We start from the raw sequence: 57,671 nt of genomic DNA on the forward strand, positions 1-57,671 counted from the left end.
TATTCACCGCAATCCCAGAAACTTAATGTGGGTTCAACAGTTAGGGAATAAGTCACCAATGCGATTGCAAAAACTGACCATCCTATAATTGTATTCCATTTTTTAAAGTTGAAAGATACCATAGAGAACTTATAATTTTATACTTGCAAAGAAAAAGCTTTTTTGCTTAACGGAAAGCCAAAAAAAAAAAATTCAAGAAAAATCGAAAAAAAATTTGCACAATATGTTTTTTGTACTAAATTTGCACTCGCAATAAAGAAATGCTGGCCTATGGTGTAATGGTAACACTACTGTTTTTGGTGCAGTCATTCAAGGTTCGAGTCCTTGTGGGCCAACAAAAAACCTCTCAGAAATGAGAGGTTTTTTTATGCAATTAATTGATCTTTTAGATTTTAAAAGTTACAACCGGGCGCTGAGCATGATTTACTAAATCTTCACTGATGCTTCCGTTGAAGAAATGTGAGATTCCTTTTCTTCCGTGAGTGCTCATCCCAATTAAATCAGCATTGATGCTTTTTGCGAAGTTTAAGATTCCTTTTTCCACATTTGTGTCGTTATAAATGTGAGTTGTGTAATCTGAAATATTGAAAGAAGCGATAAAATCTGCCATAATTTTTTTGGCGACTTCTGTAGATTTAAAATTATTTGGGGTGTTGATCATTACCAAATTCAGGTGTGCTTTAAATTTTGTTGCAAAATCAACCACTTTAGAAAATGAAGATTTAATCTCTTCGCTGAAGTCAGAAGCGAAAACAAATTTTGAAACACCAAAATCAGCATCTTCTTTTTTGATAACCAAAACAGGAATGTCAGAAGAGCGAACCACTTTTTCAGTATTTGAGCCAATGAACATTTCTTGGAAACCGCTGGCTCCGTGAGAACCCATTACAATTAAATCGACATTATTTTTGTGGGAAACGCTAACAATTCCTTCAAAAGCTTTCTCAAATTGAATGGCTTCAGAAACCGGAATTCCGTCTAAATAATCAACATCCATAAGGTCTTCAAGCTTTTCAATCGCCTTGTTTTTGAAAAACATAATTTCAGGAATGTCTTTTCCAGAACCAACAGCGTCGCTTGCTTGTCCAGGTAATTCTAACATGTGAAGAAGGATGATTTCGCCGTCATTTTCACGGGCAATTTTTGCTGCGACTTTTAACGCATATTCTGCATTTGCAGAAAAATCGGTAGGGACTAATATTTTTTTCATAGTTGTAAGGATAAGAATATTTTATAAAAATTTAAGCTCGTTTTTCTTACATTAAAGGTAAGAATAAAAATTAACACCGCACAATATACTGCAATCATTTTAGATATATAAAAAAATCACTATATTTGCACCGTTATTTATTAAAAACTAGATAATGAGGGGACTAATTGTCCCCTCTTTTTATAAAAATATGACATTTAAAGAAAAAGTTAGCGAGTTATTAAATGCAGGTCTTGAAGAGAAGCCTGAACTTTTTTTAATTGACCTGACAATTACAGACACTTTTAAAGTTATTATTACCTTAGATGGGGATAATGGCGTAAATTTGCAAGATTGCATCGACATTAGTCGTGCGATTGATGCTAATTTAGACAGAGAAGAACAAGATTATTCTCTAGAAGTGGCTTCTGGTGGAGTTTCTGCTCCGTTAAAATTAGTTAGACAATACAAAAAAAATATCGGCAGAACTTTGCAAGTAAAAACTGCGTCAGATACTATAACTGCAGAATTAGTTGATGCAAATGATGATTTTATCACATTGACTTGGACTGCAAGAGAACCAAAAGAAATAGGCAAAGGAAAAGTGACAGTGGAAAAAAGATTGGAACTTCCTTATGCCGATATAAAAGAAGCAATTGTTACAATAACATTTTAATTTAAAGAATAGGCATGGAGAATATTGCATTAATCGAGTCATTTTCAGAGTTTAAAGACGACAAGTTAATTGATCGTGTAACGCTTATGGCGATTTTGGAAGATGTGTTTAGAAATGCATTGAAAAAGAAATATGGTTCTGATGATAATTTCGATATCATTATCAATCCTGATAAAGGTGATATGGAGATTTGGAGAAGAAGAGTTATTGTTGCAGACGAAGATTTAGATTTCGAAAACGAAGAAATCACATTAACAGAAGCAAGAAGAATTGAACCAGATTTTGAGATTGGAGAAGAAGTTTCTGAAGAAGTAAAGTTGATAGATTTAGGAAGAAGAGCTATCTTAGCACTACGTCAGAACTTGATTTCTAAAATTCATGAACATGATAACACAAATCTTTACAAACAATTTAAAGATTTAATTGGCGATATTTATACAGCAGAAGTACACCACGTTCGTCCAAGAGCCGTAATTTTGGTGGATGATGAAGGAAATGAAATTGTGCTTCCAAAGGAAAAACAAATTCCTTCTGACTTTTTCAGAAAAGGAGATAACGTTCGCGGAATCATTGAAAATGTGGAATTGAAAGGAAATAAACCTCAAATTATTATGTCTAGAACTTCTGAGAAGTTTTTAGAAAAATTATTTGAACAAGAAATTCCTGAGGTTTTCGACGGATTGATTATGATTAAAGGTGTAGTCAGAATTCCGGGTGAAAAAGCAAAAGTGGCCGTTGATTCTTATGATGATAGAATTGACCCAGTTGGAGCTTGTGTTGGTATGAAAGGTTCAAGAATCCACGGAATTGTTCGTGAATTGGGTAACGAAAATATCGACGTAATTAATTATACGACAAACACGCAGTTGTTTATTACAAGAGCATTAAGCCCTGCAAAAGTTTCTTCAATCAAAATCAATGAAGAAACAAAAAGAGCAGATGTGTACTTGAAGTTAGAAGAAGTGTCGAAAGCTATTGGTAGAGGTGGCCACAATATCAAATTAGCGGGACTTTTGACAGGATACGAATTAGATGTTATCCGTGAAGGTAATATTGCAGAAGAAGAGGATGATGTTGAGTTGACTGAATTTTCTGATGAAATAGAAGCTTGGGTAATCGAAGAATTTGCAAAAATAGGTTTAGATACCGCAAGAAGCATCTTAAAACAGGATGTGAATGACTTAGTTAGAAGAACAGATCTTGAAGAAGAAACGATCCTTGATGTGATCAGAATCCTTAAAGACGAATTCGAAGACTAAGCTCAACCACAACAACACAACAAAAAAGGTAATAATAAAAAGGTTATATGTCTGAAGAGAGAGTAATAAGAATAAACAAGGTTTTAAGGGAATTGAACATTTCGTTAGATAGAGCCGTTGATTATCTAAAAGATAAGGGAATTGCTATTGATGCAAATCCAAACGCGAAAATATCTGAGAAAGAATTCGATATCTTGCAAAGTCAATTTGCTGGCGATAAGGGTAAAAAAGAAGCTTCCAAAGAGGTTGGGGAAGAAAAAAGAAAAGAGAAAGAAGCATTGCGTTTAGAAAGAGAAAAAGAAATCGAGGAAAAACGCAAGCAAGACGAAGAACGTCAACGTCAAGAAGTAATCAAAGCTAAGGCTACTCTAGCGGGGCCAAAGCAAGTTGGAAAAATCGATTTGGAGCCAAAATCTCCTGCGGTTGCACCAACTCCTAAAGCTGTTGAACCGACTCCGACTCCAGAAAAACCTGAAGAAAAACCAGTTGTTGAGCCTGTAAAGGAAACTCCAGTTGCAAAAGTGGAAGAACCAAAAGCAGAACAACCAAAACCTCAAGCTCCGGTTGTGAAACCAGAAGCGCCAAAGGTTGAAGTACCAAAAGCAGAAGCTCCAAAAGTGGAAGAAAAACCTGTGGTAGCTCCAGTTGCGAAACAAGAGGAAAAGAAAGAGGAGAAAAAAGAAACTACGGCTCTAGTTGCAAATGCTACAACTCCAGAAGGCGAACAGCCAGCTGAAGAAGCAATTACAACGCAGTACCAAAAATTATCAGGTACAACTTTTACTGGACAGACTATTGACTTGTCACAATTCAATAAGCCTAAAAAGAAAAAAGAAGAGCCAAAAATTGTTCCAAACAAACCAGGTGCTCCAGGTGCCGCAGGTGCGAACAATAACAATAATAAGAACAAGAGAAAAAGAATTCCAGGAAAACCAGGCGCTCCGGGTCAAGGTGGCGGTGTGGCAACTCCAGGAAATATCATTCGTCCAAACGCTCCAGGAGCTGGTGGAAACAATGCAAATAGAAGTGCTAGACCTGGTTTCGTAAAAGGAAACAGACCTGCAATCGTTGCAAAAGTGGAGCCTACGGAAGAAGAAGTTAAAAATCAAATTAGAGAGACTTTAGAAAAACTTCAAGGAAAAGGAAGCAAATCTAAAGCGGCTAAGTATAGAAGAGACAAAAGAGACACGCACCGTCAAAAATCTGATGATGAGCAAAGAGCCATTGAAGAAGGAAGCAAAACAATCAAAGTAACAGAATTCGTTACTGTTGGTGAAGTTGCAACCATGATGGATGTGCCGATTACTAAAGTGATTGGAACATGTATGTCACTTGGAATCATGGTTACCATGAACCAACGTCTTGATGCAGAGACATTGTCTATCGTTGCAGATGAATTCGGTTATGAAGTAGAATTTATTACTACAGATATCGAAGAAAATCAAGAAATCATCGAAGACAGAGAAGAAGATCTAGTGTCAAGAGCGCCGATTGTAACTGTAATGGGTCACGTCGATCACGGTAAAACATCGCTTTTGGATTACATCCGTAAAGAAAATGTTATCGCCGGTGAATCTGGAGGAATCACACAGCACATTGGAGCTTATGCAGTGACTTTAGATAATGGTCAAAAAATCACATTCTTAGATACACCAGGTCACGAGGCGTTTACCGCGATGCGTGCACGTGGAGCTCAAGTTACCGATATCGCAATTATTGTTGCGGCGGCAGATGATGATATCATGCCTCAAACAAAAGAAGCGATTTCTCACGCACAAGCAGCGAATGTTCCAATGATTTTCGCAATCAACAAGGTGGATAAGCCAGCAGCGAATCCTGAGAAAATTAAAGAACAATTAGCAGGTATGAACTTACTTGTGGAAGATTGGGGTGGAAAATACCAATCACATGATATTTCTGCAAAAGTGGGAACGGGTGTGAAAGATCTTCTAGAAAAAGTTTTATTAGAAGCTGAATTACTTGACTTAAAAGCAAACCCTACAAAACCAGCTGTTGGAACTGTAGTGGAAGCGCAATTAGATAAAGGTAGAGGTTATGTGACTACAATTTTAGTTCAAGCCGGTACTTTAAAAGTTGGAGATTATGTATTGGCAGGAAAAAATCATGGTAAAATTAAAGCCATGTATGACGAAAGAGGAAATGCGGTTAAAGAAGCAGGACCTTCAACTCCAATTTCGATCCTTGGATTGGACGGAGCGCCAACTGCTGGTGATAAATTCAACGTTTTTGAAGACGAAAGAGAAGCGAAACAAATTGCTGCAAAACGTACGCAATTAATTCGTGAGCAATCTGCAAGAACTAAGAAACACACGACTCTTGCTGAGCTTGGACGTAGAATTGCTCTTGGACAGTTTAAAGAATTGAACATCATTATTAAAGGTGACGTGGATGGTTCGGTTGAAGCATTGGCAGATTCATTCTCTAAATTATCAACTGAGGAAATCGAAATCAAGATTATCCATAAAGGTGTTGGAGCAATTACAGAAACTGACGTTAACTTGGCGTCTGCTTCTGATGCGATCATCATCGGATTTAACGTGAGACCTGCAGGAAATGCGAGAGCATTGGCTGATAAAGAAGAAATCGATATCCGTAATTACTCAATCATCTATGATGCAATTGACGACTTGAAAGATGCGATGGAAGGAATGCTTTCTCCAGAAATGAAGGAAGAAATTTCGGGAACTGCTGAAATTCGTGAGATTTTCAAAATTTCTAAAGTAGGTTCAATTGCAGGTTGTATGGTGATGGACGGAAAAATCATCCGTTCTTCAAGAATACGCCTAATCCGTGAGGGTGTTGTAATCCACACAGGAGAATTGGTTGCCTTGAAACGTTTCAAAGACGATGTCAAAGAAGTTTCAAAAGGATATGACTGTGGTATTCAAATTAAAGGATACAATGATATTGAGCAATATGATATCATCGAATCATTCCAAGAAGTTGCAGTGAAGAAAAAATTGAAATAATTTTCTATATTTATAAAAAAATCCCAATTGTTAAATTGGGATTTTTTTTGGTCTAAATTCAAATGTAAAAAGATGAAAAAAGTAATTGCAATTCTGTTATTTATAAGTTCGTTTTCCGGATTTTCTCAGTCGGAAATCAAGTATCATAAAATTTCCTTGGAAGATAAAAACGACACGCCAATTGGTCTTAATTTTTCAATTTCTAAAGTTTATGACGGAAGACAATTCAAAGAAAACATCGGAACAATTCAAAAAGGAGCTTTTAATAAAAAGGTTTTAGCAGATTTCGAAAAACCATTGGAGGAAGAAATTTTGAATTATTTATCCGTAATTCTTCCTGCTTCCAATAAAAATATTGCCATTCGAATTAATGATTTGTATGTTTCAGAAATTACAAAAGCTTTTTCAGAAACAGGTTTTGCTACAATTGTCTTGGATATAATCGAACAAAAAGACGGTGCTGATTTCATCGTTGGAACGTATTCTTACACGGCCGAAGGAAACGGAATGGATGTGACAAATAAGCACGATGATCGGCTAAAAGAAGCGCTTGTTCAGATTATGACACAATATAAAAATACGTCGCAAGACAAGAAAACGCAGATTGCTTTTGATCCAAATCAAATTATTACGAACAGAACTTTAGTTGAAAAGCCTAAAAAAGGAATTTATCTAACTTATGCGGATGTTTTAAACGAAAAGCCGTTTACCGAAGATTTTAATTTCAGCAATAAAAAGGAGCAATATTTTATAATGGATGCTTCCGGAAAAGACAAATCAAACTATTTTGGGTTTAGCGATGGGAATAATTTTTATATCAATGTTTCAAAATATGCAAACAATAAATTCTATGCAAAGACGGATATTGTTGGTAATAAATATTTTGTAGAAGATGTGGTTTATAATCCAAATAGTGTGATGGCGGCAAGCGCAATGTTTGGACTTGTTGGCGCTTTAGTAGCTTCTTCTGCAGGAAGTGGAAATGTTCCAATGCTGATCGATTGTTATTCTGGACAGCCAATTTTTTTATCTAATGCTGAAATCAAAACACTTCTTAAACCGAAGCCAGAACTTTATAAAGAATATAAGGATAGCAAGAAAACCAATGAAGATATCAAGAATGTTCTTCAGAAATACTATCAAGTAACATTAAAGAATTAAAAAATGCCTTCTGATTTAGAAGGCATTTTTGTTATTTGGTAGGCTTTATTACAAGCGCGTTCGGATATTTTTTTCTCAAATCATTTAAGTTTCTTTCGGCTTCAATTTTCGTCTTGAAATTACCAATCCATACTTTATATGTCGGCGTGTTGAAGACGATTGTACCGTCTAAATTTTTAAATTCACGCTTAAATTCGGTCAAAGTTTTCTTCGCAGTTTCGCTGTCGCCATTATAAACTTGAATTTTATAGCGTTCATTTACGGTTAAAGACGAGTTGATTTTTCGCTTTTCAGCAAGCAATTGTTCAAATTTTGGATCTTGAGTAACCTTAATATTTTTTTCTTGCGAATGTGCCGAAACTGTTAAAAATGCTATGAAAGAAGCAGTTAGAAGTGTTGATTTTGGACTTAAAATTCTCATAATGAAGTTAGTTTTATGCAAATATAATATTTAACATTTGATTGAAATTTAAAAAAATTATTTAGAATTAATATAAATTGATTATTAAGACTTCTTTAGGGTTTTGAGAATAGTTCTTAAGTCGTATTTTTGTGCAAAGTTTTAAATAACGTATGGAATTTTCTCAACAATTCTGTAAAAGAAAAAACCATACCAAATTTAGTCGATAATCATTTTTAAATATGAAAAAGGTGGGTAATCCTAATTCGATTTCACGAATACTACTGTTCAGTTTAGCGCTTATGCTAACATTTTCCGTTTCATCTTTTGCTCAAGAAACAGCTGCTGCTCCAGCTGCCGAGGCCTCAGCTCCTGCTGCGGGTGCTGGCGATGCTGCTGCAGGAAAAGCTCTTTTTAATGCGAACTGCGCTGCGTGTCACAAATTAGACGCAAAGATGACAGGGCCTGCATTAAGAGGCGTGACTGAAAGACATGATACAAAATGGTTGCATTCTTGGATTAAAGATAGCCAGGCTATGATTAAGTCAGGTGATGCTGCTGCTGTAAAAGTTTTTAATGAGAATAACAAGTCTATTATGACGTCGTTTCCTCAATTGTCTGATGCTGATATTGATAATATCTTAGCTTATACTTCTGAGCCAAAAGCTGAGCCAAAAGTTGCTACGACTACTGATGGAGGTGGTGGAGCTGTTGCTGAAGGAAGTGGGATTTCTAACAATGTTATTCTTGGTGCTTTGGCATTGGTGATGGTAATGTTGGTTGTGATGCTTTTCTTGGTAAACAAAGTATTAGGGAAAGTTGCAAGAGCTAACGGTATTGAGCCAGAATATAAAGAACCAGTGACTCCAATTTGGGTTGCGTTTGCTAGAAACCAATTTTTGGTTCTGGTAACTTCAATTGTATTGTTGTTGGCGAGTGGTTATTTTGTTTACGGGTACTTAATGCAAGTTGGTGTTGACCAAGGTTATCAGCCAATTCAGCCAATTCATTATTCTCACAAGATTCACGCTGGTGATAATGGTATTGATTGTAAATATTGTCACTCTTCAGCTAGATCAAGTAAAAATGCAGGTATCCCTTCGTTGAATGTTTGTATGAACTGTCACAAAAATATCTCAGAAGTTGCAGAAGAAACTGGAACTCCAGAACACAGCAAAGCATTTTATGACGGAGAAATCCAAAAGTTGTATGACGCAGTGGGTTGGGATAAAGCAGCTCAAAAATATACAGGAAAAACACAGCCGGTTAAATGGGTGAGAATTCATAATCTTCCAGACTTCGTTTACTTCAATCACTCTCAGCACGTAATTGTTGGTGGAATTGAATGTCAAACTTGTCACGGTCCAGTGGAAACATTGGAAATTATGGAACAACATTCTCCATTAACAATGGGATGGTGTATTGACTGTCACCGCAAGACGGATGTGAAAATGGAAGGTAATGCTTACTATGACAAAATTCACGCAGAACTTGCTAAAAAATATGGTAAAGACAAGCTGACTGCTGCAGAGATGGGTGGTTTAGAGTGTGGAAAATGCCACTATTAATCAAATTTATTAAGATAATTTATATATAATATACATGTCATCAAACAAAAAATACTGGAAAAGTGTTGAAGAACTAAACGATAATAGTTCTATTGTTGAGACGCTCAGAAATAACGAATTCTCGGAGCCAATTCCGGTGGAGGAGTTTTTAGGAGATAAAGAATCATTATCAGCATCATCAACATCACGTCGTGATTTCTTAAAATATGTTGGATTTAGTACAGCTGCTGCTTCTTTGGTAGCTTGCGAAGGTCCGGTTATTAAATCTATACCTTATGTAGTGCAGCCGGAAGAAATTATTCCTGGTGTTGCAGATTATTATGCTACTACAGTTGCTGATGGTTTTGATTTTGCAAATATCTTGATCAAAACACGTGAAGGTCGTCCAATTAAAGTTGAAAACAATACGCTTGACGGAGTTAAACTTAGTGCTAACGCAAGAGTTCATGCTTCTGTTCTTTCTTTATATGATAGCACTCGTTTAAAACAACCAAAAATTGCAAAAAAATCGGCTTCTTGGTCTGATGTTGATGCAAGAGTTAAGGCTAGTTTAAATGAAGCAAGAACTTCAGGAGGTCAAGTTGTTTTGCTTACAAATACAATGGCAAGTCCGTCTACTGATAAATTAATTGCTGAATTTATTGCTAAAAACCCATCTGCAAAACACGTTGTTTATGATGCGGTTTCTGAATCTAATGCTTTGGATGCTTTCCAAATGGTATATGGAGAAAGAGCTTTAGCGGATTATGATTTCTCAAAAGCAAATACAATCGTTTCTGTTGGTGCAGATTTCTTAGGAGATTGGCAAGGTGGCGGATTTGATGGTGGATATGCAAAAGGACGTGTTCCGAAAAACGGAGTAATGTCTAAGCATATTCAACTTGAAGCAAATATGTCTATGTCAGGTGCAAATGCTGACAAACGTATTCCTTTGACAGTTACAGACCAAAAACAAGCTTTGGTTAAAATATACAATATTATTACAGGTGCTTCTGTTGGAACTCAAAAAGTTGCCAGAGAAGAAGAAGTAATGAAAGCAGCACAGCAATTAAAAGCGGCTGGTTCAAAAGGAGTTTTGATTTCAGGTTTGGATGATTTGAACGCACAATTGTTGGTTTTTGCAATTAACAATGCATTACAATCTCAAGCTTTCAATCCTTCTGGAGCTAGATTGACTAGAAAAGGTGATGCTAAAGCAGTTGCTAAATTGGTAGCTGATATGAAAGCAGGAAGTGTTCATACATTAATTATGAGCGGTGTGAATCCAGTTTACACGCTTGCTGCTTCAAAAGATTTTGCTGAAGGATTGAAAAAAGTAAAATTGTCTGTTGCTTTTTCTTTGAAAGAAGATGAAACTGCAGTTCTTTCTTCAATCGCGGCACCAGCTCCACATTACTTGGAGTCTTGGGGAGATGTTACAATTTCTAAAGGAAACTTGAGCATCACGCAACCAACAATCCGTCCTTTATTTGATACAAGACAATTCCAGGAAGCTTTATTACTTTGGTCTGATAATTCAACTGCTTATTATGATTATTTAAAAGCAGCTGTAACTTCTTCAGTAAGTGGTGTTACTTGGAACAAATTAGTTCACGACGGAATCTTTTCAACTCCAGTAACTTCTGTTGCTTCTGGATCTGCTGATTATGCATCTGCAGCTTCAACTTTGGCGCAAGCTAAAAAAGCAGGAGATTTCGAATTGGTATTATATACTAAAACGGGAATGGGAGATGGTCAACAAGCAAACAACCCTTGGTTACAAGAATTCCCAGATCCGATCACTCGTGTGTCTTGGGATAACTATATGACAATTTCTAAAGCAGATGCTGCTAGATTAGATATTGAAAACTTTAATGTTGCAAACGGTGGTTTGAATGGTAGTTATGTAACTATCGAAGTGGGTGGAGTGAAATTGGAAAAAGTTCCGGTTATCATTCAGCCAGGTCAAGCTGTTGGAACAATTGGTGTAGCTCTTGGTTATGGACGTAAAGAGTCTATGAAAGAAGAGATGCAGGTTGGTGTTAATGCTTATGCATTATATGCTAACGCTAATGCAAACCAAACTGCAAAAATCACAAAAGAAAGTGGAGATCACGAATTTGCTTGTGTGCAGTTGCAAAGGACTTTAATGGGTAGAGGCGATATCATTAAAGAAACTACTTTGAATGTTTTCAACGAAGCTGAAGCTGAAGTTTGGAATCCTTCTCCAATGGTTTCTTTAGATCACAACCCAGTTAAGGCGAATACTGTTGACTTGTGGGATTCATTTGATCGTTCTGTTGGACACCACTTTAAATTATCAATTGATTTAAATTCATGTACGGGTTGTGGCGCTTGCGTTATCGCTTGTCATGCTGAAAATAACGTTCCTGTTGTTGGAAAATCTGAAGTAAGAAGAAGCCGTGATATGCACTGGTTGCGTATCGACAGATATTATTCTTCTGAAGATACTTTTGAAAAAGACAATGAGAAAAAAGAAGGATTTGAAGGGTTATTCGGTGACAAAGGCTCTTTAGGAGGTTTTGGAGAAATGGAAGATCCATCAGATAATCCACAAGTAGCATTCCAGCCGGTGATGTGTCAACACTGTAATCACGCACCATGTGAAACAGTTTGTCCTGTTGCTGCCACATCTCACGGTCGTCAAGGTCAAAACCATATGGCATATAACAGATGTGTTGGAACTCGTTACTGTGCAAACAACTGTCCTTATAAAGTACGTCGTTTCAACTGGTTCTTGTACAACAAAAACTCAGAATTTGATTACCACATGAATGACGATTTAGGTCGTATGGTATTGAATCCAGATGTTGTTGTTCGTTCAAGAGGAGTTATGGAAAAATGTTCTTTCTGTATTCAATCTACTCAAGCTGTTATTTTAAAAGCGAAGAGAGAAGGAAGACCAGTTAAGGAAGGTGAATTCAATGATACTTGTGCTTGCTCTGCAGCATGTACTTCAGGATCTATGGTATTTGGTGACGTAAATGAAAAAGAAAGTCCTATTGCTAAATTAGAACAAGATCCAAGAATGTATCATTTATTGGAGCACGTTGGAACAAAACCTAATGTATTCTATCACGTAAAAGTTAGAAATACCTAGAAATAAATAATTAATCAAGAAACAAGATAAAGGATTATGTCGTCTCACTACGAAGCACCCATTAGAAAACCTTTAGTTATAGGTGATAAAACTTATCACGATGTAACAGTAGATGTAGCTGCACCTGTTGAAGGTAGAGCGAACAAGCAATGGTGGATTGTATTTTCAATCGCATTAGCAGCTTTCCTTTGGGGAATAGGCTGTATTATATACACCGTCTCTACTGGTATTGGTACATGGGGATTAAATAAAACAGTTGGCTGGGCTTGGGATATCACGAACTTCGTTTGGTGGGTTGGTATCGGGCACGCCGGAACATTGATTTCAGCAGTACTTTTGTTATTCCGTCAGAAATGGAGAATGGCAATTAACCGTTCTGCAGAAGCAATGACCATTTTCTCGGTAGTTCAAGCAGGTTTGTTCCCAATTATTCACATGGGTCGTCCATGGTTAGCATACTGGGTATTGCCAATTCCGAATCAATTTGGTTCGTTATGGGTAAACTTTAACTCACCATTGCTTTGGGACGTATTTGCGATTTCAACGTATCTTTCTGTATCATTGGTTTTCTGGTGGACAGGTTTGCTTCCAGATTTCGCAATGCTTAGAGATAGAGCTGTAACGCCTTTCACAAAAAGAGTTTATTCAATCTTGAGCTTCGGTTGGAGCGGTAGAGCAAAAGACTGGCAACGTTTCGAAGAAGTATCTTTGGTTCTTGCAGGTTTGGCAACACCACTTGTACTTTCTGTACACACGATCGTATCTTTTGACTTTGCTACTTCTGTAATTCCAGGATGGCATACTACAATCTTCCCTCCATACTTCGTTGCTGGAGCGGTATTCTCAGGATTTGCGATGGTAAATACATTGCTTATCATTATGAGAAAAGTTTCAAACCTAGAAGCTTATATTACATTGCAACACATCGAATTGATGAATATCGTAATCATGATTACAGGTTCTATCGTAGGTGTGGCATATATCACAGAGTTATTCGTGGCTTGGTATTCAGGAGTTGAGTATGAACAATACGCTTTCTTGAACAGAGCAACAGGACCATACGCTTGGGCTTACTGGGCGATGATGACTTGTAACGTGTTCTCTCCGCAGTTCATGTGGTTCAAAAAATTAAGAACAAGTATCATGTTTTCTTTCGTTATCTCGATTGTAGTAAATATCGGTATGTGGTTTGAGCGTTTCGTAATTATCGTAACTTCATTACACAGAGATTACCTTCCGTCATCTTGGACAATGTTCTCACCAACATTTGTTGATATCGGAATCTACATCGGAACAATCGGTTTCTTCTTTGTATTATTCTTATTATATGCTAGATCTTTCCCAGTGATTGCTCAAGCAGAGGTAAAAACAATCTTGAAATCTTCTGGAGATAATTATAAAAAACATAGAGAAGAAAATAAACATTCACACCATGAGTAATAAAGTTATATACGCTATTTATAATGATGATGATGTGCTTATGGATGCCGTTAAGAAAACACGTGCTGCTCATCACCATATTGAAGAAGTTTTCACTCCATTTCCAGTTCACGGATTGGACAAAGCAATGGGAATCGCACCAACAAGATTAGCAATTTGTGCTTTTATTTATGGACTATGCGGTTTGTCTTTCGCAACGTGGATGATGAACAATATCATGATTTCTGACTGGCCACAAGATATCGGTGGAAAGCCAAGTTTTAGTTATATCGAAAATATGCCAGCATTCGTGCCTGTAATGTTTGAGATGACTGTATTCTTTGCAGCTCACTTAATGGTTCTTACTTTTTATATGAGAAGTAGATTATGGCCATTTAAATCAGCAGAAAATCCAGATGTAAGAACTACAGATGACCACTTTTTGATGGAAGTTGCGGTTCACGGTGATGAAAATGAGTTAGTTTCATTTTTTCAAAATACTGGAGCAGTAGAAGTTAAAGTAATAGAAAAGCATTAAGACTAGATATGAAAAGTTTATATAAAATAACACTTTTGGTAGGAATCGCGATAACGGCTGTGTCTTGTCACAACAAGAAAAAGCCTAACTATCAATATATGCCAAATATGTATGAGTCAGTAGGATATGAAACCTATTCTGAATCTAATGCTTTTGCAAATGGTAAAGAAGGACAGCTTCCTGCAAAAGGTTCTATTCCAAGAGGTTTTGAACCTTATGAATATGAAAATTCTACAGCAGGTTATGAATTAGCAAAAGCTAATTTAAAATCTCCTTTAGATTCAGTTGCAAAAAGCTCTGATAAAGGCGCGCAACTTTTCGGAATCTACTGTGCAATCTGCCATGGTGAAAAAGGTGACGGAAAAGGAAACTTGGTAAAAAGAGAGAAATTTCTTGGTGTACCAAGTTATGCTGATAGAGTTATCACTGAAGGAAGTGTTTTCCACGTTGAAACTTACGGATTAAACGCAATGGGTTCTCACGCTAACCAATTGACTCAACAAGAGCGTTGGATGGTTGCAGCTTATGTGATGAAACTTAAGAGTGAATTATAATTGTAGAACAAACTGATCTTAATAGATATGTACACATTTTCAAGCAAATTAAAAACTGTAGCGTTCGTCTTTATGATTTTAGGAATCTTAGGGATAGGTTATGGTTTTTTAACTGCACCAAAAAATACTGCTGAAGTAGAAGAAATCTTAAAGAAAGAATCTGAAGAACACGGCGGTCATCACGCAGCAGCTGGACATGATGCTCACGAAGCTCATCCTGCAAAAGAAGCGCACGCAACTGAAACGCATGAATCTCATGACGCAGTTGTTGCAACTGAAGCAAAACCAGAAGCAAGCATGGCTGATCCTGCAATTCATATTGATACAATTTCTACAACAAAAGATACAGCACATGCAGTAGTTGCGACTGAAGAGCACCATGATGATCACGCAGCTGTTGCTGTTCACGGTCATGATAAAGCAGAAGGTGGCCACGATGCACATGCAGAACACGAAGCTCACGTTAAACATGTGGAGCACGTTTATCACCAACTAACGAATAAACCTTGGGCAGCTGTTTATGTAGCAGCATTATTCTTCATGTTGATTTCATTGGGTGTTTTAGCATTTTATGCAATCCAACAAGTGGCACAAGCTGGATGGTCTCCAGTGTTGTTTAGAGTTATGCAAGGAATCACGGCTTATTTGCCTTGGGGTTCTGTAATTGTATTTATTCTTTTAGCTTTAGGAGCTTTCCATTTCCACCATTTATTTGTTTGGATGGATGCAGAATTGCTTGATCCAAAAAGCCCTAAATTTGATAAATTGATTTCTAATAAATCGGGATACTTAAACGAATATTTCTGGTTAATCAGAGCAGCAGTTTTCATCATCGGATGGAACCTTTACAGACACTTTTCAAGAAAGAACTGTTTGGCTCAAGACGAAGCAAGCGACAATGCTTTTTACAAAAAGAACTTTAAATTGTCTGCAGGATTCTTAGTATTCTTCATCGTTACCGAGTCTATTATGTCTTGGGATTGGATTATGTCTGTTGATCCACACTGGTTCAGTACATTGTTTGGATGGTACGTATTAATGAGTTTCCTTGTAAGCGCTGTTACAGTTATTGCATTGACTACTTTATACTTAAAATCTAAAGGATATTTAGAATATGTAAACACAAGTCATATCCACGATTTAGCTAAATTTATGTTTGGATTCAGTGTATTCTGGACATACTTATGGTTCTCTCAATTTATGTTGATCTGGTATGCAAACATCCCTGAGGAAGTTACTTACTTTATCACAAGAATTGAACAATACAACTTGCCTTTCTTCGGAATGGTTGTTATGAATTTTGTTTTCCCAATTTTGATTTTGATCAATACAGATTTCAAGCGTTTGACTTGGATCATAGTTATGGCTGGAGTTGTAATTTTAGCAGGACACTATATTGACTTTTATAATATGATTATGCCAGCAACTGTTGGTGACCGTTGGTTCATCGGATTTGCAGAAATTGGTTCTGTACTTTTCTTCCTTGGATTATTTATATTGGTAGTATTTACTGCTCTTACTAAATCTCCTTTATTGGCAAAAAGAAATCCGCTTATTGAGGAAAGTAAACATTTTCATTATTAATATTTAAAGAAAAAACAGATGACAAGTTTGTTGGTAATTATAGTTTTAGTTTTATTAGCTGTTGCAATTTGGCAATTAACTAAAATTTTCGATTTGACTCAAGTTGGCGCAAAACGTGATGATTCACAAGTTGCCAATGATAAGGATAATAATGTAAATGGATACTTGATGTTTGCCTTTTTGGTATTCATCTATCTAACGACGATTTACTGTGTAGTTGAATTTGGTCATTTCCCATTAATGAGCAACTCGGCTTCTGTTCACGGAGCAGATGTTGACAGCTTAATGTGGATTTCGATGATTTTGATTTTCGTTGTACAAACGATCACTCAAGCGTTATTGCACTATTTCTCTTTTAAATATAGAGGTAGAGAAGGACAAAAAGCATTATACTTTGCAGATAATGACAAATTAGAATTTATCTGGACAATTATCCCGGTAATCGTTTTGGCTGGTTTGATCCTTTACGGATTATACGCTTGGACAAACATTATGTTTGTTGACGAAGACGAAGATGTAATTGTTGTTGAATTATATGCAAAACAATTCTCTTGGGAAGCTAGATATTCTGGAGAAGACAATGTTCTTGGTAAAGCAAATGTTCGTTATATCGAAGGAATAAATACTTTAGGTGTTGACGTAACAGATCCAAACGCGCAAGACGATAAAGTTGTAAACGAATTACACTTGCCAAAAGGTAAAAAAGTAGTTTTTAAAATGCGTTCTCAAGACGTCTTGCACTCAGCTTACATGCCTCACTTTAGAGCTCAAATGAACTGTGTTCCAGGTATGGTTACTCAGTTTGCTTTTACTCCAAACAAGACTACAGCTGAAATGCGTCAAACTCCTGAAATCGTTGAAAAAGTATCTGTTATTAATGAAATTAGAGCTAAAAAGAGTGTAGAACTTACCAAAAAAGGTGAGCCAGGATTAGACCCTTATACTTTTGACTTCTTATTGCTTTGTAACAAAATCTGCGGACCTTCTCATTACAATATGCAAATGAAAATTGTAGTAGAAAGCGAAGCTGATTACAAAAAATGGTTAAGTGAAAAACCAACTTTGGTTTCTGCAGTAAAAGCTGAAAAAGAGCCAAAAGCTGAAACTGTTGGTCCAACTGCTCCAGTAGATTCTACAAAAGCATCAGTTGACACGACAAAAGTTGTAGCGGCTAATTAATAATAAGTATATCTTTTAAATAAAATTTAAATTATAATATATGTCAGATCACGGACACGATCAACACGATCACGATCACGAACACGAACACCACCACAAAGATACTTTCATCACGAAATATATCTTTAGTATCGATCATAAGATGATTGCCAAACAATACTTGATTACAGGTATTATCATGGGAATCATTGGAGTGGGAATGTCCCTGCTTTTCAGAATGCAATTGGCTTGGCCAGAAGAATCATTTGGAATTTTCAAATTTTTCTTAGGTGAGAAATTTGCTCCAGGTGGAGTTATGAAAAATGACGCTTACCTTGCACTTGTTACAATCCACGGAACCATCATGGTATTCTTTGTATTGACAGCAGGTTTGAGTGGAACTTTTAGTAACCTTTTGATTCCATTGCAAATTGGTGCTCGAGATATGGCATCTGGTTTTATGAACATGGTTTCATACTGGTTGTTCTTCCTTTCAAGCGTAATTATGATTTCGTCATTATTCGTTGAATCAGGTCCTGCATCTGCTGGATGGACGATTTATCCGCCTTTATCAGCATTGCCACAAGCAATTCCTGGTTCTGGAACAGGTATGACTTTATGGTTAGTGGCAATGGCAGTTTTCATCGCATCTTCATTAATGGGATCTTTGAACTATGTTGTTACAGTAATCAACTTGAGAACAAAAGGAATGTCAATGACAAGATTGCCACTTACAATTTGGGCTTTCTTTATCACTGCAGTAATTGGTATCGTTTCTTTCCCGGTTCTTTTGTCAGCAGCTTTGTTATTGATTATGGACAGAAGTTTCGGAACTTCTTTCTTCTTATCTGATATTTATATTGCCGGAGAAGTATTGCACTATCAAGGTGGTTCGCCAGTTTTATTTGAACACTTATTTTGGTTCTTAGGTCACCCTGAAGTTTATATCGTAATCTTGCCTGCAATGGGACTTGTTTCTGAAATTATGGCAACCAACTCTCGTAAGCCAATCTTTGGTTACAGAGCGATGATCACGTCAATTCTTGCAATTGCTTTCTTGTCAACAATCGTTTGGGGTCACCACATGTTTATCTCAGGAATGAATCCATTCTTAGGATCTGTGTTTACATTTACAACATTGTTGATCGCAATTCCTTCTGCGGTAAAAGCGTTCAACTGGATTACAACTCTTTGGAAAGGTAACTTACAAATGAATCCTGCAATGTTGTTCTCTATCGGATTTGTTTCTACTTTCATCACTGGAGGTTTAACAGGAATCATCCTTGGAGACAGCACACTTGATATCAACGTTCACGATACATATTTTGTTGTAGCTCACTTCCACTTGGTAATGGGTATCTCAGCACTTTACGGAATGTTTGCTGGAGTTTACCACTGGTTCCCAAGAATGTTCGGAAGAATGTTGAATAAAAATTTAGGTTATATTCACTTTTGGGTAACTGCAGTTTGTGCTTACGGAGTTTTCTTCCCAATGCACTTCATCGGTATGGCAGGTCTTCCAAGACGTTATTATACAAACACGGCATTCCCATTATTTGATGACTTACAAAACGTAAACGTTTTAATTACAGTTTTCGCTTTAGTTGGTGGTGCTTTCCAAATCGTATTCATCTGGAACTTCTTCCACAGTATTTTCTACGGAAAAAGATCGGTAATGAATCCTTGGAAATCTACAACTCTTGAATGGACAGCTCCAGTGGAACACATCCACGGAAACTGGCCAGGAGAACTTCCAGAAGTACACAGATGGCCTTATGATTACAGCAAGCCAGGTTTCGAGGAAGATTTCATCCCACAAACTGTTCCTTTTAGAGAAGGAGAAGAAGAACTTCATCACTAAGATTATATAAAAAAACCGCTTCTGATTTCAGAAGCGGTTTTTTATTTTAAAACTATTAAAAAACTTCACATTCGAAGTTTTTTAGTTTGCAGAAGCATCTCTTAAAGCCTTAACTCTATCGTGATCAGCTCTCAAAGTTGTCTGTTGTTGAGAAACCAATTGGGTGTGCTCTCCAGATAATTCATTACCTTTTTCAAGTACTGATTCATAAGTTTCTAAAGCTTTGTCTTCACCAAATTCGCAAGAATCCAAAATCGCGTGACGATCATTTCCTGTCAAGGCCGCTTTTACATCCATCCAAGCTCTGAAGAATTTTCCAGTAACTCTTGTTCCTTCTTCTGGCTTTCCGCCAAGTCTTGTAACTTCAGAACTCAATTCAGAAACATTTTTGTGACTTGTAGCAGCCAACTCTCCAAATAAAGATTTTAAATCGGTGTCTTTTGCTTCTTTTGAAGCCGTTTCATATCCTTCGATGCGGTCGTTATTAATCTCAATTAACTTGTTTAAAGCATCAATGTTTTTTGAATTTTCCATGTCTAATTTGTTTTTATAATTTACTATTATAAATTTCCGAATTAAAAAAGGAAAAGGTATTACAAGATTTTGGCACAAGGTTACAAGTTTAGCAACATTGCATCTGATAGCGTCAATTATTTGAAAATATAATGAAACATCGATTCGTCTTCAGTGATTCTTTTGAAGTTTAATTTTTCTAATGTTTTATAAGAACCTTCATTTTCAACCAAACATTTTGCCGTAATTGTATTTACATTTTCCTGAGAAATCGCCCAATCACACAAAGCTTTTGCTGCTTCAAAAGCATAACCTTTTTGTCGTTCGCTTGCAATGATTCCATAGCCCAAGTCAATTTCACCAGCTTGGTTGGGAATTCCTTTGAACCCAACATCACCGATAATTTTCATTTCCTGTTTTGTAATTATCACCCAAGATTCAAATCCAGTTGGACCATTTGACAATTCGATATTTGCAACAATCTTCGGAATGGTGTCCAAAGTTTCTTGATCAGGATAACCTTCGCCAGCATTCAATCCGTTATTTTGAAGCGCAACAAAATTTTTATCATTGACCAAATGGCACAATTGTTTTGTAAACGGAATAAGAAGTAATCGTTCCGTTTCTATTTTTTCAATATTCATACGTTTTAAGATTTAACGATTATCCCAATCGCTTTTTCTAATTTTTTTCTTTCCCCAAGCAACCACTTTTACGCCTTCAGAATAATTAACTAAGTCAGGTTTTCTTCCTATTAATTTCTCTAATCTTGGATAATGCAACTCAATATTTTCAACAATGGCTTCTCTGATTGGCCATTCTTGATGGTGGATTTCATATTCGTTGATGAAGTTTTTGGTGTCTTGAAACAAAGCATATCGTTCGGTTAACCAAAGGTCGATTTCAGTTTTTTGTACGGCTTGACCGATTTTAAATTTGATGTCTAATTTATCTCCAAATTCAGAATTTGAAGAACGGTAATATTCCATTTCACGTTTAATACTCGAAAATCGGTAAGGAAGTTCCGAAATCAATTTAGCCACTTTGCAAGACAGATCTTTCCCCCCTTCCATACTCAAAAAATAAACGCCGGTTTTGCTTTTCGTTTTCACGTAAGTCCGAACATTTATTTCAAAGAAATTAGAAATAGGAGCAAATGCAGGCAAAAACCTTGGACGAATTTCTTCCATTGCAAAAGCCACAACCGAAACCCAAGGCTTTCCTTCGAATAAATCAATCTCCAATTCCTTCGGAACATGTTTTTTCAATTCTTCCAAATCAACTTCCCAATGCAGAAAAATTGCATCATTCCATTCTTGGTAAAATCGCCAACGATCTTTCGGAATTTCCCAAGGGCGATGCGAACTTTGTTCTAAAATCTTCCGAATCATAGCAAATTAAATTTGTTCTTTTGGTTTTGATAAATAATAAACAGGAATTCCAGCCAACATAATTAAAACGCCCCAACCGCAGGTTTCAAATCGTGTAATCAATAAAGCAACACACAATGCCGAAGCGGAAAGAATATAAACGAAAGGTAAAAATGGATAACCAAATGCTTTATAAGGTCTTTCTGCGTCTGGCATTTTTCTTCGTAGGATAAAAATTCCGTAGATAGTTAAGATATAAAAAATGATTACGATGATCATTACAAAGTCTAATAAAGCGCCATATTTCCCAGTTAAGCACAACGCCGATGCCCAAATGCATTGTGCCCACAAAGCCCAAGCTGGAACGCTAGCCGAATTTAAAATAGCTGCTTTTTTAAAGAATAATCCATCTTTTGCCATCGTATAATAAACCCTTGCTCCAGCCATGATCAATCCGTTATTGCAAGCAAAAGTGGAAATCATAATCATAATGGCGATGATCAAAGTGCCGATATTTCCGAAGATATAATTGGCAGCAACAACGGCCACACGATCTGATTTTGCCGTAGCAATTTCCTCAAACGGAACTACGGCCAAATACATCAAATTCGCCAAAATATAAATTACGGTCACGATAAAAGTTCCAAGAAATAAACTCAAGCCCACATTTCGCTTTGGATTTTTAATTTCTCCGGCGATAAAAGTCACGCCATTCCATGCATCACTTGAAAATAAAGAGCCGACCATTGCTGCAGAAATTCCGGTAATTAACGCCGAACCGCTTATAGGAAACCAAGAATTTGTTTTTGTATTAAAGGATTGCGTATTCCAAGCATCGGCCCAATTTGCGTCCCAAATTTCTGCTTTGGCACCCAAAATAAATCCGAAGACAATCAATCCAAGAAGCGACATAATTTTGATAATTGTCATTACGGTTTGAAGCATTTTGCTGTTCTTTACGCCACGACTATTAATATATGTCAATAAAATAATTGTAATAATAGAAACAATTTGAGCTGCATTTAGTTTGAAATAACCCAAATCAAAAAGGATATTTTCATCACTCAAAGGTTCGTATAGATAAGCGGCGAATTTTGAAAAGGCAACTCCAACAGCTGCAATTGTTCCGGTTTGGATGACCGCGAAGAAACTCCATCCATATAAAAAAGCAATTAATTTGTTATAAGCTTCTTTCAAATAAACATATTGACCGCCCGCTTTTGGGAACATCGCACTTAATTCTCCATAACTTACAGCTGCAATTACGGTAATCAGTCCAGAAATTATCCAGATCAAAGTAAGCCAACCCGCAGAACCAACTTGCCTTGCAATATCAGCACTGACGATAAAAATTCCCGAACCAATCATCGACCCAACGACAAGCATCGTTCCGTCTAATAATCCAAGTTCTCTTTTTAAATTATTGTCTTCGTCGTGGTTTTCCATAAAAATCAGTTTGGTTGAGTTGTGGTTAATTTCTGTTAAAGATATTAAAAAATCTGAATTTTGATGCAACTTGATTTTTGAGTATCTTTCCACAACAAATCTAAAATTACTGCTATGAGTGATAAATATGCTGACCTTGAATTGGTCAAAAACGAAGACAAAAAAAGATTCGAGATGGAAGTGGAAAATCACAAAGCTTTCGTAGAATATATTTTGACAAACGACAACGTAATGTTTTTAACCCACACCGAAGTTCCAAAAGCGTTAGAAGGAAAAGGTGTCGGCGGAAGCATTGTCGAAAAATCTTTAAAATACATCAAAGAAAACCAATATACTTTAGCGCCACTTTGCCCATTTGTTGCTTCATATCTAAGAAAACATCCAGAATGGAAAACGCTTTTGGCAAAAGGTTATAATGTAGATTAAAAATATAGTTTGAAATTTGACAGACTATTATTGCTTTTGACTTTACGACTTTTAAACTTTCGACTTACTTTCTCTATCTTTGCCACATGAATGAAAATTTAGACCCAACAAACCAAAACTACAATCACGAAGAACTCGATTTAGAAAAAAAATTGAGGCCGCTGTCTTTTGATGATTTCACTGGACAAGACCAAGTTTTGGAGAATTTGCAAGTATTTGTGCAGGCCGCCAACCAAAGAAACGAAGCCTTGGATCACACGCTTTTCCACGGACCTCCGGGTTTGGGAAAAACGACGCTTGCCAATATTTTAGCAAATGAATTGGGTGTTGGAATAAAAATTACGTCGGGGCCGGTTTTAGATAAGCCTGGAGATTTGGCGGGTTTGCTGACCAATCTTGAAGAACGTGATGTTTTGTTTATTGATGAAATTCACCGCTTGAGCCCGATTGTGGAAGAATATTTATATTCTGCGATGGAAGATTTTAAGATTGATATTATGATTGAATCGGGACCGAATGCCAGAACCGTTCAGTTGAATCTGAATCCGTTTACATTGGTCGGAGCCACAACTCGTTCCGGATTATTGACAGCTCCAATGCGAGCCCGTTTCGGAATCCAAAGCCGATTACAATATTATACTACAGAACTTTTGACATCAATTGTTGAAAGAAGTTCTGCCATTTTAAAAATGCCCATAACAATGGAAGCGGCGATTGAAATCGCTGGAAGAAGTCGCGGAACTCCTAGGATTGCAAATGCGTTATTAAGAAGAGTTCGTGATTTTGCCCAAATAAAAGGAAACGGAAGCATCGATATTGAAATCGCGCGTTTTTCATTGAAAGCATTGCACGTCGATGCGCACGGTTTAGACGAAATGGACAATAAAATTTTAACCACAATCATCGATAAATTCAAAGGTGGCCCAGTCGGATTGTCAACTTTGGCAACCGCAGTTTCTGAAAGTGGCGAGACGATTGAAGAAGTGTATGAGCCATTTTTGATTCAAGAAGGTTTCATTATGCGAACGCCAAGAGGTAGAGAAGTGACTGAAAAGGCTTATAAACATCTGGGAAAAGTGAGGATGAATGTTCAAGGAGGACTTTTTTAGAATTTAAGATTTTTGCAGAGATTCCTCCTTCGTCGGGAAGACAAAGTTGACGGTTAAAATATTTTTAGAAAAGACAAGAATCTGCGTAAATCAGTAAAATCCGTGTCATCCGCGTTCCCAATTATAGAAAATCCAAGATGATTTCCAACAAAGAGAAATACACAAAATTCATTAAATCCGAAGCCGCTCGCCTCGGATTTTTGTCTTGTGGCATATCTCAAGCCGGATTTTTAGAACAAGAAGCGCCTCGTTTAGAAGCTTGGTTGAAAAATAACGCACACGGCCAAATGTCTTACATGGAAAACCATTTCGACAAAAGACTAGACCCAACATTATTGGTAGATGATTCAAAATCCGTGATTTCTTTGCTTTTAAATTATTATCCCGAAGAAACGCAAACGCAAATCAACGGCGAAGACACTTATAAAATCTCAAAATACGCTTACGGACAAGATTATCATTTTGTCATCAAAGAAAAATTAAAAGAACTGCTTTTTTCAATTCAAGAGAATATCGGTGAAGTTTCTGGGCGTGCTTTTGTGGATTCTGCTCCAGTTTTAGACAAGGCTTGGGCTTCGAAAAGTGGCCTTGGTTGGATTGGTAAAAACAGCAATTTATTGAGCAAGCAAGTTGGTTCTTTTTTCTTTATTGCCGAATTAATTGTCGATCTAGATTTGGAATATGACAACTCCGTGACTGACCATTGCGGTTCGTGTACCAAATGTATCGACGCTTGCCCGACCGAAGCTATTGTTTCGCCATATGTTGTGGACGGAAGCAAATGTATTTCGTATTTTACGATAGAATTAAAAGAAAATATTCCGTCAGAAATGAAGGGAAAGTTTGATAATTGGGCTTTCGGGTGCGATGTCTGTCAAGATGTTTGTCCGTGGAATCGCTTCTCAAAACCGCACAAAGAACCGCTTTTTAATCCGCATCCAGAATTGCTTTCGATGACGAAAAAAGATTGGGAAGAAATTACCGAAGATACTTTTAAAGCCGTTTTTAAAAATTCTGCTGTAAAGCGAACAAAATTTGCTGGGATAAAGAGAAATATCGACTTCTTAAAAATTCCAAAAGAAAGTTAAACTCCTTTATTTTTTTTCATTTTATTTCCCCGAACTATTTTAATTATGACTTAAAATGACGAATAGTTTTAAATTTACGTTCGTTTCATTTTTGCGGTTAAATTAGTAAGTTTTGTTTATTAATTTATTTTATTGAATTTTTTGAATAAATATTTTTTATATAGAATAAATTGTTAAATATATTAGATATATTTGTTATATATTAAACTTAAACTTATCAATTATGTCAAAAAATTTAGTAGAATCAATTTCTGAATACATTACGCCAGACTTAGTTTCAAAAGCAAGTGCCTTGTTAGGAGAATCCCAAACCGGTATTTCCAAAACAATTTCTGTTGCAATTCCAACATTTTTGGCGGGACTTGTGAAAAAGTCAGAACATCCAAACGGAACTGACACAATTATGAATATGGTTTCTCAATCAAGCAGCCAATCTGTATTTTCTGATTTGCCGTCTTATTTAACAAAGGGAGAAGATAAGAGTTCATTGTTCTTAAGCCAGATTTTTGGTAACAAGCTGTCGTCAATTACTGACTTTCTTTCTAACATTGGAGGAGTAAAAGGTTCATCAGTAACTGCCTTGTTGGGTATGATTGGTCCCATGATTATGGCTCATTTTGGAAAATCAGGAACTTCTGCATCTGGCTTGACAAATCTGTTGTCTTCTGAAAAAAGCAGTATTTTGGCAGCATTGCCAAGCGGTTTAGGCTCAATGTTTCACTTTGGAAATTCTGTAAAAGAATTTAAAACTGAACATATCGAAAAAAAGTCAAGCGGGTTGCCAAAATGGCTGTTGCCATTATTGTTAATTCTTGCCGCGTTGGTTGCCCTGTACTTTTTTACAAAGCGTTGCGATAAAGCACCGGACGCAAGCACAACAGTCGTGGATACATTAAACACAAAAGTAAGTACAGCGATTGAAAAGGTAGATACCACAGTTGCCGGTACCGGTTCTGCAATAAGCGACCTGGCAGCAAAATTAGGGGCGTTTTTTAAATTTAAATTGCCAAATGGGGTTGAATTAAACGTTCCTCAAAATGGAGTGGAAAGCCAGATCATCACGTGGATGAATGACGAAACAAAAGTAGTTGATAAAAAGACCTGGTTCAATTTTGATAGATTGCTTTTTGATACAGGAAAATCTACTTTAACCGCCGATTCTCAAGAGCAGTTAAAAAATGTTGCTGAAATAATGAAAGCATATCCCGCAATGGAAATAAAATTAGGAGGTTATACTGATAACACCGGTGATGCAGCCACAAATTTGAAACTTTCTGACGGAAGAGCAAAATCAGTAATGGCCGAATTGGTAAAACTGGGAGTTGATTCTAAAAGAGTTGCCGCTGAAGGATATGGAGACCAGTTTCCTGTAGCTGATAACGCAACCGAAGAGGGAAGAGCGCAAAACAGAAGAATTGGGATTAGAATCACGAAAAAGAGTTAAATCATTTTAGTTTTATTAGGTTAACAATTAATCTTTATTAGCAAAAAGGTCTCAATCATGAGGCCTTTTTTGCTTTTAGAACTAATACTAATTTACTAAAAGGTAAAGCTCAGTAATGTCAAAAGTCGCACGCATGCATTCTGACGGCATTGAAATATAAAGATTAAAGCGGGTTTAAATCAGTATGCTGATTTTTAAAGAGTCTTAAATTTTAGATAATAAAATACAAAAGCACATTTAAATAAACTAGCTAAAAAGAATGGACATAAAAGTTTCTCAATTTCATCCATACCTTTACCTTTGCAAGTCGGAATAAATCTAGAAAAATGAACAAGTACAGCAAAAGAAGAGAAGCACTTTTATACCACGCAAAACCATCACCGGGAAAAATTGAGGTGGTTCCAACAAAAGCTTATGCAACGCAAAGAGATTTGTCATTGGCTTATTCGCCGGGTGTTGCAGAGCCTTGCCTTGAAATTGTAAAAGATGTAAACAACGTTTATAAATATACGGCAAAAGGTAATTTGGTAGCCGTAATTTCAAACGGAACCGCGGTTTTAGGTCTAGGCGATATCGGTCCAGAAGCATCAAAACCAGTGATGGAAGGAAAGGCTTTATTGTTCAAAATTTTTGCTGACATCGATGTTTTTGACATTGAAGTAGATACAAAAGACATTGAAAAGTTCATCGAAACCGTAAAAAATATCGCGCCAACTTTTGGTGGAATTAACTTGGAAGATATCAAAGCGCCAGAATCTTTTGAAATTGAAAGACGATTGGTGGAAGAACTGAATATCCCAGTGATGCACGATGACCAACATGGAACTGCAATTATTTCTTCGGCGGCTTTATTGAACGCTTTAGAATTAGCTGACAAAAAAATTGAAGACGTAAAAATCGTAATTTCTGGAGCAGGTTCAGCGGCTTTGGCTTGCGCGAATTTGTATGTTTTGTTAGGAATTAATCCAGATAATGTGATCATGTTTGACAAAGACGGCGTTCTTTCTGATGATAGAAATGACTTGTCTGATGTGCAAAGAAGATATTCAAAAGGACCAAAAAATATTACTTTAGGCGAAGCTTTGGTTGGCGCTGACGTTTTCCTCGGACTTTCTGCAGGAAATATTATGACGCCAGAAATGCTTCTGGAAATGGCAAATGACCCGATTGTTTTTGCCATGGCAAACCCGATTCCTGAGATTGATTATAATGTTGCAATCGCAACTCGAAAAGATATCATTATGGCGACTGGCCGTTCTGACCATCCTAACCAAGTAAATAACGTTCTTGGTTTTCCATATATTTTCCGTGGTGCGTTAGACGTTCGTGCTACAAAAATCAACGAAGCGATGAAAATGGCGGCGGTTCGTGCTTTGGCAGCATTAGCAAAAGCATCAGTTCCAGAGCAGGTAAATATTGCTTATGGCGAAACCAAGTTGATTTTTGGTAGAGATTATATTATTCCAAAACCGTTTGATCCAAGATTAATTGCGGTTGTAGCTCCAGCGGTTGCAAAAGCGGCAATGGAATCAGGAGTTGCGCTTCATCCAATTCACGATTGGGACAAATATGAAGAAGAACTTTTGGAAAGATTAGGTTCTGATAATAAAATGGTTCGTCTTTTGGCAAACCGTGCAAAATCAGACCCAAAACGTGTGGTTTTTGCAGAAGCAGACCATTTAGATGTTTTGAAAGCAGCTCAAATTGTTTGGGAAGAAAAAATTGGAACTCCTATTTTGTTGGGAGACAAAGAAATTATCCAAGAACTAAAAGATGAGTTGGGTTTTGATGCTGACGTAACTATTATCGACCCAAAAACTTCAGAAGAAGACGAAAGAAGATTGCGTTATGCAAATTCTTTTTGGGAATCACGAAGAAGAAAAGGAACGAGTTTGCTTGATGCCCAAAAATGGATGCGAGAGAGAAATTATTTCGCTGCAATGATGGTAAATGAAGGCGAAGCAGATGCTTTGGTTACAGGTTATTCTCGCAGTTATCCTTCGGTTGTGAAACCAATGATGCAGTTAGTGGATATGGCCCCGGGCGTTTCTAGAATTGCGACTACCAATATGATGATGACCAAAAGAGGTCCGATTTTTTTGTCAGATACAGCGATAAATCCAAATCCTTCTGCGGATGATTTGGCTAAAATTGCTCTGATGACCGCAAAAACAGTTCGTTTATTTGGAATGGAACCTGTGATTGCAATGGTTTCGTTTTCAAATTTTGGTTCGTCTCAAGACAAAAGTGCCCAAAAAGTGGCAGAAGCCGTGGCTTACCTTCACAAATATTATCCAGACTTGGTTGTTGATGGAGAAATTCAAGCGGATTTTGCCTTGAATTCTGAAATGCTTCAGAAGAAATTCCCGTTTTCAAAATTAGCTGGAAAAAAGGTAAATACGTTGATTTTTCCAAATTTGGAAGCAGCAAATATCAATTACAAAATGCTGAAAGAATTAGATAAATCAGTTTCCATCGGACCAATTATGATGGGAATGGATAAACCGGTTCACATTTTTCAATTAGGAGCAAGCGTGGAAGAAATGGTCAATATGGCCGCTGTTGCAGTTGTTGACGCTCAAGAAAAAGAGAAGAAAAACAAGGCGATAAAAGTTAATTTTTAACATATTTTTTTGCTTCATAACCGATTAGCTATTTTCAATAAAACTTTTTCCCTACATTTGGGAATTATTTAACGATTGATGATAGCACATTTACAAGGGAAATTGGTGGAAAAAAATCCAACCGAAGTAGTCATAGACTGCAATGGCGTGGGATATCAAGTCAATATTTCTCTACATACTTACTCTTTGATACCAGATGCTGAAAATGTAAAGCTTTTCACGTATTTGCAAATTAAAGAAGATGCCCACACTTTATTTGGCTTTGCCGAGAAATCAGAGAGAGAAATTTTTAAAATGCTTCTCTCTGTTTCTGGCATTGGCGCTAGTATTGCCAGAACAATGCTTTCTTCAATTGAGCCAAAACAAATCATACAAGCGCTTGCTTCGGGAGATGTAGCTACCATACAATCCATCAAAGGAATCGGAAGCAAAACAGCGCAACGCGCAATCCTTGATTTAAAGGATAAAGTGTTAAAAGTGTATGATTTAGACGAAGTTTCTATTTCGCAAGGCAATACAAACAAGGACGAAGCGTTATCTGCTTTGGAAGTTCTTGGATTTAACAGAAAATTGGCGGAAAAATCCGTTGAAAAAATTGTTAAAGAAAATCCTTCTGCATCGATCGAGAACATTATCAAACAAGCCTTAAAAAACTTATAAATACTTGAAAACAAACTATACTAAAGGCATTACAAGTAGCTTTAAAATTAGCTTATGGCTGATTTCGTTATTTTTTAGTGTAACTCTACAAGCCCAAGAGGAAGAAGATCAAGATTCAATTCCAAAAGGATATTCTTCTGGAAAAATTGAACTTAAAAATCCTGTTTCAATTTTAGAAGCGTACACTTATGATCCAATTTTAGATCGATATGTTTATACAAATACCGTTAATGGTTTTAATGTAAATTATCCGGTAATCTTAACTCCGACAGAATATGAAGAGTTAATTTTGCGTGAGTCGATGCGTGCTTATTTCAAGCAAAAATCAGATGCGATTGACGGTAAAAAAACAGGAACCGAGGCAAATAAAAAAGATCTGCTCCCAAGATATTATGTGAATTCAAGCTTTTTTGAAACCATTTTTGGAGGAAATACAATCGACGTAAAACCGACAGGTTCCGTTGAAATGGATTTGGGAGTTCGATATACGAAACAAGACAATCCGTCGCTTTCGCCTAGAAATAGAACAACAACCACGTTTGATTTTGACCAAAGAATCAGTATGAGTTTAATGGGAAAAGTGGGAACTCGATTAGCAGTAAATGCGAATTATGATACCGAATCTACTTTTGCTTTCCAAAATTTAATCAAATTAGAATACACTCCGACGGAAGACGATATCATCCAAAAAATTGAAGTCGGAAACGTAAGTTTACCTTTAAACAGCTCCCTTATTCGCGGAGCTCAAAGTCTTTTTGGTGTAAAAGCACAATTGCAGTTTGGGAAAACAACCGTTACCGGAATTTTCTCTGAACAAAAATCTCAAACCAGAACAGTGACTGCTGAAGGTGGTGGAACTGTTCAGAATTTCGAGATATTTGCCTTAGATTACGACGCCGACAGGCACTTTTTCTTGTCACAATATTTTAGAAATAAATATGACGAGTCGTTAAGAAATTATCCTTTAATTGACAGTCGCGTTCAGATTACTAGAATTGAGGTTTGGGTGACGAATCGTCAAAATCGCGTTAGTACAACAGATAACAACTTAAGAAATATCATTGCGCTTCAAGATTTAGGGGAGTCACAATTGCCAGGTTTGCCTGATAGTGAAGTGGTTTCTTTGACACCATCAACGAATTTGTTTACGGCGCCGGCAAATACTCCTTCAAAAAACTCGAACAACAGATTTGACCCAGCACGAATTGGAACAACAGGAATTTTAAATAATTCAATTCGTGAAATTGCAACGGCAAGTGCTGGTTTTTCTGGAGTAACTGTGAGCGAAGGAACAGATTATTCTAAACTTGAAAATGCTAGAAAATTATCGGCAAATGAATTTACATTTCATCCTCAATTAGGATATATTTCGTTAGCTCAAAAATTAACAAACGACGAGGTTTTGGCGGTAGCTTATCAATATACAATTGGAAGCGATGTATATCAAGTGGGAGAATTTGGTACTGACGGAGTTGATGCAACGCAAGTAAGCAACGGAATTCCAACAACGCAAAGTTTGATTTTGAAAATGCTGAAAAGCAACTTGACAAACGTGAACAAGCCAGTTTGGAATTTGATGATGAAAAACATCTATTCACTTCCTGGAGCTTATCAATTGGAGCAAGAGGATTTCAAGCTGAATATCATGTACACTGATCCATCGCCGTTGAATTATATTACGCCGGTGGCTGGAAATCCTTTGCCAGCAGATGTAGACCAAACGCCTTTATTGCGTGTTTTTAACGTAGATAGATTGAATTACACAAACGATCCGCAAGCCAATGGTGATGGTTTCTTTGACTTTATTCCGGGTTTAACTGTTGATCAGCAAAACGGACGTGTTATTTTCACGACTGTAGAGCCATTTGGTAAACATTTGTTCAATAAATTAAACACTACAGGTTCTGGAGCAGATTATGAGCAACCGTTGACGTATAATGCCAACCAAACAAAATATGTTTACACAAGCATGTATGCGAGTACGCAGGCGGCGGCGTTGCAAGACAGTGATAAAAATAAATTTCAATTAAAAGGAAAATTCAAATCTACATCTGGTGATGGAATCGCCATCGGTGCTTTTAACGTGCCTCAAGGTTCGGTAACTGTAACTTCCGGCGGACGTGTTTTGGTTGAAGGTGTTGATTATACGGTAAATTATCAAAGAGGAATGGTTCAAATCTTAGATGCTTCGTTACAAGCTTCGGGTACGCCAATCGAAATTTCCTTGGAAAATAATGCCGTTTTTGGTCAACAAACAAGACGTTTCTTCGGAGTTAATGTCGAACATAAATTCAATGATAAATTTGTTGTTGGAGCCACTTTGTTGAAAATGTCTGAAAGACCGTTTACACAAAAATCAAATTATGGGCAAGAGTCGGTAAACAATACCATCTTTGGAATGAATACAAACTATTCTACTGAGGTTCCGTTTTTGACTAGATTGGTAAATAAACTTCCAAATATTGATACTGATGTTCCCTCAAATATTTCATTCAGAGGAGAAATTGCTTACTTAAAACCAGATACGCCAAAAGCAGATAAATTTGACGGAGAATCTACCATTTATGTTGATGATTTTGAAGGTTCACAAACGACAATTGACATGCGTTCTCCTTTTTCTTGGAGCTTGTCAAGTGTGCCAGCATGGAACGCGACGAGTGATTTTGCAGACTTTGGAGCTTCTTTAAACACTATAAATTATGGATTCAAAAGAGCAAAATTGGCTTGGTATTCAATTGATCCAACTTTTTATGTGCAGCGTCCGAGTGGAGTTTCTGTTGATGACTTAAAATTATACAGCACTAGAAGAATTTATAGCCGAGAATTGTACCCAGAAACTGATATTGCAGTTGGTCAACAAACGGTTATCAATACGTTAGATTTGACATATTTCCCTCAAGAAAGAGGACCTTACAATTTTAATCCGGCCGCTTCGTCAACAAATACTTTTACGCCAACGGAAGCTACAACTAATTTTGGAGGAATTATGCGTGCTATAAATTCTACAAACTTTGAGCAATCGAACGTGGAATACATTCAAGTTTGGGTTTTGGATCCTTATGATAATGTGCAACAAAATGGAGGTGTTTCTCAGCAAAATGTTGGTAAATTGGTATTCAACTTAGGAGAAATTTCTGAAGATGTTTTAAAAGACGGAAGAAAACAATATGAAAATGGTTTGCCAGGAGCGGGTTCTACACAACAAACGTATTCTACAATTTGGGGTAAAATTCCAATTTCACAATCGCTGATTTACGCTTTTGATACAGAAACAGGAAATAGAGCCTTTCAAGATGTTGGTTTAGATGGTTTAAATGACGCTGAAGAAGCATCAATGTTTCCGGCTTTTGCAGGAAATGCCGATCCAGCAGCAGATAATTACCAATACTTTTTAAGCGCAAACGGTGATGTGATTCAACGCTATAAAAATTATAATGGTGTTCAAGGAAATTCACCGGTTGAACTTGGTGATACCAATAGAGGTTCAACCACCTTGCCTGATACTGAAGATATCAACCGTGATAATACCATGAATGAAATCAATGCTTATTATGAATATAGTATTGATATCTTGCCAGATATGTCGCCAGAAAACAGTCCTTATGTGACAGACGTAAGAACTCCTACAGCAGATCTTCCGGGTGGAGGAACAACCAATGCAAGATGGATTCAATTAAAAATTCCGGTGGCGCAACCAACAAATACTGTGGGGACTATTTCAGATTTCCGATCAATTCGTTTCATGAGAATGTTTATGACTGGATTTAATGAACAAGTTACATTGCGTTTCGGTGCTTTAGATTTAGTTCGTGGAGAATGGAGGCGTTATGTGAAAACCTTAGATCCGTTAGAACAAACAGATGTTGTTAATGATCAAGATGACACTCAATTAGATGTTTTGGCGGTTAATATTCAAGAAAACGGAGACAGAAGTCCGATAAAATACATGACGCCTCCGGGAGTTGTGAGAGAACAATTGTATAATAGCAATACAATTATCAACCAAAATGAGCAATCACTTTCGTTAAGAATTTCAAAAGCTAATACGGCGCTTCCTGGTTTAGGAGGTTTGGAGCCTGGAGATTCTCGCGGGGTTTTTAAAAATGTAAGTGTTGATATGAGACAGTTTAAGAAACTTAAAATGTTCTTACACGCAGAAGCTTTACCAGAACCAACCGAAGTGCAATCGCTTCAGGATGACCAAATGGTAGCTTTCATCAGATTTGGTAATGACTTTACTCAAAACTTCTATCAAGTTGAGATTCCGCTGAAAGTGACGCGTCAAAGCCGATCTTTAAGTGCAGAGGAAATTTGGCCAGAAGCGAATGAAATCGATTTGTCTCTTGCGTTGCTTACAAAGTTGAAAATACTAGCGATGAGCGCTTCAAGCGGGTTGGTTGAAGATGCTCTTGGAATAAAATATATAGACGATTTTGAACTTGATGGCTCATTGGCAGGAAGAATAAATCCACTTCGATTGGGGATCAAAGGAAATCCAAATTTTGGTTTAGTTAGAACACTGATGGTTGGTTTGAAAAACCGCAGTGGCGATGATATTCGTGGTGAAGTTTGGTTTAATGAGCTTCGTCTTGCTGAAATGGACAATAAAGGAGGTATGGCTGCAATTGCAAGTTTCGACGGAAATTTAGCAGATTTTGCAACGCTTTCTGCAACAGGAAGAATTAGCACAATCGGATTTGGATCACTTGAACAAGGGCCAAATGAAAGAAGTAGAGAAGATATTCAGCAATATGATATCGTTACAAATCTTAATCTTGGAAAACTGCTTCCTAAAAAATGGGGCGTAAATCTACCATTCAATTATGGAATTGGGGAAGAAACGATCACGCCACAATATGATCCATTTAACCAAGATATCAAGTTAGACGAGTTGATTGACAATACTAGCGATGCAGCAGAAAGGGAGAACCTGAAAAGCAGAGCAATTGATTATACAAAAAGAACAAGTATTAATTTTATCGGAGTTAAAAAAGAACGCGCTGCCGAGCAAAAACAGCACTTTTATGACCCAGAAAATTTAACATTGTCTTACTCTTATAATGAAATTGAGCATCACGATTATGAGGTGAAAGACATGCGTGATCAGCAAGTTAGAACTTCGGTTGATTATAACTTTGCATTTCAGCCAAAAACATTGGAACCTTTCAAGAAAACGGCTTTCATGAAAAAAAGTTCATACTGGAAAATGTTGAGTGATTTTAACTTGAATTATTTGCCTTCGACTGTGTCATTCAGCTCAAATATTATTCGTCAATATAACAGACAAGAATATAGAGATGTTGATATTCAAGGAATTGGTTTGAGTCCGCTTTACAGAAGAAATTACATGTTCAATTACCAGTATGGATTCAATTATAATTTGACAAAAGCATTAAAAGTCAACTACACGGCTTCAACAAATAATATTGTGAGAAACTATTTAGATGAAAATAATATTCCGATGGATGATTTCACAATTTGGGATGATTATTGGAATATAGGTGAAGCAAATCAGCAAATACAGCAACTTGTTGTGAACTATGATTTGCCTATAAATAAAATTCCGGCACTTGCCTTTGTGAAAGCAACTTATTCTTATACAGGAGATTATAATTGGCAACGTTCAACAGACGCATTGTCAGTGATTTCAACTGAAGAAGGAACTTTTAATCTTGGAAACACGATTCAAAATGCAGGTTCTCATCGTTTGAACACCGCATTAAATATGGATTTATTTTATAAGTACATCGGATTAACCAAAAAACCAAAAACTGTCGCAAGATTAGGAACTGTTGCTCCGCCAAAACCAGGTGAAAAGGTGGCGACTCAAACCAAGCCAAAAACAGGAGACGGAAATGTTTTCTTAGACGGATTGATCGGAGTTGCAACAAGTATAAAAAATGTTCAGATTAATTATACGCAGAATGAAGGAACAGTTCTTCCCGGTTTTATTCCCGGAGTTGGTTTCTTAGGGACAACAAAACCATCACTAGGATTCGTTTTAGGAAGTCAGTCAGATATCAGATATGAGGCGGCGAAAAATGGATGGTTGACAAATTATCAAGATTTCAATCAAAATTATACGCAGGTTTCTTCAAAGGTTTTGAACATGACAGCAAGAGTTGACTTGTTCCAAGGATTTAATATTGATGTAACTGCAGATCGATCGCTGACCGAAAATTTCTCTGAGCAATATGATGTTTCAGAAGATGGATTGTATAATTCAAGATCTCCTTATAACTATGGTAATTTCTCGATTTCTACAATAATGCTAAAAACTTCTTTCAGCAAAAGTGATGAAATTTCGTCTGCTGCTTTTGATGATTTTAGAAGCAATAGAATTGTTGTCGCAAATCGTTTGGCGACGAGCTATTATGGAACACCTGATTTTCCAAAAACGGCTGACGGTTATCCTGTTGGTTTTGGTAAAGCAAGCCAATCTGTGCTGTTGCCGTCGTTCTTGGCAGCTTATACTGGCGGTGATGCTGGTGGCGTTTCATTGGGTGCATTCAGAAATATTCCAATTCCAAACTGGACTGTGACTTACACTGGTTTGATGCAATATAAGTTCTTTAAAGATAGATTTAAACGTCTTTCGATCAGACATGCTTATCGCGCATCTTACACTGTTAATTCATTCCGTTCAAATTTTGAATACGATCAAAATCGTGATGCCGTAGATGCGAGTGGCAACTTGTTAAGCAAAACAATTATTTCAAATGTAAACCTTGTGGAGCAATTTAATCCGCTGGTTCGATTGGATTTTGAATTGAAAAGTTCTTTCAAAGTTTTAGCCGAAATGAAAAAAGACAGATCGCTTTCGATGAGTTTTGACAATAATTTATTGACAGAAGTAAAAGGTTTAGAATATACTTTAGGTCTTGGATATCGATTTAAAGATGTTGTGATCACGTCAAGATTGGCAGACAATCCAACAAATACAATCAGAAGCGATATCAATTTAAAAGCTGATTTTACGATGAGAAATTCGAATACAATTGTAAGATATTTGGATTATGACAATAATCAATTGGCTGGCGGACAAGATATTTGGTCTTTAAAATTGACTGCTGATTACGCCTTCAGCAAAAACCTGACAGCGATTTTCTATTATGATCATTCATTCTCAAAAGCTGTGATTTCAACTTCATTCCCTTTGACGAATATCCGCTCTGGTTTCACATTGCGATATAACTTTGGAAATTAATTTGGAAAACACTTTAAAAATATAGAAGTTAATAATACATTTGCCCAAAAACAACAAACAATGAACATACCAGCAAATTTAAAGTACACAAAAGACCACGAGTGGGTTAGCTTAGAAGGAGATATCGCAACTGTAGGAATTACAGATTTTGCACAAAAAGAATTAGGAGACATCGTTTATGTGGAAGTGGAAACGCTTGACCAAACTTTAGAAAAAGATGAGGTTTTCGGTACGGTTGAAGCAGTAAAAACGGTTTCAGATTTATTTTTGCCATTAGCTGGAGAAATCGTTGAATTCAATGAATCTCTTGAAACAACTCCAGAAAAAGTAAATTCTGATCCTTATGGAGACGGATGGATGGTGAAAGTAAAAGTGGCTGACGTTGCTGATTTCGATTCATTATTAGATAGCGAAGCTTACAAAAACTTAATTGGAGCGTAATAAAAAAATAGTTCTTTTTCTTGCGTTAGCGCTTTTCTGGACGATTGCCATTACGGTAGCTTGTTTGGTAGATATGTCTGATGTTCCCGCTGCAAACGTTGAGAATATTGACAAAGTGGCGCATTTAGGATTTTACGCAATATTTTCGATTTTATGGTTTTTATACCTTGAAAATAAAATTGAAAGCACGCCAAAACTTTTTTTGATTGTATTTATGCTCTCCGTAATTTTTGGAGTTTTCATAGAGTTTTGCCAGTCAACATTTACCGATAATCGGCAGGCTGATGTAAAAGACGCTGTTGCAAACACAATTGGCGCAACAATCGGATTGTTGTTAATGGCGATTTATACAAAAAAGTTTAAAAAATAATTTACAAAAACATCCCGCTTCGGTGGGATTTTTTTATTTTTATCAAATGGATATCAAGCAATATTTAGATTCAACATATCTCAAGACGCCAGAACAGGCTGGTTTGAGCGATTCAGAAAATGAAAAAGTAGTCAGCGGTTTTGTTCAAGAAGCCATCGACGAGAATTTTAAATTGATAATGATTCGCCCAAATATGGTTTCTTTGGCCAAAGAAATGATTTCAAAAGCCAATTCAAAAGTTTTGGTCGGAACCGTAATTGGTTTTCCAGAAGGAAATTATTCGTTGGAAAATAAATTGCAAGAAGCAAAAAAAGCGATTGAAGACGGAGCCGATGAACTCGATTTTGTTTGTAATTACGAAGCGTTCAAAAAAGGCCAAATTGATTTGGTCAAAGAAGAAATTCTGCAAGGAACAAAACTTGGGCTTGCCCATCACAAAATTGTCAAATGGATTATTGAAGTTGCGGCTTTAAACAGCCAACAAATTATGCACCTTTCTTGCTTGGTAAAAAATGTGGTGATTTCAAATTTTTCTGAAGATACTATTCCTTCGGTTTTTGTAAAATCGTCAACCGGATTTTTTAAAACGGAAGATAATTTACCAAACGGAGCGACAGTTCCTGCGGTAATTATGATGTTAGAAAACGCATCGCCACTTCCTGTGAAAGCGGCAGGCGGTGTTAGAACTTATGAAAAAGCGCAAGAAATGATTCGTCTTGGCGTAAAAAGAATTGGAACTTCGTCTGCAAAAGCAATTGCAAATGGAGAAATTTCAAAAAGTGATTATTAAAATTCCTTGTATATTTTGTCAATGAAAAATTTTCTGACGGTTGCATTTTTGCTTTTAAGCGTTTTTACTTTTCAAGCCCAAAACACAATTGGCGACAGAGAACAGTTTCCTGTTTTTCTGGTTTGTGAAGGAATGCAGTCTAAAAATCTCGAAGCTTGTTTTTATAACCAACTTCAAGATTTTGTTTTCAATAATTTTAAAGTTCCTCAAGAAATTACGGCAAAAAACTATCAAGGAAACGTCATCGTTCTTTTTGAAGTTGATACTGCAGGTGTTTTTAAAGTGCAATATGTGGATGCGATTGAAACTTCTTTGATTGAAGAAAGCAAACGTGTTTTTGAATCGCTTGAAAAGGTGAAACCGGCCACTTACAACGGAAGTCCTACTTATGCAAAATATACCATTAAAATCGCAATTCCTCTGGTAAAGCCAGATGCGATAAATGCCAATCCTGTTGCTGAAAAAACGAATTCAGTTTTTCGTGATAGAAAAAAAGAGCTTATTGAATTTGATAGTATTGTTTATCAAAAATTCAATAATCCGCAGTTGAAAAGTCATTTGAATATTCCGTTTTCGCATAATTTATACTCAACTTTTGATCGCGCTTTAAATCAAGTTGGAGCTAATAATCATACGGCTTCAAAGCCTTATTCTTATGCTGAAGTTTCAAAATATTATGATTTGGAAGAAGCGAATAAGTTGTTGATGAAAGACAAAAAATCGTATGCTGGAAGAAAACTTTGGAATGAAAATTTTGTTCAGATTCAAGGCGAAGGATATTGGTTTACGGTAAATCCGATTTTTGATTTGAGAGTAGGAAAAAGTAGCGATGCAGATGCAAGCACTTTTGTAAATACGAGAGGAATTCAAGTACAAGGCGAAATCGGAAAAGAGCTAAGTTTTACAACAACTATTTTTGAAAGTCAAGGAAGATTTGCTGGTTATTACAATGATTATATCGAAACTTTAGCGCCTTCTGGAGGAAATCCAGCGGTGATTCCGGGTGTGGGAATTTCAAAAAGGTTTAAGGAAGATGCTTATGATTTTCCTTTGGCGGAAGCAAATATAACTTATACTCCAAGCCGATTTATCAATTTGCAATTGGGTTATGGCAGAAATTTTATTGGAGATGGCTATCGTTCATTGCTTGAAGGTGATGGTGCAAGTCCGTATCCTTTTTTTAAAATCAATACCAATTTTTGGAAAATAAAATACACAAATACCTATATGTGGCTAAAAGATGTGCGTCCGGATGTGACTGTTGACGGCACATACGCTACAAAATTCATGGCAAATCACTATTTGAGTTATAATGTAACAAAAAGATGGAATGTTGGTTTGTTTGAGTCTGTCGTTTGGTCGAATCAGAATGAGCGAGGTTTTGACGCGAGTTTCATAAACCCGATTATTTTTTACCGCGCTGTTGAATTTTCGTCTTCTTCAAAATCGGGAAATGCCGTTTTAGGACTGACTACAAAATATAAATTCTCGAATCAAGTTCAAGGTTATGGACAACTTTTAATCGATGAATTTTCGGTTGGAGATATGACTGGCGGAGAAAATAGCTGGAAAAATAAATTAGGATATCAACTTGGCGCAAAATATTTCGACGCTTTTAACATTGACAATCTTTTGCTTCAAATTGAATACAATCACGTTCGCCCGTATGTGTATTCGCACAGCAATCCGTTGACGAATTATGCGCATTCCAACCAAAGCATGGGACATCAATGGGGTGGAAATTTCAGAGAATTCATTGCCATTGCAAGATATTTCAAAGGAAGATGGTTTGCCGACGGAAAACTGACGTATGGTCAGCGTGGATTGGATTTCGATACGCCAGAGAATTCGTTCAATTATGGCGGAAATATTTACAAAGATTACGACATCGACAGACCTTATGATACAGGAGTTTCGATTGCACAAGGAAATAAAACCACGATTTTAATTGCTGATTTGCAAGCGGGTTATTTGATTAATCCGGCTACAAATTTGAAATTATTTGGAAGTTTGATTTATAGAAATTTTGACCCAACCGTAGAAACCGCTCGTGATTTTAAACAAAGCACCACTTGGTTTTCACTCGGATTTAGAGCGGATATCTTTAATTGGTATATGGATTTCTAGCAAAAAAATCACATAGTTGTCAAATCAACTGTTTTTTGTGAATACTTTTTTGTGAATTTCTTTATGAACGAGTATCTTTGCGCCAGATTTCAAAATCCAAATGAAAGCAGTATTGAGCACTACAACAAATAACTTCTCCTTAAAATCTCTTTATACCGATTTTACAGAAATCACCAAAGCAAGATTGGCGGTTAGCGTTGTGTTTTCTTCAATCGCGGGATATCTTCTTGGTTTTGATAGCGAAAATCCGTTTCAGTGGAGCGTTTTGATAATGCTTTGCATCGGCGGTTATTGTATGGTTGGCGCCTCAAATGCGTTTAATCAAATCATCGAAAAAGACTTAGACGTTTTAATGGACAGAACTAAAAACCGTCCAGTTCCTTCAGGAAGAATGTCTGTGAATACCGCATTTATTATTGCTTGCGCCTTGACAATTCTTGGACTTGCAATTTTGTATAGCATCAACCCAAAAACAGCGATGTTTGGTGCAATTTCTATTTTTCTTTACACAAGTATTTATACGCCATTAAAGACAAAAACGCCGTTATCGGTTTTTGTTGGAGCATTTCCGGGAGCCATTCCTTTTATGTTAGGATGGGTCGCGGCGACGAATAATTTTGGAATTGAAGCTGGAACTTTATTCATGATTCAGTTTTTCTGGCAGTTTCCACATTTTTGGGCAATCGGTTGGTTTTTATACGAAGATTACGAAAAAGCAGGTTTCTTTATGTTGCCTACGGGTAAAAAGGACAAAGCAACAGCAACACAGATTTTGCTATATACCATTTGGTTAATCGTGGCTTCTTTGTTGCCGTCATTAGGATTTACAGGAAAATTATTCATCACACCTTACGCAGCAGTTGCAGTTTTCTTATTAGGAATCTGGATGCTATATTACGGAATGAAATTATACAAATCAAGAGAAGCAAAGGCAGCGCGAACATTAATGCTGGTGAGTGTTTCTTATATTACTTTACTACAAATTATTTACATCGCAGATAAATTTTTACGATAATGGCAACAATGACAGTTCAGGAGCACAAAGAAAGAACAGCACGTTCTTATAAATTGATTCTTTGGTTTGCAATGATCAGTATGATTATGATGTTTGCAGGTTTGACGAGTGCTTATGTTATCAGTGCTTCTCGACCAGATTGGCTTAAAGATTTCACCTTACCAAATGCTTTTTGGGCAAGTACAGGAGTGATGTTGTTGAGCAGTTTGACTTTTCATTTGGCTAAAAAAGCAATTCAAAAAGATAATAGAAGCGCAGTAACATCTCTTTTATTAGTTACTTTGGCGCTTGGTTTATTATTCGTATTTTTACAATATCAAGGCTTTTATCAGTTGATCGATGCAGGCTTGTATCCAACGGGACCAACGAGTACTGTAACAAGTTCATTCATCTTTGTGGTAGTGCTTTTGCACTTCGTTCACTTGTTTGGAGGCTTGGTATCGCTTTTAATTATAATTTATAATCATTTTAAACAAAAATACAATTCAAGTCAAACCCTTGGAATAGAGCTTGGTGCAATGTTTTGGCACTTTCTTGATTTCTTATGGCTATATTTGTTTTTGTTTTTATATTTCTTTAAATAAGAAAAAAACGTAAATTTGGGAACTTTTTAACTAACAACTTTTATGGGAGCGACTGTTACTACTGCGAATAGTGAAGGCAAAACTTGGGCCGGAGGCAATGAGCCAATGGGAATTAATTATGGCAAAATGATGATGTGGTTTTTCATCGTCTCTGATGCCTTGACATTCTCTGGTTTTCTTGCTGCTTATGGCTTTTCAAGATATAAATTTATTGAAACTTGGCCTTTAGCTGACGAGGTTTTTAACCACTTTCCATTTATGCACGGAGTTGATGCTCCGATGTATTATGTGGCATTAATGACATTTATTTTGATTTTCTCTTCTGTAACTATGGTTTTGGCTGTTGACGCCGGACACCATTTGAAAAAACAGAAAGTAGCAATTTATATGTTCTTGACAATTATCGGTGGAGGAATTTTCTTGGGTTCTCAAGCTTGGGAATGGAAAAATTTCATCAAAGGTGAATATGGTGCTGTGGAAACAAAAGGAGGAAGTATTCTTCAATTTGTAGATGCAACAACTGGAAAAAGAGTAAAACTTGCTGATTTTGCTTCACACACACCTGAAGAAAGACAACAATTGACAAGGGATAAAGGAATGTGGTTTCAAAGCGAAAGCACGTTGCCAACATATTCTGTAAATCAAGTTGTGGAAGGATTTAAAGCAAATCCAAATTTAGTGGTAAGAACAGAAACGATTTATCACGCAAACGAAGCTACGCTTAAAGATACAAAATTACACCCAGAATTAAACAAATCTACGCACAAGCACAAAACAGTTCTGACAAGAGAAGAATCTCTAAAAAGAATGAGCGAAGTGCATTATGTTGTAGAAGGAGCAAACTTGGTTAGAAACGAATACGGTCAAAAATTATTCGCTAACTTCTTTTTCTTCATCACTGGATTCCACGGTTTCCACGTATTCTCTGGAGTATTGATCAATATTTTAATTTTCTTGAACGTTGTTCTTGGAACTTACGAAAAAAGAAGAAGCTACGAAATGGTTGAGAAAGTGGGTCTTTACTGGCACTTTGTCGATTTAGTTTGGGTATTTGTATTCACATTCTTCTATTTAGTTTAATCGAAAAGACTTATTATTATGGCACACGAACACGTTTCTAATACAGGCAGGATCTGGAAAGTTTTTGGATTTTTATCTGCAATCACGATTATTGAAGTTGCATTTGGTATTTACAAACCAGCAATCTTACACGATACATTATTTCTTCAAATGAATTTGCTGAACTGGCTTTTCATTATATTGACAATTTACAAAGCTTATTTGATCGTTTGGGCGTTTATGCACTTAGAAGGTGAAAAAAGTAACTTAAGATGGAGCATTGTTGCCCCGTTAGTTTTTCTAATTATCTATTTAGTGTTCATCTTACTAGTTGAAGGTAATTATATTTTTGATGTGTTTAAAAGTTCTCAAATAAAATGGAATTTTTAACAGCATATTAAATCACAAAAAAAGACGGTATTACACCGTCTTTTTTTATTTTTGCACTGCAATAATTACTGCAATCCAATGAAAAAATATTCCATACTTTTTGCGCTGTTCATTCTTCCAATTGTCGCTTATCTTTTCTTTGCTTCCGGAATCAACAGCTTTGCAAAACTTCCCACGATTACTGAAAAAATTCCGGATATTTCTGATTGGAAAACTGCCGACGGAAAGACGGTTTCTTTAAATGATAAAATTACAATTCTTGGCTTTACAGGAAGTAATATTATTTATAACGAAGGAAATTTTTTCAACCTAAATCAGAAGATTTACAATAAAAATAAAGACTTCAAGGATTTTCAATTTATAATGGTTTCTCCAAAAGGTTCAGAATCTCAAGTGGCAGAATTGGTTGAGAAACTGAAACCGCTCGCTGACGGAAAAGATATGTCAAAATGGATTTTTGTTTTTGCTTCTCCAGAAGAAATTACAAATTATTATGGCAAACTAAATCTTGTTGGCGGATTAGACAGAGATTTTGGAACTGCAAATGTTTATATAGTTGACAAAGCAAGAAGTCTCCGTGGTAGAAAAGGAAAAAACCTGAAAGGAGAGAATGAGTATAAAGAAGGTTACAACACGATTTCTGCGGCCGATTTACACAATGAAATGAGTGATGACGTAAAAGTTATTCTATACGAATATCGCGCGGCGCTGAAAAAGAATAATAACGATTCAAGAATGAAAAGAAAAATTTAAGTGATGAAAAACAAATCATACATCGGGATTTCATTTATAATTTTAGTTTTCGGAATTATTTTTGTTCCTAAAATCATAGATAGATTGAAGGAAGGAAAAGTCACGGTAAACGACCGAATGAGTGTTCCTCAGAAAGAAAAATCAGAAACATTGCTGACCATCGGAAACGCTCCCGAATTTTCTTTAACAGATCAAAACGGAAAAATAATTACCAATAAAGATTACCTCGGAAAAGTTTATGTTGTAGAGTTTTTCTTCTCAACGTGTCCATCGATTTGTCCGATAATGAACCAAAATATGCTTTTGATTGAAGAAGAATTTGGTAAAAATAAAAACTTCGGAATTGCTTCTTTTACGATAAATCCAACAACCGATACGCCAGAAGTTTTGAAAGAACACGCAAAACAATTGGGAGTAACATCACCGAATTGGCATTTTTTGACCGGAGATCAAAAGTATATTTATGATTTGGCCAACAAAGGTTTTAACATTTACGCAGGCGAAAGTGCTAAAGAAGGCGACGCTGGTTTTGAACATTCCGGATATTTTGCTTTGGTTGATAAAACAGGAAAAATCAGAAGCCGAAAAGATAAAAATGGCAATCCGATGATTTTTTACACCGGATTAAATTATAATGACAAAGACGGTTTTGAAGACGATTTACAAGGAAAATACAAACCCGGAATTTTTATGATTAAGGAAGATATCGCAATTTTATTAGAAGAATAATATGGAAAGCAATTTGAATGCTGTTGAGCTGAAATATAGAAAATGGATTATTGTTTTATCGGTTGCAATTCCTGTGGTTGTGGCGATTTTGTTCGGAGTAAAACTGAAAGATTTTGGATTTGATGTAGAACCTTTGTCATTTTTACCTCCAATTTATGCTACGATTAACGGAATTACGGCTGTTCTTTTGGTGACCGCAGTTTGGGCCATCAAAAACGGAAAACAAAAACTTCACGAAAACCTGATGAAATCAGCAATCGGGTGTTCTGTTGCATTTTTAGGAATGTATGTTGCCTATCACATGACCGCTGACAGCACGTCATTTGGAGGCGAAGGAATAATCAAATATGTATATTTTTTCATTTTAATCACGCACATTTTACTGTCGATTATCATCATTCCATTCGTTTTAATTACTTACGTTCGTGCACTGGCGCAACGTTTTGACAAACATAGAAAATTAGCCAGAATCACGTATCCAATGTGGTTGTATGTGGCCGTGACCGGAGTAATTGTTTACCTAATGATTTCACCATATTATGTACATTAAAAAAGAGGCAAGAGGCAAGAGGCAAGGGGCAAGAGTTTGGGAAAAAGAAATAATATTTCTTATTTCTTCTTTTTTCTTCTCAATAAGTTCAAACGCACAATGCGCAATGTGTCGTGCGGTTTTAGAAACCGAAGAAGGTGGCGTGAAAGCCGAAGCCGTGAACGACGGAATTTTATACTTAATGGTATTTCCGTATATATTAGTCGGAATTTTGGGCTACGTAATTTATAGAATGAAGACCAAAAAAAAGCCTGAAAATTAATTCAGGCTTTTTTTTTAATTATTTTAATCCGTCGATGCTGACATCTACTTTTCCATCGACCGTTATAAAAGCGATAATTGCTTTATTAGTCAACTGTATTTTCTTGAATTGAATATCATCCACGCTTCCGTTTACAAAAACGCCAGGCATCGGAGAATAATTCTTTAAATACGTCATCATATTCTTTTTTCCTTCGTCTAAGTTGGGTTGAATCGAATAACGGCAAGCTTCCTGCATTTTCTTCAAAACAACGCCCGAAGCAAGCCAATTTGCAGTTTTAATCAATCGGCTTTTGGTGTCTAAAACATAGTCTAATTGGTCGAAAAATATCTCTTTTGTGGCATCATTATATTGTGGAAAACCCGAAAGATAGATAGTTCCGTTCAAGCTTCCTAATAAGTCTAAAGCAATAATCATCTTGTTGTTTTTCTGCCAAATTGCTACGTTTTGAACTTTAACTTTTTTACTTCCAGAACCAAATTCTTGTCCCTGAAAATTCTTCGTCATAATTCTTGAGGCATCTTGATAAGTCGAAACCGCCGCGATATTTGCAGAAATTTTGTCTGGCATTTTTGAAACTGGTTTCAAGGCGATTTTGTCTCTGTCTAATTTATTTTTCGGCTGTTGGCCAACCACGGTTTCCATATTACATTTTAATCCCATGTCAAGCGAAATAACTTCTTTTTGCAGTTTAGCTTCGGTCGAATACAATTCTATCGGAACAATTCGCAACCAAGAATCATAGGTTTCGCTCATTTGAAAAGGCGTGCAGATTTTCTCCAAAGCATCCAAAACATTTGGTTTGAAATCCATTGATTTTTTAATCGCTTCGTCAAGATTGTTCTCGATTTTTGATTTAAAAAGACGAACCGCAGGATTTATCAAATACGTAATCGCAACACTTTTTCCGGCAATATTTATCGTCGGACTTTCGTTCCATTCTAATGATTGCAGCATGGTGTCGGTATTCATTTTCCAATTGGTCAGGCCAACATTGCTTAACAAAGTTACGACTCCGTTCATGTTAATTTCGCGAGTGTCATATAATTTGATGCCCATTTTATTGATTCCGTAGCGATAATTTACGGTAATTTTCAACGGAAGAACGGTCTTAATTTTACCTTTTTCATTGGAGATTTTTATAGCGCCTAATTTCCAGACTTTCATCGTGATATCGTCGTCTTCGATATCGTTGTCTTCATAAATCAATCCGTTTAAAAGTTTGTTTGTTTGAGTTTCAATATCTTTTAATTTGATTTTTATCGGAAGACTGATGAACGATGTTGAGTTTTCATAAACAATTGGTGAAGCGTCGTCTGGCTCCGGTTTCAGTGCTGCAATTTGATTAGTTGTAGAGCAACCGAAGAGGACAAAAAGCGAAAATATCGGGATCAATTTCGCAATAAATTTGGTCATAGCTTTTAATGATTTAATTTTGAAGTAAATGTAATTTTATTTTTTAATATCTTTCTAAAAAAAAATCTGTAACAGAATCTCCTTTTTACCGTCTAATTATTTTTAGAAAGCCACCAAAAAAGGCTAAATTTGCATTGATAACCAAAACATTTTTGTCAGTAATTATTTATGAAAAAGAAAACCATCAGTAAAATACTCTGTCTTGCCGTCTTCTTTTTAGGCATTTCATCAAATGCCCAAGTCAAAAAATGGACTTTGGAAGAATGTGTTCTTTATGCATTAGAAAACAATATTTCTATCAAGCAGTCGCAACTTGACTTGAAAACTTCTGACGTTGAAAAGTTGGAAGCGGTTGGAAATTTTCTGCCGACAGTTTCCACAAATGCAAATTACAGCATTAATACAGGTGCCAACATTAACCCTGCAACTAACCAATTTAACAACGAAACGTTTAAGTCATTTTCTGCGCAAGCAAATGGTGGCGTAACGCTATTCAACGGTTTTTTAAACTGGAGAACGTACCAAAGGTCAAAGCTAAATAGAATCGCGAATACGTATCGTCTTGATAAAATGAAAGACGATATCATGCTTTCTGTGGCCAATAATTTCCTTGAAATTCTTTCGCTTAAAGAGCAATTGCGAGTTTTGCAAAACCAGAATAAGATTACGAAGGAAAATTTAGACCGAACCAAAGCATTGATTGACGCCGGAAGTTTGCCTGCCGGAGATATTTATGAATTGAGAGCCACTGATGCCGGTCAAGAACAACAAATTATTAATGCACAAAATAATTTACTGATTTCAAAAGTGGCGCTTTGCCAAATGCTTTTGCTTGAAGATTACATAAATTTTGATGTTGCTGAGCAAGAATTTAATGCAGAACTTTCTTCGGTTTTGGATGAAAATCCGCATACTATTTTTGAAAAAGCAAAACAAACCGTGAACGATATCAAAGTTGCGGCGCAAGATGTGGAAGTAGCTAAAAAAGATGTTCAAATCTCGAAATCGGCTTATATGCCAACATTGTCTGGATTTTTAGGTTACAATGCAAGATGGTCAGAAAGTACACCGCTTTCGTTTCAAGACCAAATTTATTTGTTTGATGGAACAGCAATCGGATTACAATTAACGGTTCCGATATTAAATGGATTTTCTACTCGCGGTCGCGTGCAACGAAGCAAAATTTCTCAAGAAAGATCACAATATCTTTTAAAACAAGCGGAATTAGATTTGGAAACCAATGTTTATAAAGCTTATAATGATGTCGTAAATTCTAAAAAATTATACGAAGCAGCACAGAAAACTTCTGAAGCGAGAAAGTTTGCTTATCAATTTTCTAAAGAAAGATTTGACGTCGGTTTGCAAAACTCATTTGATTTTAGCCAATCATCAATAGCTTACGAAAATGCGCAATCAGAAGAAGTTAGAGCAAAATACGACTACATCTTCAAAACAAAAATATTAGAATTTTATTTCGGAATGCCAATTATCCAAAAACAATAGTTTATGAAAAAGAAGACCATAATTTTATTAGTAGTTGCAATTGCAATCATCGTTCTTTTACTTGTCCTGACAAAATCGGGTGTTTTTGGGAATAAAAATGTAGGCAAAGAAGTGGAAATAGCTAGCGTAGATCAAGTTACGGTAGTTGAAACCGTTTCGGCAACCGGAAAAATTCAGCCAGAAATTGAGGTGAAAATATCTTCAGAAGTTTCTGGAGAAATCATTGAATTGCCAATTAAAGAAGGTCAAGTTGTAAAAAAAGGAGATCTTTTGGTTAGAATAAATCCAGATTTATATACGTCGGGATTGAACAGATCTGTGGCAAGTTTATCAGGTTCAAAAGCTGGTTTAAGCCAAGCGGATGCTCAGTTTGCAGAAGCAAAAGCAAATTATGATAGAAACAAAACGTTGTTTGATAAAGGAATTATTTCAAGATCAGATTGGGACAAAGCCATTTCAACTTATGCGGTTGCTCAAGCTACGAAACAATCGGCTTATTATAATGTTCAAAGTGCTGCGGCCACGGTAAATGAAGCAAAAGACAACTTGGGAAGAACAACAATTTATGCTCCGGCAGACGGAACAATTTCTTCTTTGGGAGTGGAACTTGGCGAAAGAGTTTTGGGTACGCAACAAATGACCGGAACCGAATTGCTTCGTGTGGCGAACTTAAATAATATGGAAGTGGAAGTCGATGTTAATGAAAATGATATCGTGAAAATTTCTGTAGGAGATTCGGCTAGAGTGGAAGTGGACGCTTATTTGAAAAAGGAATTTAGAGGAACCGTTACAAGTATTTCAAATTCTGCAAGCGCCGATTTGACTGCTGATCAAGTGACAAACTTTAAAGTAAAAGTTAGAATTTTAAAAGAATCGTACGCTGATTTGACCGAAGGAAAGCCAGAAAGTTATTCGCCGTTCAGACCAGGAATGACGGCAACTGTCGATATTATTACTAAGAGAAAAGAAAATATTGTTGCCGTGCCAATTAGCGCGGTCGTGGTAAAATCAGATACTTCTGCAACGGCAAAACCTGTTGCTGTAACTCCAGAAGGACAAACTCCAGCTCCAAAATCAGACAAGAAATTTGAATGTGTTTTTGTGAAAGAAGGTGATAAAGCAAAAATTAGAGTTGTAAAAACCGGAATTCAAGACGATACAAACATCGAGATTTCGTCTGGATTGAAGAAAGGCGACGTGGTAATCGTTGGCCCTTATGCGACTGTCACAAAGGATTTAATTTCAGGGGATGTGGTTTTTGTAAAACCCGAAGAAGGTAAAAAAGAAGTCAAGCCCAAAAAGTAATGGCATACATTTTAAACATTGAAACGGCCACAAAAAACTGTTCGGTAAGCATTGCAAAAGACGGTGAAACAGTAATTTGCAAAGAAATTGCCGAACAAGGATATTCGCACGCTGAAAAATTGCACGTTTTTATTTCAGAAGTTTTAAAAGAAGCAAAAATTGATTTTTCAGACTTGACGGCAATTGCTGTAAGTCAAGGTCCGGGTTCTTACACCGGACTGCGAATTGGAGTTTCTGCTGCAAAAGGGCTTTGTTACGCGATAAATATTCCGTTGATTGCTGTTGATACTTTGGAGATTTTAGCTTCCGCGATTTCTGTTGAAAACGGTGTGATTATTCCGATGATTGATGCCAGAAGAATGGAAGTTTATAGCGCTATTTTTTCTTCGGATAAATCAAAAATCAGAGATACAAAAGCAGAAATTATTGACGAAGAATCGTTTTCGGAAATAACGGAAACCATTCATTTTGTTGGTGATGGCGCTTTAAAATGCCAAGAGATTTTAAGTTCAGATAAATTCGTTTATCACCCAGAAATAATCTTTCCTTCGGCAAAACAAATGAGCGCTTTGTCATTTGAAAAGCACAAAAAAAACGACACCGTGGATGTCGCTTATTTTGAACCTTTTTACTTGAAAGATTTTTTAGTTTTGACCAAGAAACAATCTTAAGTATTCACTTTTGCAAAAGGAGTGACTTCAAGTTTTTCAAGTTCTCTAAGGCTAAATTCCAACACATCAGAACTCATTTCTCCAAAATTTTCATTCTTTGACCAAGGTCTTAAAACTAAATTTATTCCGGTGTCTGTCAAATCATTTACGATCAAAGCTGGCGCCGGAGTTCTAAGCACTTTTGGATGATTTTTCATCACTTCCATTAATTTTTCTTTCGCTAATTTTATATCGGTATCATAATTAATTTTGACTATGATGTCGGCACGTCTTGTATTATTTTGTGAAAAATTTTTAATCTTATTGTTAGACAAAATTCCGTTTGGAATGTAAACAATTTGATTTGAAGCGGTTATTAATTTTGTTGTAAATATTTGAATTTCAAGTACTTTTGCGACTTCTGCTTGAGCTTCTATCGTATCGCCTACTTTAAACGGTTTGAATAAAATGATCAAAACGCCTCCGGCAAAGTTTGAAAGTGATCCTTGCAATGACAAACCAATCGCCAAACCTGCAGCTCCTAAAATTGCAACAAACGAAGAAGTTTCTACGCCCAACTGCGAAATAAAAATCACGAAAAGCAAAACTCGCAAAACCCAAATCAGGATATTTGCAAGAAAAGTGGTTAAAGTTGGCTCAAGATTTCTCTTGGTCATGATGTTTTGCGCCAGCTTATTTAAAAGCGAGATCAACCACAATCCAATAAATAGTATGAGGAAAGCAGAAATTAATCTTGGCGAATAATCGACGATTCCGTTGATAAAACGGTCAGTGTACGACGAAATTTTTTCAGTATCGAGTTGCATTTTTAACAATTTAATTTTTGGCAAAACTATTAAATTCCGTTCAAAAGAATCTTAAGAAATTAATAAATAGTAATAAACTTATGAATTGAAAATTTGGATTTAATTCAATTTTTCGAAAATAGATTCCAGATTATTTTCTGGTAAATCACATGTTTTATTTTGGCATAAATAATAATTGTTCTGATTTTCAATAAATCTATTTTTCAAGAAAGGGAGCGAACTTTCTCGTGAAGTTCCTGCAATCAGAACGTTCGGAATATATTGTTTTTGAAATTTTAGCGCATCTTCTAACGCATTTTCACTGCAAATAGCGAGTTCGCGATTCTCCTCGGAAAAGTTCAAAAATAACTGCAACCAATTTGCAAAAGCCGACGGATAATCAACGTTTGGTAAAATTTTGTCAAGCATTTTGCTCGAAACTTCTTCGTAATAAGAATTCTTGAAATAAATTGACAGCTTAAATAAATTGTTCGCCATCACAGAGTTTGAAGCGGAAATGACATTGTCTTCAATCTCAAAATGGTTCGTAATTAATTTTTCGTCTAAGTTGGATGTAAAACTGAAAAATTCTTGGTTGGAATCAAAAAAATGGTCGAAGCAATAATCAGCCAATTGTTTTGCATCGGTCAAATATTTTTCTTGCAAAGTGACTTCGTACAACGAAATAAAAGCTTCAATTACAAAACAATAATCTTCCAAATAACCGTTGATCGAACTTTTTCCATCTTTATAATTGTGCAAAAGATTTCCTTCTGGAGTCCAAAGTTTTTCAGTTATAAACGATGCGTTTTTTAAAGCAATTTCGAGATAATCTTCATCACCTAAAGCTTTGTATGCATCTATAAAACCTTTTAACATCAAGGCATTCCAAGAAGTTAAGCATTTGTCGTCTAACCTTGGCTTGCTTCGATTTTCTCTTTTATTATAAAGAATTTGTTCCCAAGATTTTTTCTTGTTTATTAAATCAGAAAGGTCAATGTTGTTCGCAAAAGCGATTTCTTCCAACGTTTTATTTTGGATCAAAACATATTTTTGTTCTTCTTCCCAGAAACCAAAATCGTTGATATTAAAAACTTCGCTGAAAAACGGAAAATCTTCTGTAATTAGTTGTTCAAGTTCTTCTGTTTTCCAACTATAAAATGCGCCTTCCTCCAAATGATTTTCGGTGTTTAAACTGTCGGCGTCCAAAGCAGAATAAAATCCTCCGACTTCATTTGTCAATTCTTTTGAAATAAAATTTAATGTTTTTTCGATAACTTCTTTGTGCAGCGGATTTTTGGTCAATTTGTAAGCATCCGCGTAAAGCGAAACCAATTGTCCGTTGTCATACAGCATTTTTTCAAAGTGAGGAACGTGCCATTTCATGTCAACCGAATAGCGAGAAAATCCGCCGTCAACCGTGTCGAAAAGTCCGCCATAAGCCATTTTAGTTAACGTCAAGCTTACAAATTCGAGTAAGTCTTTATCGTTATTTTGATGGGCGAAACGCAGTAAGAATGCGTAATTATTTGGCATCATGAATTTTGGAGCTCTGGTATAACCGCCAAATTCATGGTCAAAACTTTTTTTCCATTTTGAAAGTAAACGCTCTAATGTTTCAAAATCAAAACCAGAAGCTTCGGTATTTTCCGGAATTAAACTAATTGCGTCTAGGCCATTTTTTAATTTTTCGGCATAATCTATCATTTTTTCAGGATCGTTTTCATACAAATTTTTAAGTTGCTGTAAAGTTTCCATCCATTCTATTTTTCGAAAATAAGTGCCTCCCCAAACTGGTCTTCCATCAGGCAAACAAACCACATTCATCGGCCAGCCACCGCGACCCGTCATGATTTGAATGGCTTTCATGTAAACGGCATCAATATCTGGGCGCTCTTCGCGATCGACTTTTATATTGATAAAACTTTGATTCATAACTTTTGCGGCGTCAATATCTTCAAAAGTTTCATGTTCCATCACGTGGCACCAATGGCAGGCCGAATATCCAACACTCACAATAATAAGTTGATTTTTTTCTTTAGCCGAAGCCAATGATTCTGGATTCCAAGCTTTCCAATGCACCGGATTATTGGCATGCTGTAACAAATATGGACTCGATTCTTTATGTAATTCGTTCATATAAAACTGTTTAAAAATAAAAAGCGCTCCAGATGGGAACGCTTAAAATTACTAATTTTTGAGGAGAATGATTAGCCGTTTAACGCTTCGACTTTAATATCGTTATCATTCAGCATATCTTTTAGCATGTTTTCAATACCGCTTTTTAAAGTGAAAGTCGAAGAAGGACAGCCACTGCAAGCGCCTTGAAGTACCACTTTCACACGTTTTTCGGTTTCATCATACGAATCAAAAAGAATGTTTCCGCCATCAGCCGCAACTGCTGGTTTCACATATTCTTCTAAAATATTGATGATTTGTTGTGACGTTACATCTAAATTATCGAAATTTTCAATCTTTTGTTTATCTGTTTTTGGATTTGAAGCCGCAATATTTTCGTCAATTACCGTACCGCCATTTTCGATAAAACCTTTGATAAAAGTTCGCAATTCATAAGTAATGTCTTGCCATTCGCTCACCGAATATTTGGTTACCGAAATGTAATTTTCATCAATGAAAACTTCCTTAACATAAGGAAATTTAAAAAGTTCTTGTGCCAATGGGGAAGAAGAAGCCTCATCGATATTTTTATATTCCATGGCCACTTTTGTCATCATTTTGCTTCCCACAAATTTTTGAACAGAAGGGTTCGGAGTACTTTCTGCATAAACAGTAATTGGTTGTTTTGCATTCGCCGGTTTTTCTTCTACGGTTAAAATCTTGCCACCGTTGTTTACAAAGTTTTCGATTTCTTCGGCAACAGCATCTTTAACATCATCCCATTCCACGATATTATAGCGTTGAATGGCAATGAAATTTCCCGAAATGTAAATTGATTTTACAAATGGAAGATAAAAAAGTTTTTGTGCCAATGGCGAATCTTTTGCGTCATCAATATTTTTGAATTCAAAATTTTGATGTTGGGTTATGAATTCAGGCAATTCAAACTTTAATATAGTGGGATCTTGCGTATCTCTTATTGTAACATTAATCATATATTTTGTATTTTTTTGCAAATTTAACAAAGTAGTAATCTACGAAATATTATATTTGGGAATTTAAAGAATAAATTAACAGTTCCTTCGTTATTAGTTAACATATAAATTGGTATCGCGAGCTAAGGAAACTGCCTGTAAAATTAAGGATTTTTTGTAAAAGTGTCTATATGAAAAGAGCATTACTTGGTTTATTTTTATTGATAGCAACTTCGATGTTTGCTCAAGCGGACTTAATGGTAGTAAATACCGACAACTCCGGAACTTATACTGCGGGTGTGCCAAAGGTGTACACGGTGACAGTAACCAATAACGGACCACAAGCCGCAACAAATGTTGTTGTGTCAGACGTGCTTCCGGCGGGAATAACGCCGAGCACAGTTACTTGGACCGGTACAGGAGGTTTGACGGGAACGGGCAACTTAAATGCTGTGATTCCAACAATGGCCAATGGAGCTGTGCTGACCTTTACAGTTACAATTCCTGTGCCAAGTAATTATAATCAACAGTCAAATTTGGTTTACCAAGCGACTGCGGTTAGCGATACGGCGGATCCAACACCGGCATGTACGGCTTGTATCGATACAGACACGCCTGCGCCGTCGGCTAATATTAGTGCAATAAAAACAAATGGTCAGACGCAATATCGAAATGACGAGCCAACAACTTATACAATTACAGTTACAAATGCTGGTCCGAGCGACGCTTTGAATGTTGTTGTAAATGATCCATTGCCTACGGGGATTACAACAGCAACTTGGACAAATTCTTTAGGCGCTTCTGGAACTGGATCGATTAACGAAAATATTGGAACTTTAACCAATGGTCAGTCTGTTACTTTTACTTTAACAATTAACGTCCCGGTGGGATATAGTACATCAATTACGGCAGCTACAAATCTAGTAAACATAGTTTCGATGACAAGTGATACGCCAGATCCGGTGCCAGCTTGCCCGACTTGTACAGATACGGATACGCCAAAACCTAGGTTTATTTCGGTAAATACTACTCAATATACGGTTTCACAACTTGTGACAGACGTACTTGTTGACTCAGAATGCGCATTGATAACTAATATAACTTCAAGTACAGGTTCTGGAACAAATAATGGAATTGGATATTTTCACCGAGAAAACAGTAATTTCCCAATAAAAGATGGTTTGATTTTAAGTACGGGTAGAGCTATGAATGCGCCTGGCCCAAACTCTAGTAATCAAGGGGTTGGTAACTGGCCTGGCGACACTCAATTGTTTAATTATATCACTGGCTTAGGAATTGATCCAGGTTTGACAGACTATAATGATGCCACGATAATTGAGTTTGACTTTACACCATTAACGGATAATATGAGTTTTAATTTCTTGTTTGCTTCCGAAGAGTATGGTACATTTCAATGTGATTATTCAGATGCATTTGCATTCTTTTTAACTAATACACAGACTAACATAACTACTAATTTAGCATTAATTCCAAACACAAATATACCGGTTTCGGTAGTTACAATTAGAGATGACGAGCATAATGATGGATGTCTTTCTGCAAATGCTCAATATTTTGGACAATTTAATGGCGGTCCTGGCGCCGCAACATCGCCAACAAATTTTGAAGGGCAAACGGTTGTAATGAACGCCTCTTCTCAAGTTACTCCATACACTGTTTATCATATTAAATTGGTAATAGCCGATAGAAACGATAATAGTTATGATTCTGCAGTTTTCCTCGAAGCAGGAAGTTTTAATATTGGCCAAGCTGATATTGGAGACGATTTGACAGTTGTGACAGGTCAGGCTATTTGTTATGGAGATACGACCGTTTTAGATTCTGGACTAGATCCAGCTGTTTATGAATTTGAATGGTACAATGGTACCGATTTAATCACAACACAAACTGGCCCAACTTTAGTTGTTTCAGAACCTGGAAATTATAGTTTGATAGCTTCAAATATTGGAACAGATTGTGAAATGCGTGATTCAATTGTAATTGAGTACAATCCGCCACTTCCAATTCTTCCTGCCGAAAATCTTACACAATGTCAGCCAATTTTCGATTTAACCCAAAATGAGGCTGTAATTTTGGCAAACGTTCCGGCTGCAGAGCAAGGTAATTATGTCTTTTATTATTATGCATCACAAGCTGATTTTGATAATTTCATGATTATAGGAAATCCGCAAGCATATACAGGTACAAATGGACAAACGATAATTGTTAAAGTAGAAGACGTAAACTCTTCCACACAATGTAACGGAATTCTTCAATTTGATTTATTCGTAGAAAGTTGTACCCCGCCTCAGCCTGCAAATATGGCTGTTTGCGATGAACTGCCAAACGATGGTCAATCAGTTTTTGATTTAACTGTCAATGACGAAACGGTTTTAGACGGAGAGCCAGCGTCTGAAAATACAGTTACATATCATTTAAATCAGCAAGATGCAGAGGCAGGAACTCCATTTATAGCATCAGCAAA

At 36.3% G+C, this 57,671-nt stretch carries 46 protein-coding genes and 1 tRNA gene (2 of these 47 running past the window's edge); 36 read left to right on the plus strand and 11 right to left on the minus strand.

Going from position 1 to position 57,671, the window contains the following annotated elements; genetic code table 11:
• A protein-coding gene (locus tag ACFPVY_RS11550) for a DUF2723 domain-containing protein (RefSeq protein WP_379792166.1) crosses the window boundary here: on the minus strand, window positions 1-122 show its start. The gene continues 3,163 nt to the left of window position 1, outside the view; 122 of the gene's 3,285 nt are visible here — the first part of the coding sequence; it begins with the start codon at window positions 120-122; its stop codon lies beyond the left edge, outside the window.
• A gap of 142 nt (window positions 123-264) precedes the next feature.
• On the opposite strand from ACFPVY_RS11550, the gene ACFPVY_RS11555 reads away from it, so the two are divergent.
• Window positions 265-335, plus strand: a tRNA-Gln gene (locus ACFPVY_RS11555).
• Between the two features lie 50 nt (window positions 336-385).
• Here the strand turns inward: ACFPVY_RS11555 and ACFPVY_RS11560 are convergent.
• A complete protein-coding gene (locus ACFPVY_RS11560; protein WP_379792167.1) occupies window positions 386-1,210 on the minus strand; it encodes a universal stress protein in 825 nt (274 codons plus the stop codon).
• Window positions 1,211-1,400: 190 nt separating this feature from the next.
• Between ACFPVY_RS11560 and rimP the strand changes: the two genes are divergently transcribed.
• The 4 genes from rimP (at window position 1,401) to ACFPVY_RS11580 (ending at window position 7,275) form a co-directional block, all read left to right on the plus strand.
• On the plus strand, window positions 1,401-1,865 hold the full coding sequence (gene rimP, locus ACFPVY_RS11565) for a ribosome assembly cofactor RimP (protein WP_379792168.1): 465 nt from the start codon (window positions 1,401-1,403) through the stop codon (window positions 1,863-1,865).
• A gap of 14 nt (window positions 1,866-1,879) precedes the next feature.
• Window positions 1,880-3,124, plus strand: a complete 1,245-nt coding sequence (nusA, locus tag ACFPVY_RS11570) for a transcription termination factor NusA (protein WP_379792170.1) — start codon at window positions 1,880-1,882, stop codon at window positions 3,122-3,124.
• A 47-nt stretch (window positions 3,125-3,171) separates the two neighbouring features.
• A complete protein-coding gene (gene infB, locus ACFPVY_RS11575; RefSeq protein ID WP_379792171.1) occupies window positions 3,172-6,114 on the plus strand; it encodes a translation initiation factor IF-2 in 2,943 nt (980 codons plus the stop codon).
• Window positions 6,115-6,186: 72 nt separating this feature from the next.
• Window positions 6,187-7,275 carry a DUF6563 family protein gene (locus tag ACFPVY_RS11580; protein ID WP_379792172.1) on the plus strand — a complete coding sequence of 363 codons (1,089 nt, stop codon included), beginning with the start codon at window positions 6,187-6,189 and terminating at the stop codon, window positions 7,273-7,275.
• A gap of 31 nt (window positions 7,276-7,306) precedes the next feature.
• Here ACFPVY_RS11580 and ACFPVY_RS11585 read toward each other — a convergent pair whose 3' ends face one another.
• A complete protein-coding gene (locus ACFPVY_RS11585) occupies window positions 7,307-7,696 on the minus strand; it encodes an SPOR domain-containing protein (RefSeq protein ID WP_379792174.1) in 390 nt (129 codons plus the stop codon).
• 221 nt (window positions 7,697-7,917) lie between these two features.
• Between ACFPVY_RS11585 and ACFPVY_RS11590 the strand changes: the two genes are divergently transcribed.
• The 8 genes from ACFPVY_RS11590 to ACFPVY_RS11625 are packed head-to-tail and all read left to right on the plus strand — an operon-like array spanning window position 7,918 to window position 19,457.
• On the plus strand, window positions 7,918-9,243 hold the full coding sequence (locus ACFPVY_RS11590; RefSeq protein ID WP_379792175.1) for a c-type cytochrome: 1,326 nt from the start codon (window positions 7,918-7,920) through the stop codon (window positions 9,241-9,243).
• Between the two features lie 34 nt (window positions 9,244-9,277).
• Window positions 9,278-12,343 (plus strand): TAT-variant-translocated molybdopterin oxidoreductase, encoded by a 3,066-nt coding sequence (locus ACFPVY_RS11595; protein ID WP_379792176.1) that lies wholly within the window; start codon window positions 9,278-9,280, stop codon window positions 12,341-12,343.
• Window positions 12,344-12,379: 36 nt separating this feature from the next.
• Window positions 12,380-13,783 carry an NrfD/PsrC family molybdoenzyme membrane anchor subunit gene (gene nrfD / locus ACFPVY_RS11600; RefSeq protein ID WP_379792178.1) on the plus strand — a complete coding sequence of 468 codons (1,404 nt, stop codon included), beginning with the start codon at window positions 12,380-12,382 and terminating at the stop codon, window positions 13,781-13,783.
• Window positions 13,776-14,300 carry a DUF3341 domain-containing protein gene (locus tag ACFPVY_RS11605; protein WP_379792179.1) on the plus strand — a complete coding sequence of 175 codons (525 nt, stop codon included), beginning with the start codon at window positions 13,776-13,778 and terminating at the stop codon, window positions 14,298-14,300. Before nrfD ends, ACFPVY_RS11605 begins: the two co-directional genes overlap by 8 nt.
• 8 nt (window positions 14,301-14,308) lie before the next feature.
• Window positions 14,309-14,854 carry a c-type cytochrome gene (locus ACFPVY_RS11610; RefSeq protein WP_379792180.1) on the plus strand — a complete coding sequence of 182 codons (546 nt, stop codon included), beginning with the start codon at window positions 14,309-14,311 and terminating at the stop codon, window positions 14,852-14,854.
• 27 nt (window positions 14,855-14,881) lie between these two features.
• On the plus strand, window positions 14,882-16,438 hold the full coding sequence (locus ACFPVY_RS11615) for a quinol:cytochrome C oxidoreductase (RefSeq protein ID WP_379792181.1): 1,557 nt from the start codon (window positions 14,882-14,884) through the stop codon (window positions 16,436-16,438).
• An 18-nt stretch (window positions 16,439-16,456) separates the two neighbouring features.
• Entirely contained in the window at window positions 16,457-17,617 is a 1,161-nt protein-coding gene (locus ACFPVY_RS11620; protein ID WP_379792182.1) for a cytochrome c oxidase subunit II, read from the plus strand.
• A gap of 40 nt (window positions 17,618-17,657) precedes the next feature.
• Window positions 17,658-19,457 (plus strand): cytochrome c oxidase subunit I, encoded by a 1,800-nt coding sequence (locus ACFPVY_RS11625; RefSeq protein ID WP_379792184.1) that lies wholly within the window; start codon window positions 17,658-17,660, stop codon window positions 19,455-19,457.
• 81 nt (window positions 19,458-19,538) lie between these two features.
• Here ACFPVY_RS11625 and ACFPVY_RS11630 read toward each other — a convergent pair whose 3' ends face one another.
• From ACFPVY_RS11630 to ACFPVY_RS11645, 4 genes are all read right to left on the minus strand, one after another.
• On the minus strand, window positions 19,539-19,991 hold the full coding sequence (locus tag ACFPVY_RS11630; RefSeq protein WP_379792186.1) for a ferritin-like domain-containing protein: 453 nt from the start codon (window positions 19,989-19,991) through the stop codon (window positions 19,539-19,541).
• A gap of 116 nt (window positions 19,992-20,107) precedes the next feature.
• On the minus strand, window positions 20,108-20,614 hold the full coding sequence (locus ACFPVY_RS11635) for a GNAT family N-acetyltransferase (RefSeq protein WP_379792188.1): 507 nt from the start codon (window positions 20,612-20,614) through the stop codon (window positions 20,108-20,110).
• A gap of 12 nt (window positions 20,615-20,626) precedes the next feature.
• Window positions 20,627-21,361 carry a YqjF family protein gene (locus tag ACFPVY_RS11640; RefSeq protein WP_379792190.1) on the minus strand — a complete coding sequence of 245 codons (735 nt, stop codon included), beginning with the start codon at window positions 21,359-21,361 and terminating at the stop codon, window positions 20,627-20,629.
• 6 nt (window positions 21,362-21,367) lie between these two features.
• Window positions 21,368-22,786 carry an APC family permease gene (locus ACFPVY_RS11645; protein WP_379792192.1) on the minus strand — a complete coding sequence of 473 codons (1,419 nt, stop codon included), beginning with the start codon at window positions 22,784-22,786 and terminating at the stop codon, window positions 21,368-21,370.
• Window positions 22,787-22,900: 114 nt separating this feature from the next.
• Between ACFPVY_RS11645 and ACFPVY_RS11650 the strand changes: the two genes are divergently transcribed.
• The 19 genes from ACFPVY_RS11650 (at window position 22,901) to ACFPVY_RS11740 (ending at window position 46,414) form a co-directional block, all read left to right on the plus strand.
• A complete protein-coding gene (locus ACFPVY_RS11650; RefSeq protein ID WP_379792194.1) occupies window positions 22,901-23,212 on the plus strand; it encodes a GNAT family N-acetyltransferase in 312 nt (103 codons plus the stop codon).
• Between the two features lie 86 nt (window positions 23,213-23,298).
• The gene (gene ruvB, locus ACFPVY_RS11655) at window positions 23,299-24,321 is read left to right on the plus strand and encodes a Holliday junction branch migration DNA helicase RuvB (RefSeq protein ID WP_379792196.1); all 1,023 of its coding nucleotides are present in this window, start codon (window positions 23,299-23,301) and stop codon (window positions 24,319-24,321) included.
• 137 nt (window positions 24,322-24,458) lie between these two features.
• On the plus strand, window positions 24,459-25,409 hold the full coding sequence (queG, locus tag ACFPVY_RS11660) for a tRNA epoxyqueuosine(34) reductase QueG (RefSeq protein ID WP_379792198.1): 951 nt from the start codon (window positions 24,459-24,461) through the stop codon (window positions 25,407-25,409).
• Window positions 25,410-25,632: 223 nt separating this feature from the next.
• Entirely contained in the window at window positions 25,633-26,853 is a 1,221-nt protein-coding gene (locus ACFPVY_RS11665; RefSeq protein ID WP_379792200.1) for a DUF937 domain-containing protein, read from the plus strand.
• Between the two features lie 326 nt (window positions 26,854-27,179).
• On the plus strand, window positions 27,180-29,477 hold the full coding sequence (locus ACFPVY_RS11670) for an NADP-dependent malic enzyme (protein WP_379792202.1): 2,298 nt from the start codon (window positions 27,180-27,182) through the stop codon (window positions 29,475-29,477).
• 78 nt (window positions 29,478-29,555) lie between these two features.
• Window positions 29,556-30,137 carry a Holliday junction branch migration protein RuvA gene (gene ruvA / locus ACFPVY_RS11675; protein ID WP_379792204.1) on the plus strand — a complete coding sequence of 194 codons (582 nt, stop codon included), beginning with the start codon at window positions 29,556-29,558 and terminating at the stop codon, window positions 30,135-30,137.
• 4 nt (window positions 30,138-30,141) lie between these two features.
• On the plus strand, window positions 30,142-37,344 hold the full coding sequence (gene sov / locus ACFPVY_RS11680; protein WP_379792206.1) for a T9SS outer membrane translocon Sov/SprA: 7,203 nt from the start codon (window positions 30,142-30,144) through the stop codon (window positions 37,342-37,344).
• A gap of 60 nt (window positions 37,345-37,404) precedes the next feature.
• Window positions 37,405-37,785 carry a glycine cleavage system protein GcvH gene (gcvH, locus tag ACFPVY_RS11685; protein ID WP_379792208.1) on the plus strand — a complete coding sequence of 127 codons (381 nt, stop codon included), beginning with the start codon at window positions 37,405-37,407 and terminating at the stop codon, window positions 37,783-37,785.
• Window positions 37,775-38,155 (plus strand): VanZ family protein, encoded by a 381-nt coding sequence (locus ACFPVY_RS11690; protein ID WP_379792210.1) that lies wholly within the window; start codon window positions 37,775-37,777, stop codon window positions 38,153-38,155. The genes gcvH and ACFPVY_RS11690 overlap by 11 nt, the downstream gene beginning before the upstream one ends.
• Window positions 38,156-38,201: 46 nt before the next feature.
• On the plus strand, window positions 38,202-38,945 hold the full coding sequence (deoC, locus tag ACFPVY_RS11695) for a deoxyribose-phosphate aldolase (RefSeq protein ID WP_379792212.1): 744 nt from the start codon (window positions 38,202-38,204) through the stop codon (window positions 38,943-38,945).
• Between the two features lie 21 nt (window positions 38,946-38,966).
• Window positions 38,967-41,072: an energy transducer TonB gene (locus tag ACFPVY_RS11700; protein WP_379792214.1), complete on the plus strand. Its 2,106-nt coding sequence runs from the start codon at window positions 38,967-38,969 to the stop codon at window positions 41,070-41,072.
• A gap of 100 nt (window positions 41,073-41,172) precedes the next feature.
• Entirely contained in the window at window positions 41,173-42,087 is a 915-nt protein-coding gene (cyoE, locus tag ACFPVY_RS11705) for a heme o synthase (protein ID WP_379792216.1), read from the plus strand.
• Window positions 42,087-42,671, plus strand: coding sequence for a cytochrome c oxidase subunit 3 (locus ACFPVY_RS11710; protein WP_379792218.1), 585 nt, complete (start codon window positions 42,087-42,089; stop codon window positions 42,669-42,671). The genes cyoE and ACFPVY_RS11710 overlap by 1 nt, the downstream gene beginning before the upstream one ends.
• 42 nt (window positions 42,672-42,713) lie before the next feature.
• Window positions 42,714-43,751: a cytochrome c oxidase subunit 3 gene (locus ACFPVY_RS11715; protein ID WP_379792220.1), complete on the plus strand. Its 1,038-nt coding sequence runs from the start codon at window positions 42,714-42,716 to the stop codon at window positions 43,749-43,751.
• Window positions 43,752-43,769: 18 nt separating this feature from the next.
• Window positions 43,770-44,120, plus strand: coding sequence for a cytochrome C oxidase subunit IV family protein (locus tag ACFPVY_RS11720; RefSeq protein ID WP_379792222.1), 351 nt, complete (start codon window positions 43,770-43,772; stop codon window positions 44,118-44,120).
• 78 nt (window positions 44,121-44,198) lie between these two features.
• A complete protein-coding gene (locus tag ACFPVY_RS11725) occupies window positions 44,199-44,873 on the plus strand; it encodes a hypothetical protein (protein WP_379792224.1) in 675 nt (224 codons plus the stop codon).
• Window positions 44,874-45,602 (plus strand): SCO family protein, encoded by a 729-nt coding sequence (locus tag ACFPVY_RS11730; RefSeq protein ID WP_379792226.1) that lies wholly within the window; start codon window positions 44,874-44,876, stop codon window positions 45,600-45,602. It abuts the gene before it with no gap.
• Between the two features lies 1 nt (window position 45,603).
• On the plus strand, window positions 45,604-46,152 hold the full coding sequence (locus ACFPVY_RS11735) for a DUF420 domain-containing protein (RefSeq protein ID WP_379792228.1): 549 nt from the start codon (window positions 45,604-45,606) through the stop codon (window positions 46,150-46,152).
• Complete coding sequence (locus ACFPVY_RS11740; RefSeq protein WP_379792230.1) at window positions 46,142-46,414, plus strand: hypothetical protein; 273 nt, start codon at window positions 46,142-46,144, stop codon at window positions 46,412-46,414. Before ACFPVY_RS11735 ends, ACFPVY_RS11740 begins: the two co-directional genes overlap by 11 nt.
• Window positions 46,415-46,432: 18 nt before the next feature.
• Here ACFPVY_RS11740 and ACFPVY_RS11745 read toward each other — a convergent pair whose 3' ends face one another.
• The gene (locus ACFPVY_RS11745; protein ID WP_379792232.1) at window positions 46,433-47,830 is read right to left on the minus strand and encodes a DUF4403 family protein; all 1,398 of its coding nucleotides are present in this window, start codon (window positions 47,828-47,830) and stop codon (window positions 46,433-46,435) included.
• A gap of 168 nt (window positions 47,831-47,998) precedes the next feature.
• Between ACFPVY_RS11745 and ACFPVY_RS11750 the strand changes: the two genes are divergently transcribed.
• Genes ACFPVY_RS11750 through tsaB form a run of 3 tightly spaced genes read left to right on the plus strand, consistent with a single transcriptional unit; the run spans window position 47,999 to window position 51,309 of the window.
• Window positions 47,999-49,333 carry a TolC family protein gene (locus ACFPVY_RS11750; protein WP_379792234.1) on the plus strand — a complete coding sequence of 445 codons (1,335 nt, stop codon included), beginning with the start codon at window positions 47,999-48,001 and terminating at the stop codon, window positions 49,331-49,333.
• A 3-nt stretch (window positions 49,334-49,336) separates the two neighbouring features.
• Window positions 49,337-50,638, plus strand: coding sequence for an efflux RND transporter periplasmic adaptor subunit (locus ACFPVY_RS11755; RefSeq protein ID WP_379792236.1), 1,302 nt, complete (start codon window positions 49,337-49,339; stop codon window positions 50,636-50,638).
• Window positions 50,638-51,309, plus strand: a complete 672-nt coding sequence (tsaB, locus tag ACFPVY_RS11760; RefSeq protein ID WP_379792238.1) for a tRNA (adenosine(37)-N6)-threonylcarbamoyltransferase complex dimerization subunit type 1 TsaB — start codon at window positions 50,638-50,640, stop codon at window positions 51,307-51,309. The genes ACFPVY_RS11755 and tsaB overlap by 1 nt, the downstream gene beginning before the upstream one ends.
• Here tsaB and ACFPVY_RS11765 read toward each other — a convergent pair.
• The 3 genes from ACFPVY_RS11765 to ACFPVY_RS11775 all read right to left on the minus strand — a co-directional run bounded on the left by ACFPVY_RS11765 (window position 51,306) and on the right by ACFPVY_RS11775 (window position 55,207).
• A complete protein-coding gene (locus tag ACFPVY_RS11765) occupies window positions 51,306-52,115 on the minus strand; it encodes a mechanosensitive ion channel family protein (protein WP_379792240.1) in 810 nt (269 codons plus the stop codon). The genes tsaB and ACFPVY_RS11765 overlap by 4 nt on opposite strands.
• Window positions 52,116-52,214: 99 nt before the next feature.
• The gene (locus ACFPVY_RS11770; RefSeq protein WP_379792242.1) at window positions 52,215-54,233 is read right to left on the minus strand and encodes a thioredoxin domain-containing protein; all 2,019 of its coding nucleotides are present in this window, start codon (window positions 54,231-54,233) and stop codon (window positions 52,215-52,217) included.
• A gap of 71 nt (window positions 54,234-54,304) precedes the next feature.
• A complete protein-coding gene (locus tag ACFPVY_RS11775; RefSeq protein ID WP_379792244.1) occupies window positions 54,305-55,207 on the minus strand; it encodes a NifU family protein in 903 nt (300 codons plus the stop codon).
• A 170-nt stretch (window positions 55,208-55,377) separates the two neighbouring features.
• Between ACFPVY_RS11775 and ACFPVY_RS11780 the strand changes: the two genes are divergently transcribed.
• On the plus strand, window positions 55,378-57,671 hold part of the coding region annotated (locus ACFPVY_RS11780) for a choice-of-anchor L domain-containing protein (protein ID WP_379792246.1) (this coding region is incomplete at its 3' end). Its footprint extends 668 nt past the window's final position; 2,294 of 2,962 annotated nt are visible.

Source organism: Flavobacterium qiangtangense (genome assembly GCF_042658345.1).
In the GTDB taxonomy this organism is placed as follows: domain Bacteria; phylum Bacteroidota; class Bacteroidia; order Flavobacteriales; family Flavobacteriaceae; genus Flavobacterium; species Flavobacterium qiangtangense.

Excerpts from the sequence above, each read along its gene's own strand:
- ACFPVY_RS11620 (WP_379792182.1), top strand. The coding sequence starts at position 16,457 with ATGACAAGTTTGTTGGTAATTATAGTTTTAGTTTTATTAGCTGTTGCA.
- ACFPVY_RS11665 (WP_379792200.1), top strand. The coding sequence starts at position 25,633 with ATGTCAAAAAATTTAGTAGAATCAATTTCTGAATACATTACGCCAGAC.
- tsaB (WP_379792238.1), top strand. The coding sequence starts at position 50,638 with ATGGCATACATTTTAAACATTGAAACGGCCACAAAAAACTGTTCGGTA.
- ACFPVY_RS11765 (WP_379792240.1), bottom strand. The coding sequence starts at position 52,115 with ATGCAACTCGATACTGAAAAAATTTCGTCGTACACTGACCGTTTTATC.
- ACFPVY_RS11615 (WP_379792181.1), top strand. The coding sequence starts at position 14,882 with ATGTACACATTTTCAAGCAAATTAAAAACTGTAGCGTTCGTCTTTATG.
- ACFPVY_RS11605 (WP_379792179.1), top strand. The coding sequence starts at position 13,776 with ATGAGTAATAAAGTTATATACGCTATTTATAATGATGATGATGTGCTT.
- ACFPVY_RS11580 (WP_379792172.1), top strand. The coding sequence starts at position 6,187 with ATGAAAAAAGTAATTGCAATTCTGTTATTTATAAGTTCGTTTTCCGGA.
- queG (WP_379792198.1), top strand. The coding sequence starts at position 24,459 with ATGATTTCCAACAAAGAGAAATACACAAAATTCATTAAATCCGAAGCC.
- ACFPVY_RS11740 (WP_379792230.1), top strand. The coding sequence starts at position 46,142 with ATGTACATTAAAAAAGAGGCAAGAGGCAAGAGGCAAGGGGCAAGAGTT.
- infB (WP_379792171.1), top strand. The coding sequence starts at position 3,172 with ATGTCTGAAGAGAGAGTAATAAGAATAAACAAGGTTTTAAGGGAATTG.
- rimP (WP_379792168.1), top strand. The coding sequence starts at position 1,401 with ATGACATTTAAAGAAAAAGTTAGCGAGTTATTAAATGCAGGTCTTGAA.
- ACFPVY_RS11610 (WP_379792180.1), top strand. The coding sequence starts at position 14,309 with ATGAAAAGTTTATATAAAATAACACTTTTGGTAGGAATCGCGATAACG.
- ACFPVY_RS11585 (WP_379792174.1), bottom strand. The coding sequence starts at position 7,696 with ATGAGAATTTTAAGTCCAAAATCAACACTTCTAACTGCTTCTTTCATA.
- ACFPVY_RS11770 (WP_379792242.1), bottom strand. The coding sequence starts at position 54,233 with ATGAACGAATTACATAAAGAATCGAGTCCATATTTGTTACAGCATGCC.
- ruvB (WP_379792196.1), top strand. The coding sequence starts at position 23,299 with ATGAATGAAAATTTAGACCCAACAAACCAAAACTACAATCACGAAGAA.
- ACFPVY_RS11755 (WP_379792236.1), top strand. The coding sequence starts at position 49,337 with ATGAAAAAGAAGACCATAATTTTATTAGTAGTTGCAATTGCAATCATC.
- ACFPVY_RS11625 (WP_379792184.1), top strand. The coding sequence starts at position 17,658 with ATGTCAGATCACGGACACGATCAACACGATCACGATCACGAACACGAA.
- ACFPVY_RS11710 (WP_379792218.1), top strand. The coding sequence starts at position 42,087 with ATGGCAACAATGACAGTTCAGGAGCACAAAGAAAGAACAGCACGTTCT.
- ACFPVY_RS11635 (WP_379792188.1), bottom strand. The coding sequence starts at position 20,614 with ATGAATATTGAAAAAATAGAAACGGAACGATTACTTCTTATTCCGTTT.
- nusA (WP_379792170.1), top strand. The coding sequence starts at position 1,880 with ATGGAGAATATTGCATTAATCGAGTCATTTTCAGAGTTTAAAGACGAC.
- gcvH (WP_379792208.1), top strand. The coding sequence starts at position 37,405 with ATGAACATACCAGCAAATTTAAAGTACACAAAAGACCACGAGTGGGTT.
- ACFPVY_RS11560 (WP_379792167.1), bottom strand. The coding sequence starts at position 1,210 with ATGAAAAAAATATTAGTCCCTACCGATTTTTCTGCAAATGCAGAATAT.
- ACFPVY_RS11645 (WP_379792192.1), bottom strand. The coding sequence starts at position 22,786 with ATGGAAAACCACGACGAAGACAATAATTTAAAAAGAGAACTTGGATTA.
- ACFPVY_RS11720 (WP_379792222.1), top strand. The coding sequence starts at position 43,770 with ATGGCACACGAACACGTTTCTAATACAGGCAGGATCTGGAAAGTTTTT.
- ACFPVY_RS11725 (WP_379792224.1), top strand. The coding sequence starts at position 44,199 with ATGAAAAAATATTCCATACTTTTTGCGCTGTTCATTCTTCCAATTGTC.
- ACFPVY_RS11595 (WP_379792176.1), top strand. The coding sequence starts at position 9,278 with ATGTCATCAAACAAAAAATACTGGAAAAGTGTTGAAGAACTAAACGAT.
- ACFPVY_RS11590 (WP_379792175.1), top strand. The coding sequence starts at position 7,918 with ATGAAAAAGGTGGGTAATCCTAATTCGATTTCACGAATACTACTGTTC.
- deoC (WP_379792212.1), top strand. The coding sequence starts at position 38,202 with ATGGATATCAAGCAATATTTAGATTCAACATATCTCAAGACGCCAGAA.
- ACFPVY_RS11670 (WP_379792202.1), top strand. The coding sequence starts at position 27,180 with ATGAACAAGTACAGCAAAAGAAGAGAAGCACTTTTATACCACGCAAAA.
- ACFPVY_RS11750 (WP_379792234.1), top strand. The coding sequence starts at position 47,999 with ATGAAAAAGAAAACCATCAGTAAAATACTCTGTCTTGCCGTCTTCTTT.
- ACFPVY_RS11700 (WP_379792214.1), top strand. The coding sequence starts at position 38,967 with ATGAAAAATTTTCTGACGGTTGCATTTTTGCTTTTAAGCGTTTTTACT.
- cyoE (WP_379792216.1), top strand. The coding sequence starts at position 41,173 with ATGAAAGCAGTATTGAGCACTACAACAAATAACTTCTCCTTAAAATCT.
- ACFPVY_RS11640 (WP_379792190.1), bottom strand. The coding sequence starts at position 21,361 with ATGATTCGGAAGATTTTAGAACAAAGTTCGCATCGCCCTTGGGAAATT.
- ACFPVY_RS11745 (WP_379792232.1), bottom strand. The coding sequence starts at position 47,830 with ATGACCAAATTTATTGCGAAATTGATCCCGATATTTTCGCTTTTTGTC.
- nrfD (WP_379792178.1), top strand. The coding sequence starts at position 12,380 with ATGTCGTCTCACTACGAAGCACCCATTAGAAAACCTTTAGTTATAGGT.
- ACFPVY_RS11775 (WP_379792244.1), bottom strand. The coding sequence starts at position 55,207 with ATGATTAATGTTACAATAAGAGATACGCAAGATCCCACTATATTAAAG.
- ACFPVY_RS11630 (WP_379792186.1), bottom strand. The coding sequence starts at position 19,991 with ATGGAAAATTCAAAAAACATTGATGCTTTAAACAAGTTAATTGAGATT.
- ACFPVY_RS11650 (WP_379792194.1), top strand. The coding sequence starts at position 22,901 with ATGAGTGATAAATATGCTGACCTTGAATTGGTCAAAAACGAAGACAAA.
- ACFPVY_RS11735 (WP_379792228.1), top strand. The coding sequence starts at position 45,604 with ATGGAAAGCAATTTGAATGCTGTTGAGCTGAAATATAGAAAATGGATT.
- ruvA (WP_379792204.1), top strand. The coding sequence starts at position 29,556 with ATGATAGCACATTTACAAGGGAAATTGGTGGAAAAAAATCCAACCGAA.
- ACFPVY_RS11715 (WP_379792220.1), top strand. The coding sequence starts at position 42,714 with ATGGGAGCGACTGTTACTACTGCGAATAGTGAAGGCAAAACTTGGGCC.